This window comes from Chryseobacterium sp. GVT01B, from assembly GCF_019970045.1.
In the GTDB taxonomy this organism is placed as follows: domain Bacteria; phylum Bacteroidota; class Bacteroidia; order Flavobacteriales; family Weeksellaceae; genus Chryseobacterium.
The window spans coordinates 1-57,671 of record NZ_JAHXYI010000012.1; the positions used below are offsets into that span (position 1 = coordinate 1).

At 36.0% G+C, this 57,671-nt stretch carries 53 protein-coding genes and 1 tRNA gene (1 of these 54 running past the window's edge); 13 read left to right on the forward strand and 41 right to left on the reverse strand.

What is annotated here, in order from left to right; all coding sequences use genetic code 11:
* Positions 1–654: 654 nt before the first annotated feature.
* The 8 genes from LC457_RS22260 to LC457_RS22295 form a co-directional block, all read right to left on the reverse strand.
* Positions 655–951 carry a VanZ family protein gene (locus LC457_RS22260; protein WP_308116431.1) on the reverse strand — a complete coding sequence of 99 codons (297 nt, stop codon included), beginning with the start codon at positions 949–951 and terminating at the stop codon, positions 655–657.
* 55 nt (positions 952–1,006) lie between these two features.
* The gene (gene gcvH, locus LC457_RS22265; RefSeq protein WP_047383072.1) at positions 1,007–1,384 is read right to left on the reverse strand and encodes a glycine cleavage system protein GcvH; all 378 of its coding nucleotides are present in this window, start codon (positions 1,382–1,384) and stop codon (positions 1,007–1,009) included.
* A 107-nt stretch (positions 1,385–1,491) separates the two neighbouring features.
* Complete coding sequence (gene sprA, locus LC457_RS22270; protein ID WP_223601887.1) at positions 1,492–8,529, reverse strand: cell surface protein SprA; 7,038 nt, start codon at positions 8,527–8,529, stop codon at positions 1,492–1,494.
* A gap of 57 nt (positions 8,530–8,586) precedes the next feature.
* Positions 8,587–9,171, reverse strand: coding sequence for a Holliday junction branch migration protein RuvA (gene ruvA / locus LC457_RS22275; protein ID WP_047420113.1), 585 nt, complete (start codon positions 9,169–9,171; stop codon positions 8,587–8,589).
* Positions 9,172–9,366: 195 nt separating this feature from the next.
* Positions 9,367–10,662 (reverse strand): carbohydrate porin, encoded by a 1,296-nt coding sequence (locus LC457_RS22280; RefSeq protein WP_223601794.1) that lies wholly within the window; start codon positions 10,660–10,662, stop codon positions 9,367–9,369.
* Positions 10,663–11,173: 511 nt separating this feature from the next.
* Positions 11,174–13,462, reverse strand: coding sequence for an NADP-dependent malic enzyme (locus LC457_RS22285; protein ID WP_223601795.1), 2,289 nt, complete (start codon positions 13,460–13,462; stop codon positions 11,174–11,176).
* Positions 13,463–13,478: 16 nt separating this feature from the next.
* Entirely contained in the window at positions 13,479–14,330 is an 852-nt protein-coding gene (locus tag LC457_RS22290) for a BadF/BadG/BcrA/BcrD ATPase family protein (RefSeq protein ID WP_223601796.1), read from the reverse strand.
* Positions 14,331–14,415: 85 nt separating this feature from the next.
* Positions 14,416–14,679, reverse strand: a complete 264-nt coding sequence (locus LC457_RS22295) for a hypothetical protein (RefSeq protein ID WP_223601797.1) — start codon at positions 14,677–14,679, stop codon at positions 14,416–14,418.
* A 363-nt stretch (positions 14,680–15,042) separates the two neighbouring features.
* Between LC457_RS22295 and LC457_RS22300 the strand changes: the two genes are divergently transcribed.
* The 7 genes from LC457_RS22300 (at position 15,043) to LC457_RS22330 (ending at position 25,216) form a co-directional block, all read left to right on the forward strand.
* Positions 15,043–15,501 (forward strand): GtrA family protein, encoded by a 459-nt coding sequence (locus LC457_RS22300; RefSeq protein ID WP_223601798.1) that lies wholly within the window; start codon positions 15,043–15,045, stop codon positions 15,499–15,501.
* A gap of 3 nt (positions 15,502–15,504) precedes the next feature.
* On the forward strand, positions 15,505–16,242 hold the full coding sequence (locus LC457_RS22305) for a 1-acyl-sn-glycerol-3-phosphate acyltransferase (protein ID WP_223601799.1): 738 nt from the start codon (positions 15,505–15,507) through the stop codon (positions 16,240–16,242).
* Positions 16,243–16,272: 30 nt separating this feature from the next.
* Positions 16,273–17,718: an MFS transporter gene (locus LC457_RS22310; protein WP_223601800.1), complete on the forward strand. Its 1,446-nt coding sequence runs from the start codon at positions 16,273–16,275 to the stop codon at positions 17,716–17,718.
* 94 nt (positions 17,719–17,812) lie between these two features.
* Entirely contained in the window at positions 17,813–18,769 is a 957-nt protein-coding gene (locus LC457_RS22315; RefSeq protein WP_308116432.1) for a DUF3810 domain-containing protein, read from the forward strand.
* Between the two features lie 950 nt (positions 18,770–19,719).
* Complete coding sequence (locus tag LC457_RS22320; RefSeq protein ID WP_223601802.1) at positions 19,720–21,234, forward strand: thioredoxin domain-containing protein; 1,515 nt, start codon at positions 19,720–19,722, stop codon at positions 21,232–21,234.
* 187 nt (positions 21,235–21,421) lie between these two features.
* Positions 21,422–23,617: a peptidase domain-containing ABC transporter gene (locus tag LC457_RS22325; RefSeq protein ID WP_047420135.1), complete on the forward strand. Its 2,196-nt coding sequence runs from the start codon at positions 21,422–21,424 to the stop codon at positions 23,615–23,617.
* Positions 23,618–23,917: 300 nt separating this feature from the next.
* Positions 23,918–25,216 (forward strand): HlyD family secretion protein, encoded by a 1,299-nt coding sequence (locus LC457_RS22330; protein ID WP_223601803.1) that lies wholly within the window; start codon positions 23,918–23,920, stop codon positions 25,214–25,216.
* A 389-nt stretch (positions 25,217–25,605) separates the two neighbouring features.
* Here LC457_RS22330 and LC457_RS22335 read toward each other — a convergent pair.
* The 7 genes from LC457_RS22335 to greA form a co-directional block, all read right to left on the reverse strand.
* Positions 25,606–25,679, reverse strand: a tRNA-Met gene (locus tag LC457_RS22335).
* A gap of 44 nt (positions 25,680–25,723) precedes the next feature.
* Positions 25,724–27,016 (reverse strand): TlpA disulfide reductase family protein, encoded by a 1,293-nt coding sequence (locus tag LC457_RS22340; RefSeq protein ID WP_223601804.1) that lies wholly within the window; start codon positions 27,014–27,016, stop codon positions 25,724–25,726.
* A 61-nt stretch (positions 27,017–27,077) separates the two neighbouring features.
* The gene (locus LC457_RS22345; RefSeq protein ID WP_223601805.1) at positions 27,078–27,293 is read right to left on the reverse strand and encodes a signal peptidase; all 216 of its coding nucleotides are present in this window, start codon (positions 27,291–27,293) and stop codon (positions 27,078–27,080) included.
* Between the two features lie 5 nt (positions 27,294–27,298).
* Positions 27,299–29,275, reverse strand: coding sequence for a T9SS type A sorting domain-containing protein (locus LC457_RS22350; RefSeq protein WP_223601806.1), 1,977 nt, complete (start codon positions 29,273–29,275; stop codon positions 27,299–27,301).
* Between the two features lie 74 nt (positions 29,276–29,349).
* The gene (clpX, locus tag LC457_RS22355) at positions 29,350–30,537 is read right to left on the reverse strand and encodes an ATP-dependent Clp protease ATP-binding subunit ClpX (RefSeq protein WP_047420145.1); all 1,188 of its coding nucleotides are present in this window, start codon (positions 30,535–30,537) and stop codon (positions 29,350–29,352) included.
* 68 nt (positions 30,538–30,605) lie between these two features.
* Positions 30,606–30,995: an HIT family protein gene (locus tag LC457_RS22360; RefSeq protein ID WP_047429226.1), complete on the reverse strand. Its 390-nt coding sequence runs from the start codon at positions 30,993–30,995 to the stop codon at positions 30,606–30,608.
* A gap of 56 nt (positions 30,996–31,051) precedes the next feature.
* Positions 31,052–31,522, reverse strand: coding sequence for a transcription elongation factor GreA (greA, locus tag LC457_RS22365; protein ID WP_047420150.1), 471 nt, complete (start codon positions 31,520–31,522; stop codon positions 31,052–31,054).
* A gap of 109 nt (positions 31,523–31,631) precedes the next feature.
* On the opposite strand from greA, the gene LC457_RS22370 reads away from it, so the two are divergent.
* The 4 genes from LC457_RS22370 to LC457_RS22385 all read left to right on the forward strand — a co-directional run bounded on the left by LC457_RS22370 (position 31,632) and on the right by LC457_RS22385 (position 35,066).
* Complete coding sequence (locus LC457_RS22370; protein WP_223601807.1) at positions 31,632–32,087, forward strand: hypothetical protein; 456 nt, start codon at positions 31,632–31,634, stop codon at positions 32,085–32,087.
* Between the two features lie 8 nt (positions 32,088–32,095).
* A complete protein-coding gene (gene dtd / locus LC457_RS22375; protein ID WP_223601808.1) occupies positions 32,096–32,545 on the forward strand; it encodes a D-aminoacyl-tRNA deacylase in 450 nt (149 codons plus the stop codon).
* Between the two features lie 10 nt (positions 32,546–32,555).
* Positions 32,556–33,152 carry a hypothetical protein gene (locus LC457_RS22380; RefSeq protein WP_223601809.1) on the forward strand — a complete coding sequence of 199 codons (597 nt, stop codon included), beginning with the start codon at positions 32,556–32,558 and terminating at the stop codon, positions 33,150–33,152.
* Between the two features lie 255 nt (positions 33,153–33,407).
* On the forward strand, positions 33,408–35,066 hold the full coding sequence (locus tag LC457_RS22385; protein ID WP_223601810.1) for a S8 family peptidase: 1,659 nt from the start codon (positions 33,408–33,410) through the stop codon (positions 35,064–35,066).
* An 82-nt stretch (positions 35,067–35,148) separates the two neighbouring features.
* On the opposite strand, the gene LC457_RS22390 is transcribed toward LC457_RS22385, so the two are convergent.
* The 9 genes from LC457_RS22390 to LC457_RS22430 form a co-directional block, all read right to left on the reverse strand.
* Positions 35,149–35,661, reverse strand: coding sequence for a hypothetical protein (locus LC457_RS22390; protein WP_223601811.1), 513 nt, complete (start codon positions 35,659–35,661; stop codon positions 35,149–35,151).
* Positions 35,662–35,721: 60 nt separating this feature from the next.
* Entirely contained in the window at positions 35,722–36,261 is a 540-nt protein-coding gene (locus LC457_RS22395) for a hypothetical protein (RefSeq protein ID WP_223601812.1), read from the reverse strand.
* 84 nt (positions 36,262–36,345) lie between these two features.
* A complete protein-coding gene (locus LC457_RS22400) occupies positions 36,346–37,023 on the reverse strand; it encodes a DUF1361 domain-containing protein (RefSeq protein WP_223601813.1) in 678 nt (225 codons plus the stop codon).
* A gap of 6 nt (positions 37,024–37,029) precedes the next feature.
* The gene (locus tag LC457_RS22405; protein ID WP_223601814.1) at positions 37,030–38,400 is read right to left on the reverse strand and encodes a DUF4153 domain-containing protein; all 1,371 of its coding nucleotides are present in this window, start codon (positions 38,398–38,400) and stop codon (positions 37,030–37,032) included.
* 376 nt (positions 38,401–38,776) lie between these two features.
* Positions 38,777–39,262, reverse strand: coding sequence for a ubiquinone biosynthesis protein COQ4 (locus LC457_RS22410; RefSeq protein WP_223601815.1), 486 nt, complete (start codon positions 39,260–39,262; stop codon positions 38,777–38,779).
* Positions 39,263–39,614: 352 nt separating this feature from the next.
* Positions 39,615–39,905 (reverse strand): hypothetical protein, encoded by a 291-nt coding sequence (locus tag LC457_RS22415; protein WP_223601816.1) that lies wholly within the window; start codon positions 39,903–39,905, stop codon positions 39,615–39,617.
* A gap of 65 nt (positions 39,906–39,970) precedes the next feature.
* Positions 39,971–40,261 (reverse strand): transcriptional regulator, encoded by a 291-nt coding sequence (locus LC457_RS22420; RefSeq protein WP_047420173.1) that lies wholly within the window; start codon positions 40,259–40,261, stop codon positions 39,971–39,973.
* A gap of 98 nt (positions 40,262–40,359) precedes the next feature.
* On the reverse strand, positions 40,360–40,977 hold the full coding sequence (locus tag LC457_RS22425) for a hypothetical protein (protein WP_223601817.1): 618 nt from the start codon (positions 40,975–40,977) through the stop codon (positions 40,360–40,362).
* A gap of 158 nt (positions 40,978–41,135) precedes the next feature.
* Positions 41,136–41,900, reverse strand: coding sequence for an enoyl-CoA hydratase/isomerase family protein (locus LC457_RS22430; RefSeq protein WP_223601818.1), 765 nt, complete (start codon positions 41,898–41,900; stop codon positions 41,136–41,138).
* A gap of 253 nt (positions 41,901–42,153) precedes the next feature.
* Between LC457_RS22430 and LC457_RS22435 the strand changes: the two genes are divergently transcribed.
* Both LC457_RS22435 and LC457_RS22440 read left to right on the forward strand, forming a co-directional pair.
* Positions 42,154–42,705 (forward strand): phage tail protein, encoded by a 552-nt coding sequence (locus tag LC457_RS22435; protein WP_223601819.1) that lies wholly within the window; start codon positions 42,154–42,156, stop codon positions 42,703–42,705.
* A 36-nt stretch (positions 42,706–42,741) separates the two neighbouring features.
* Positions 42,742–43,563, forward strand: coding sequence for a T9SS type A sorting domain-containing protein (locus LC457_RS22440; protein ID WP_223601820.1), 822 nt, complete (start codon positions 42,742–42,744; stop codon positions 43,561–43,563).
* 76 nt (positions 43,564–43,639) lie between these two features.
* Here the strand turns inward: LC457_RS22440 and LC457_RS22445 are convergent, their stop codons facing one another.
* From LC457_RS22445 to paaC, 17 genes are all read right to left on the reverse strand, one after another.
* A complete protein-coding gene (locus tag LC457_RS22445) occupies positions 43,640–44,335 on the reverse strand; it encodes an SMUG2 DNA glycosylase family protein (RefSeq protein ID WP_223601821.1) in 696 nt (231 codons plus the stop codon).
* A gap of 2 nt (positions 44,336–44,337) precedes the next feature.
* Positions 44,338–45,120 (reverse strand): DUF4241 domain-containing protein, encoded by a 783-nt coding sequence (locus tag LC457_RS22450; RefSeq protein WP_223601822.1) that lies wholly within the window; start codon positions 45,118–45,120, stop codon positions 44,338–44,340.
* 149 nt (positions 45,121–45,269) lie between these two features.
* A complete protein-coding gene (locus tag LC457_RS22455; RefSeq protein ID WP_223601823.1) occupies positions 45,270–45,431 on the reverse strand; it encodes a hypothetical protein in 162 nt (53 codons plus the stop codon).
* Between the two features lie 134 nt (positions 45,432–45,565).
* On the reverse strand, positions 45,566–46,285 hold the full coding sequence (locus tag LC457_RS22460; protein WP_223601824.1) for a hypothetical protein: 720 nt from the start codon (positions 46,283–46,285) through the stop codon (positions 45,566–45,568).
* A gap of 99 nt (positions 46,286–46,384) precedes the next feature.
* Positions 46,385–48,880 carry a phenylacetic acid degradation bifunctional protein PaaZ gene (gene paaZ, locus LC457_RS22465; protein ID WP_223601825.1) on the reverse strand — a complete coding sequence of 832 codons (2,496 nt, stop codon included), beginning with the start codon at positions 48,878–48,880 and terminating at the stop codon, positions 46,385–46,387.
* Between the two features lie 8 nt (positions 48,881–48,888).
* The gene (locus tag LC457_RS22470; RefSeq protein ID WP_223601826.1) at positions 48,889–49,161 is read right to left on the reverse strand and encodes a hypothetical protein; all 273 of its coding nucleotides are present in this window, start codon (positions 49,159–49,161) and stop codon (positions 48,889–48,891) included.
* Positions 49,162–49,175: 14 nt separating this feature from the next.
* A complete protein-coding gene (locus LC457_RS22475; RefSeq protein ID WP_223601827.1) occupies positions 49,176–50,003 on the reverse strand; it encodes an alpha/beta hydrolase in 828 nt (275 codons plus the stop codon).
* Positions 50,004–50,022: 19 nt separating this feature from the next.
* The gene (locus LC457_RS22480) at positions 50,023–50,616 is read right to left on the reverse strand and encodes a transferase hexapeptide repeat family protein (protein ID WP_047429267.1); all 594 of its coding nucleotides are present in this window, start codon (positions 50,614–50,616) and stop codon (positions 50,023–50,025) included.
* A 77-nt stretch (positions 50,617–50,693) separates the two neighbouring features.
* Positions 50,694–51,899, reverse strand: coding sequence for a 3-oxoadipyl-CoA thiolase (gene pcaF / locus LC457_RS22485; protein ID WP_223601828.1), 1,206 nt, complete (start codon positions 51,897–51,899; stop codon positions 50,694–50,696).
* Between the two features lie 60 nt (positions 51,900–51,959).
* Positions 51,960–52,655 carry a DUF6624 domain-containing protein gene (locus tag LC457_RS22490; protein WP_223601829.1) on the reverse strand — a complete coding sequence of 232 codons (696 nt, stop codon included), beginning with the start codon at positions 52,653–52,655 and terminating at the stop codon, positions 51,960–51,962.
* A gap of 31 nt (positions 52,656–52,686) precedes the next feature.
* Complete coding sequence (locus tag LC457_RS22495; RefSeq protein ID WP_223601830.1) at positions 52,687–53,100, reverse strand: PaaI family thioesterase; 414 nt, start codon at positions 53,098–53,100, stop codon at positions 52,687–52,689.
* Between the two features lie 5 nt (positions 53,101–53,105).
* Complete coding sequence (locus tag LC457_RS22500) at positions 53,106–53,414, reverse strand: hypothetical protein (protein WP_223601831.1); 309 nt, start codon at positions 53,412–53,414, stop codon at positions 53,106–53,108.
* 83 nt (positions 53,415–53,497) lie between these two features.
* The gene (locus LC457_RS22505) at positions 53,498–54,628 is read right to left on the reverse strand and encodes a 3-hydroxyacyl-CoA dehydrogenase NAD-binding domain-containing protein (RefSeq protein ID WP_223601832.1); all 1,131 of its coding nucleotides are present in this window, start codon (positions 54,626–54,628) and stop codon (positions 53,498–53,500) included.
* 93 nt (positions 54,629–54,721) lie between these two features.
* Complete coding sequence (locus tag LC457_RS22510; RefSeq protein WP_223601833.1) at positions 54,722–55,522, reverse strand: enoyl-CoA hydratase-related protein; 801 nt, start codon at positions 55,520–55,522, stop codon at positions 54,722–54,724.
* 152 nt (positions 55,523–55,674) lie between these two features.
* Positions 55,675–56,139, reverse strand: coding sequence for a 1,2-phenylacetyl-CoA epoxidase subunit PaaD (gene paaD / locus LC457_RS22515; RefSeq protein ID WP_047373936.1), 465 nt, complete (start codon positions 56,137–56,139; stop codon positions 55,675–55,677).
* Positions 56,140–56,142: 3 nt separating this feature from the next.
* Positions 56,143–56,952, reverse strand: a complete 810-nt coding sequence (locus tag LC457_RS22520; RefSeq protein ID WP_223601834.1) for an alpha/beta hydrolase — start codon at positions 56,950–56,952, stop codon at positions 56,143–56,145.
* Between the two features lie 5 nt (positions 56,953–56,957).
* Positions 56,958–57,671: the 3' portion of a 1,2-phenylacetyl-CoA epoxidase subunit PaaC gene (gene paaC, locus LC457_RS22525; RefSeq protein ID WP_223601835.1), read on the reverse strand. The gene runs 36 nt beyond the window's last position; only the last 714 of its 750 coding nucleotides appear in the window; its start codon lies beyond the right edge, outside the window — the gene reads right to left on this strand; its stop codon occupies positions 56,958–56,960.

Genomic DNA, 57,671 nt, shown 5'->3' on the forward strand with positions numbered 1-57,671 from the left:
GCTTCGCTATAGTCTTTATAATCATTATTATTCTATATCCCCAGATAGCATTGTCACTCCGTAGGAATAAGAACAAAACTCTTCTGTAAAATTAAAATAGCAGAAATATAATTCACCTTAATTAAAATGCTTCGACTCAGCTCAGCATGATACTGCTAATACTAACTGATAAAAAAATCTTAAACATTATCCTGCCAGCTTACTTCCTTTAAAGGCTCTCATAAAGAAGTTTGGATTCCTGCGGAATGACACAATGGGAACAGAGGTTTATACTCGCTAGCCTCCTTACATAGAAATCAGGAAGATGAACATTCAACACCAATGTTCCTTTTCTACATAGAAAACCGAAACCCGAAAATCAATAACCCGAACAACTGTACCCTCCTACCCCGAAACTCATCATTCATAATTCATAACTTATAATTCATCATTCGTCTTCCTAGCCCTGATAGAAATGGTTACCCCGCAGCTTAGATTGGAGAGTTGGAGGGTTTGAGTGTAGGAAAGCATCGGTGCGAGGAGTATGAATGGATAGCAGGATAAGCTCCTAATTAAGTTTGAGAGTTTGAAGGTGTAAAAGTTTGAGAAAACTTTAATGTTATTGTGTAGAAGAAAAAGTTTGGGAAGGAAGACCCTCCTTTTTTAAGAGTGGAATTAAAAGAAGTGCTTGATTACTATCTTATATATATAGTATCCAAATAGACATCCGATAGTATCTGCTACAATATCTAATGTTTCCATTGATCTGCCTAATCCCATTTCTTCCTGGAGAATTTCGGTAAGGAATGCATAGATAAGGATGATCTGAAAAAAGTACGAGAATTTTATTTTAGGAAATGCAGCAATGAAAGAGAAACCCAAGGCTGCGAATATGCTTAGATGTAAAATTTTATCAATCCCGCTGAACATGAACCAATATTCATGATTCTCTTCTCCGGGCTTGAGAAGCATATAAGTAAGAAATGCCCAATAAATGGGCAATATCTTACTAAATATTTTTGAAATCTTATCCAATGATAGCTTTGTAATCATCTGCAGAAAGTAACTCAGACTGATCTGCCCCATCAGCAATTTCCAATTTGATAATCCATCCGTCTCCATAAGGATCTGTATTTAACAGTTCAGGCTGAGATTCTAATTCTGAATTGAACTCAATAACCTTTCCAGCAATAGGTAAGAATAGATCTGAAACAGTCTTTACCGCTTCTACACTTCCGAAAACATCTCCTCCATTAAGATCATCATCTACAGTATCGATGTCTACGTATACGATGTCTCCAAGTTCTCCCTGAGCGAAGTCTGTAATACCGATTGTAGCAACGTTACCCTCGATCTTGATCCATTCGTGATCTTTGGTGTACTTTAATTCTGATGGTGTGTTCATTTTTTAATTTTTATTTTGTACAAATGTATTCAAAAATATAGTAGCTTCAAATATTGGATATAAAAAAAGTCCTTCAAAACTGAAGGACTTTTAAGTTTGTATCATTTTTAGAACCCACCTCCGGATTCACCAAATGTAAATGTGGCAGAAATACCTGCTCTTACTGTAGACAGCGGGAATGCTGTAGAAATCTTATACTTTGAGGTCATCTGTTCATAGAATACTCTCAGGTTCAGATTCTCGGAAACATTATAATCTGCGGAAAGTTTGATGTTCATCAGTCTTTGTCCTCCTGTTACCTGCGCATCATTCAACAGAATATTCATAATGGAAGTCTTGCTGTCTCTTAATGAAATATCACCTCTTATGTTAAGGTCACTTCCTTTTCCTCTTGTTCCTCTACCTCTGATGTTGGCTGTTCCCAATCTGAAGTTTCTGACAATATATCCAAGTCTTACTACATATTCTGTATTAGCATCTTCGGTAAGAGTCTGGTTGACTAATCCCAGTACCATCATTCTTGTTCTATTGTACTGTATCCCGAACTGCATATTGTTTCTCATTGTAACATCTACCCCGATAAGTGGTGAAAAAGATTCTACGTATCCAACCTGTGCGAATGTATATGGGTTAATCTTGTCTCCATCATTCTTTTTCACATTACCAGCATCATCCACCGTTTGATAATATCCATTTGGATTACCATGATAATCAACATTGCTTTGGATACCTGTTGCTGTATAAGTTGCTGTATAACCATGTAAAATATCAAACTTGGTAAACTGTCCACTGATTATAGGTATATTTTTTAATCCCGAGTACGTAATTCTCCAGTTTGGTAACGGGAATCCTGTTTTCTTAGGACTACCCATAGGAGCCACTGATTTTCCTTCCATAGCTGCTTTAAAGGCAGGAATCAATACATAGGCATTTCCAATGCTGTAATGCTTCGCAAACCCATTGTTATCCAATACCGCTCCCGGGCCACCCAACTGCTGTGAAAGTGCTCTTGCATTTTCTCTGATCGCCTGGTAAACCGCCTGCCCATCTTTAAATGATGTATTAAGAAGTACTGCAGAGTTGGAATACGTTATCATTTCGCTGGCAAATGTAAAGTCAGGATCTGCAACACCATTATTTGTATAATTAAATCCTGTATGTGAAAAATTACTATTGTAATTGTGCAACACATTAAGATCAATTCTTAAATCATTCATTGGCATCATCTGTAAGTCTGCTCTCAATTCTTTGGTAGACATTCTTACATATGGATCTGTCATATAGTTGGAGTCGCTCACCCATCCGTTTTCCATTACTGTTCTTCTGATGTCAGCCTGTGATCCAAAAAGGAATCCTAATGTTGGTCCTCCCAATGTCTGTCCGTATCCATAAAAGTTTGGAGCTGATATTAGACCCGGAAGTACTGTTCCATTCGTTTCGTTATAGCTTACGTTCAACTGTTTGAAAGAAGTAAGGAAGAATGCAGCACTTTGAAGTGGAGTAAGCTTATTCTTAAATTTATATTTCTTATATCTGTATCTGTTTTTCTCCCATTGTTTTGAATACACATTATTCAGAGAGTCCATCTCCTGTCTGCGTTTCTGAAGTTTGGCATTAATATTTTTGAAATAGTTAAACTGTCCGAAGAACTTAGGTAGATCCGCTGAAGCTGTCGCCTGAATAACATTGGTATTTTGCCCAATGGATCCTAAACTTGTTATTTTATTATTATTGTTAGGATCTATAAATCCAGTCAACGAAGTAGATCTTGCCGCCCAATTATAGGTAAATCCGTATCCAACTTCTGCATCAATGAAATCCAGATAAGGAAGATATTGGAATGGCAGTTTATAATTTAACTGCGCTCTGTGGTTATACAATACCGGCCTTCCTGCTCTGAATACATTTCCGAAGATCGATTTATTATCCATTGAATTTACATCCAGATTATCATTAAGAGTTCTGGTTGCTGAATTGATTTCCAGTTTTAATGATTTTGTGAAATTGAATCCTAACCCATACTGCCATCCAAAGAAGAAGTTTCTGTTTCTGATCGCATCAAAGTCACTATTCATATTTCCGTTCAGGATCGCTTCAACATTTCTGAACTCAAGTTCGTTGTAATTTCTGTCGATTTCAGTTCTGAAAGATATTCTTGTAGGAATCGGATTAAAGTTGAATTCTTTAACCCATCTTAAATATTTCGTAGACTTCGCAGTATCACTGATCATTTTATTGAAAGGCTTGACTACCCACGGCTTAAACGTATAGTTATAATCAACATATCCTCTCAGATACTGTCTGTAATTTCTCTTGGTATAAATATCTCTGAAATAGTCATCGTTATAAACCGCCGTTACCGAAACGTTTTCGATATCATAAAACTTAGGCTTTTTATTCGGATTTACTCTTTCCTTATGCATATTTACGACTCCTATACTTCTTTGCTGAGTATAGGTTCTCGCTACTTTTTTCAATTGCTCCCTGTTTGGCGCCTTACTGAATTCTACGTCGGTATCCAGAGGATTGTATTTCGGATCTTCAATAGTTTGTGAGTAAGAATAGTTTAAAGGAATCTTTACCCCTGTTTTTTCAGGAAGGAATTTATCTACATTGATCGCCGTATTAATACTAAACGCTGATTGAGTAGACTGAGTTCTTTCCGCAGGTTTTGAATCTATATTTCCGAAACCAACAGATGTATAGGAAGCATTGGCGTTAACTGTTGCCAAATCTCCCATATTAAAGTTTAAGCTGGCATTTCCTGCATATCCTCCATCATTCTCAATTTCAGAAAGCCGGATTTCATTTACCCAAAGAACCCTTGTTATAGTGGATGCATCTCTTGGATCAGAATTTCTCACCCCAATCATAATGGTGGTAATATTTCCTAAACTAGGTCTACCTTTGATATAAATATTTTTAAAAGGTTGCTGATATCCCGGGTCAACCGTTCTATTGGTGATAACAACACCTGATTTGTCTCTTCTGATTTTAGCATCTACAAAGTTCTGAACATCAAAATCGACCTCATTTTCCATTGGCCAGATTTCCATAGGAGCTGTAGCTGTAGTAGGAGTCAAGTTTAATGACGATTCATACTCGTAATAGTTATCAGTAGCATCACTTCCGAAACGGATAAAGAATTTAGTTTTCTCATCCATTCCTATTACTCTGTTCAATGGATCATGAGCGTGTACAAATAACTTAAGCTTTTTGTACCTTCTCATATCCAAAGTCGTGTTTTTGAAAACTCCTCTTGCCTCAGTTTTAAGGTTGGTTACTTTCATGTAAAGTGAAGCTTCATTCTGTCTTTGCGCCCCTGCATTTCCACTTAATACCTGTCTGTCAATTCCCGGTGGCAATACATATGGAGGTTGGTTCAATGCATTTTCTTCAATGTTTACACTTCCTACTTCAAAATTTGGATCTGTCACAGAACCTACTCCTTCGTCAGAACCAGGAACATCATTACTGGCAATTTTACTATCATACTTTCTCCAGTCTGATCTTACAAGATCCATTGTTCCGAATCTTAGAGTAGAGGTCTGATCAAATCCAGCCAACATTAATCTTGCAAACCTTACATTGTTCAATACAGATGGATCTGCAGTACCTTCAGCTAGATCATAATTCGCCACAGGAATTCTAAACAGGTACCATTTCACATCTGCAGACTGCCCGTTCTGGAAACTTGCTTTTACTGTTTTTACATCTACAATATTATTTGATCCAAGTGATAAACTTGGCTGGTCAAGCTTAATCACATACTGATTATAGTTTTCAGTCTGATCAAGGTTATAATCTTTATTGATATCTTCGGCATCCGGGGTTTGTGAAGCTACATTCAGAGAGTTTGCTTCTGAGTTTCCTTCCGGGTTTCTGAAATATTTGTATCTCTCTACAACTGAAGCAGCCTGGCTTCCTGTAAATTTATCTGAAAGATAAAATACGAAGTCATCCACTGCAGGGTCAGCAATATTGGTAACCGGATTTACAAAAGTATTCCCGAATCTCATTGCTTCCTGATCAGAAGTAAGACCATCATATCCGGCATCCTGTACTTTTCTGTCTTCTCCTTCCGTAGAGAATGCATAGAGAATTGGGGGTTGTTTTGGCTGTATTCCCCAGTTTGAATTCGTGGTAGAAGATGGTGTACCAGGAGTTGGCAATCCGTTTTCATACTGCATTTTTCCATCCTTCAATACATCTTCAGAAACGTTTCCTAAGTGAAGTAATAGTTTTGGATCTGTACCCAGTGTTTTACCATCTGCGTATGGGTCCATCATCCAGAATTCCACATATTCAATGTTTGAAGTAACAAAGTTTGGAACGCTGATTGACCTCATGATCCCTGCCCATCTGCTTTGTGCCTGTTCTGTTACTGGGTTTACGTTGTATGGTCCCTTTTCTTTAGGGAAATAAGAGATATCGAAAGTATTGGTGAAAGTTTGTTCACCTGCTACAAAATCTCTGTTGTTATAAATCTCAGAATATTGTACTCTTCTGGAAGCGTGGTTGGATACAGACTGCGGTGTAATTCCTGCAGGTGCTTTACCTCCAACACCCCAGAATCTAGGGTCGATATTATACCATGTTAATAGTCCTCTTCCATATCCACTTGTTATATCGTCATTTCCTGGTACTGTATTAAATGGCGGCAATTTATTTTTTTCCGGTTTTGAAGCTAAGCTCCATGCTGCCGGTTCTTTTAATGATATTTTGGAAGTTGTCTGTTCAAAATCGTCAATGTATGACTGATTATTTGTTCCCTTATTTAATCCAGGCATCAGATACGCAGCTTCCATCTTGAAGTTCAAGTTGGATGGCGCTTCAGTTTTTACCATCGGAAGTTTATTGGTAAGCCTTGTCAGATAAGGAGCCTGATTGTTGTACATCAAGTTGATCCCTGCCATGGTATTGTTTACCGCTTCCTGTCCGAAGTTTACTTTTTGGGTAAGCGGCGACTCTGAATAGTTGATCACCGTTCCTCCTAAAATAAAGTTCTCACTGAATCTTCTTTCTAAATTTAATCCCAAGAACCTCTTTCTTTGGGTATTAAATGTCAATTGGTTTTCCAGTGAAATATTGATTGCCTGTCCGGATTGTTTTACATTTTCATTGATGATGGTAACGGTCCCCAGCATATAATCTACCGTATAGTCTACCCCTTCTGTAAGCTGTACTCCGTTTGCGGCAACTTTCACCGATCCTTGAGGAACGTTTACTGCTCCTAACGAAATACCTTGTCCCTGCGTTCCTTTATAACGGCCTTCCATTGTATACCTCTGTGCAAGGTTACTGGCAGACGCTTGTTGTTTTTGTTTGGTATAAAGATCCTGGAAAACGTATTGAGGATCAAATGTTCCTCCTAAAACCTTTTGCATATAGCTACCAAAAGGCTGTACTTTGGTAAAGATTATTCTTCCGGTTTCCGGTCTGATGGTAATTCCGTTGACAAAGTCAAAAATACCATCTCCTTTGCTTCCGTCTTTATTATTCTGGATGTCTCCGTTCATATTAAGACGGTCCCAGTTAAATAATTTCAGTAAGTTCTGATCTTTTACAGGAGTATCCGGAAGGTAATTTACTTTACCTCCTGTTTTCGGGTCTCTATAGTAGGCATTAAGTATAAACCCGTCCTGTGCTACCTGTCCTGCATCTATCGAATAGATATTCTTCATCATCAGGTCCCACATCGGAGATTGAGTGTTCACTTTATTGTTTACTCTCAATACTTTAGTAACCAATACAGGACTTTCTTCAGAAAATTCCCCTACTTTGTATACTTTGTTACTTCCGTTAACGGTATAGGAATATGAAACTGCTAAAAGCTGTTGGTCATTAAGCTTTTGGTTTAATGAGATATATCCTAATTGCGGCTGAAAAGTAAATTCATTAGCATTCAGCTTTCTGGCTTTTGTATTGTATATGAATTGTTCTCCATTATCATATGGAGTTGGATCTGTACCAATTACTTGTCCCTGGAAAATAGTACCATAGTTTTTCCCGGCTTCTCTGGTTCCGGCTACTGTTGATACAGCATCATATAATCCGTTCAGAGAGTTATCCGGTAAGGTAGCTCCTCCTGCCGCTTCCCCCAAATCTCTGATCCCGATAATACTTTTCTGATAAGCCAGGTTACTGTTCCCTTGATCCAATACCCATACCTCTAATCTGGTAATATTAATGGTTGAATTGATCTGTGGATAGTTAAGTAACGCATCATCATACTTGTTCAGGAAATAGTGTCCTAAAAAGTAGTGCTGGTTTTCTTCATAGTCAATAGCGTTGACTTTAAAGTTATTCATAACACCACCACCCTGTACTACAATATTACGGGCCTCCCCTTGTTGTTGTGAAAGGACAACGGTTCCAAAAGTTTTTCCAAGCTGGAATTCTGTTTTCACCCCAAACAGTGATTGTGAACCACGGATCAGACTGGTTGAAAGCGGCATATTCACGTTACCGAATTCAACTCTTTTGATGATTTTATCTTCTCCTCCTTCGTTAGGTTTATCTACATTTCCAAGGCCTTTGCTCTGAAGATCTTTCCAGCTTCCTTTTGCCTGCCAAACGAGATTCATTCGGTTTTCAAAGGCAAAACCGCTCTGAGTATCATAATTAGCTTTCAGCTGAAGGTTTTCTCCTACTTTACCCAATAGTCCCAACTGAATTCTCTGATCAATATCAAAAGTAAAACTGGTCCTGTTTTGTGGCAGGATCATCGGGTTGTCTATTTTCTGGTAAAGTCCGGCAAAATCCAGAGATGCATATCCTGAAGGAATGATTTCAATTTTATTACCTCCGAAAATCGTTTCAAAGAGCCTGTTATTAATCAACAATGAAGGGATAAGTCCCTTCTTCCTTGCATCTGATCTGTCTTTTCTGAAAAGGAGATTGTATTTATCAGATTTCTCCTTGTAGTAGGCTTTAGTCTGGGTAGCGAGCATATATTCTTTATACTCTTCCGGAGACATGGCTGTAGGAGGGCCTGTGATGGTATTTCCGATTTTGGGATACACATAGTACATCCCGGTTTTTATATCGTAATAGGCTTCATACCTCGTAGGGTCTGCCACTTCGTATTTTTTTCTTATGATCGCCGTATCTTTCTGTACCTGCGCAAAAGCACTGACAGACATACACAGGAACGACAGGAACAAAAATATGTTAAGATGCTTAATATTCGCCACCAAATGTTAAATGTTTTTTAAGATTTGTTTAACCAATTCTTCTACCGAGATGCTTGGATTTTGTTTTATAATTTTATCCGCAATCTTCTCGCTCGCTCGTTTAGGAATCCCTAAAACTTCTAATGCAGATAACGATTCTTCCTTAATTTTATTATCCACCATCACAGAAATATTCGCGTTCGGATCACTGTATTTCTGTACTTTATCCTTAAGATCTACGATAATTCTTTCAGCAGTTTTTGCACCAATTCCTTTTGCTTTTTGAATCAATGCACTGTTTCCGGAAAGGATTGCAGAAGCGATCTCATCAAGGCTCAATGTGGACAGCAGAATCAATGCTGAAACAGCCCCCACTCCGTTAACGCTTATTAACAGATTAAACATTTCTTTTTCTGAACGTGTGTTAAATCCGAAGAGAAGATGAGCATCTTCACGGATGATCTGCTGGATAAATAAAAAAGTCGGCTGATTCAAAACCAGCGTCTGTGAGGTCATCAAACTGATTCCCACGTAGTAACCAACTCCTTGTACATTGATGACAGCGTAGGTAGGCGTAAGTTCTTGAACGTTGCCTTGTAAAGAAAATATCATTATTAATTTTTAAAACTCCCAAATATAGCAATTTAAACTAATTAATGTTTTCATTTAACGTGCGAATGATTTTTAACTTAAATTTTGACTCAATATTCAATCTTTTAATTATAAAGGTAAAAGATTTTAAAAATCAGAAGTTTCGCATACTATAGTTTAGGAATTGATCTCAATTTCGACTATTTATTCTTTTTCTTACCACCATATTTCAAGCTGAAGACCAAATGATATCCCGTTATTCTTTTTTAAAAGCCTTGTATTAAAATCTGAGCCCCCAATCAGCCCGCTAAAATTTTGAGACCAATGGGCATAGGTTATAAAAGGTCTTAAAACAGGTCTTGAGTAATAGCCATAATCCCAGGAAATCTGAGGTGAAAATGTAATTTTCTGCAGACTGCCTTCTATTCCTGATCTATTATTTTTCATATAATCATTTCCTGCCTCCAGAGCCAGATTAAAATGTTTATCAAGGTAATACAGGTATCGAAAGCCTATACTAAACCAATTTCTTGAAATATTATTCAACGCTATGTTGCTTTCATCTGTATTTCTCACGCCTAAGTCTCTGTATTGATAAGTGAGAGCTACCTGTATGGCATGTTTCCTTTTATCGTCATAAACAAAATTATTGATAACATCAAACGAACTGGAACTATCAAGCTGATAAATTGATGTATCATCTATGTTTTCAGGCATTGTTTTTCCGGTATATGCACTTTCTGTAATTGAACTTCCCTTCCTAAATATTACAGTTGAAGTATGAGTAATGTTCTTCTTAGAATATGTCCACCAACCACCAAGTGAATATCCTGAAGATTTGGGTGTTCCTTTTATATTATTACGATTTTTAAAACTAAATTGACCCAGAAAATTAAGTTTAGAATATTCTGAAAGTGGTAGGTCAAGATACCTGAAATCGGTCACATATGAATGGGCATCATTATTCCCATATTTAAATCTCATCAAAGCAAGATTCAGATTACCGGAATTTTTAACCTGATAATTCTCTATTCCAATTCCCAACTGGGAGTTTTGTCCAGAGTTAAGCCAAAAATAATCCAGCATTTCTACGTTTCTGCGATCATAATATCTTTTACCCACCCATAGATTAGCATTTTTAATGACTTTATTTATTTTTCCATATAGCTGTGCCGTTTCCGGAAATTGCTTATAATTATCACTCCCGTAGGGAATAAATTTTGACATCATGTAAGAGACTTCATAGAGATTGACAGAGTCTTTATTTTTATACCTGTAATTAAACTGAAGCTCACCATAGTGATTAGCCTCATTGCCCAATCTGAACTTATGTACACTCTCCGGGGCATTAAAATTTACCATCTGTCCTCCACCGGACCATCCAATGCCCGTTCTCAGATAACCATTCACTGAAAGTTCATGAGAATGCAAATTTATTTTTTGTGACTTAAACAAGACTCCTGTTATAGCAAACAGAGAGAATCCGATCTTTGTAAATATATTGTTTTTCAATAGTTTTATTTCTAAAAGAATCAACTAAAAAACAATACAAATCCTTAACAGATATTTACCTGTTATTGATGAAAGAATAAAATATTACTGCAGTTTTTTATTTAAAGACTTTTCCTTTTGTTCTATCCTTCATTTTATCATAAGGAGACAAACAATAAGCTTATGGAGTTAATGTCTATATATTTGAATATTTTTTCATGCATTTGTATTTCTGTGTTCTAGTATATCTTGTGTTTTTATAGTGTCTAAGATATCAAATAATCCTATTGACATTGAAAAAAACAACACTATTACATTAAAAACACAACACTATTGTAAATTTTACACCTTTATTCATAAATCTTAAATAACAACTAAAAAAACAACGTATAAAAAGTAAAAAGATAAAGCGCTATTTCTTTAGAAAATAGCACAAAAACAATCTAAAAGACTTGTTTTTTACCAGCAAGTAATAAAAAAGCCAGATGAAAATATTCATCTGGCTGTGATCCAGTCCTTAGACCGTTATAATTTATGATTTCTTTTCTCTTCTTTGAGCATCAAGAACAGCAATCGTAGCAAGGTTTACGATCTCATCTACGCTTGAACGCATTTGAAGAACGTGTACCGGCTGTTTTAATCCCATTAAGATAGGTCCGATAACCTGTGCTACTTTCATTCCTCTTAGAATTTTGTAAGAAAGGTTCGCGCTTTCCAGATTCGGGAAGATGAAGGTGTTTGCAGGAGTTGTTCCTAATTTTGAGAATGGATAATCGCTCAGGTGATCTGCATTCATTGCAAAATCCGGTTGAATTTCACCATCTACAACCATTTTAGGATATTTCTCATGAAGGATGCTCACTGCTTTAGCAACTTTCTTGGAAGTTTCAGAAATGGCAGCGAAGTTTTCAAATCCAAGCATCGCAATTCTTGGTTCTATAGCAAACGATTTTACTGTAAATTCTGCCATTTTAGCAATATTCACAAGATCTTCTGAAGTAGGATTCTGATTGATGGAAGTATCTGCGAAGAAAATAGGTTTCTTTTCAGACAGAATCATCATCATTGCCGCTACTTTGTCTACTCCTTTATCTTTTTCAATAACTTCTAAAACAGGACGTAAAACTGAAGTATAGTTTTTAGAGAATCCTACGATAAGACCATCGGTATCGCCATGTTTCAGCATAAGAGGTCCGAAATAATCTCTCTGGCGAACATATCTTTTCGCTTTGTACTCGTTCATTCCTTTTCTCTGACGAAGTTTCCAAAGGGTTTCTCTGTATTTTTTTCTGTTTTCTTTCTGATCGTCATCACTTGGATCAATGATTGGAACATCCAGAGTAATTCCGTAACGTTCCATCTGCTCCTTGATATATTTTTTATCTCCTAAAAGGCTTGGGAAAGCAATTCCTTCCTCGTAAAGGATCTGAGCTGCTTTCAATACATTATATTCTTCAGCATTTCCAAGAGTGATTCTTTTCGGATTAGATTTAGCACGGCTCTGCATCATTCTTACCAGTCTCTCATCTCTTCCCATTCTGTCTAAAAGCTGGTGCTCATATTCCTCAAAATCCGTAATAGTTTTTCTGGCAACACCACTTTCAATAGCTGCTTTTGCTACAGCACTTGATACTTTTGTGATCAGTCTGTTATCAAACGGCTTCGGAATGAAGTAATCTCTTCCGAACTGCAGATTCTGAACATTGTATGCTAAAATTACAGCTTCCGGTACCGGTTCTTTTGCTAAATCAGCAATCGCGTGTACGGCAGCCAGTTTCATTTCTTCATTAATTCCTGTAGACTGTACATCCAATGCTCCACGGAAGATATAAGGGAATCCTAATACGTTGTTTACCTGGTTAGGATAATCACTTCTTCCTGTTGCTAAAATCACATCTTTACGAGTTTCAATGGCAAGATCATAAGCAATTTCAGGATCAGGGTTAGCCAGAGCAAATACGATAGGATTTTCGTTCATGCTTAACAACATTTCCGGAGTCATTACATTTCCTTTAGACAATCCAACGAAAACATCAGATCCTTTTACAGCATCTTCTAATGTTTCAATATCAGTCTGAGCGATGAAGTCTAATTTTTCAGGAGTAAGGTTTTCTCTTTTATGGTTGATAACCCCTTTACTGTCACACATCAGGACGTTTTCTTTTTTCAATCCCAATGAAATATAAAGCTTGGTACATGCAATAGCTGCTGCACCTGCTCCATTGACAACCATTTTCACTTTATCAATATCTTTATTGGCAATCTGCAGAGAGTTGATCAATGCCGCTGCTGAGATAATTGCAGTTCCGTGCTGGTCATCATGCATCAAAGGAATATTCAATTCCTCTTTCAGCCTTTGTTCTATATAAAAAGCTTCAGGAGCTTTAATATCTTCAAGGTTGATTCCTCCGAAAGTAGGAGCAATTCCTTTTACGATTTCAATAAATTTATCAGGATCTTTCTCGTCGATCTCAATATCAAATACGTTGATATCTGCAAAGATCTTGAACAAAAGTCCTTTCCCCTCCATTACCGGTTTTGAAGCTTCAGCCCCGATATCTCCCAGTCCAAGTACGGCAGTACCGTTAGAAATTACTGCTACCAGGTTTCCTTTTCCTGTATAATCATAAACAGTTTCCGGTTTATCATGAATTTCCATACAAGGAACTGCTACTCCCGGAGAATACGCCAATGATAAGTCTCTTTGAGAAGAGTGTGGCTTTGATGGGATTACTTCAATTTTTCCCTTTGGTTCTGCTTTATGATAATCCAGCGCTGCCTGGCTAAAGTTCTTTTCGTCACGATTGTTGTTACTTGACATAAAATTTGGTTTTTTGTTAAAGTATGTATTTAATGTGGTAATCTACTAAGCTTTCAATTGGTTTCTGCACAACATGTCCCACATTTAAATTAAGTTCTGTAGCTACAGAACGTAGTATATTTTCATAATAATAAGCAATAGAGCCAATGAAATTGATCTCGGCATCTTTTGCTTCCTCATAAGGGAGAACCTGATATTCAAAGAAACTTTTCATTTCTTCAAACACCATATCTCTGAAATAAGAATGATCTTTTCTCTCGATCACAAATTTGGTAAAGTTTGCCAAATATGCATTTGGTCTTGGGGTATGATACATATTTTTCAATGCATCTTCTACGGTAAGCTGATAGTTGGCTTCAAATTCTGTATGAAGGTCTGAAGGCAGTTTTTTCATGAAATATCTGCGCACCAATTGCTTTCCGATAGCACTGCCGCTTCCTTCATCTCCGATCAGGAATCCCAGTGAAGGCAATTCTATCTTCAGATTGTCACCGTCAAAAAAACAGGAATTTGATCCTGTGCCAAGAATGCACACGATTGCAGGTTTTCCGCTGTATGCTGCATAGGCTGCAGCCATCAGATCTTCCTTCACAATAATTTCCGCTTTTCCAAAAACTTTTGTCAGTTCTTCTTCTATGGTTTCACAGTTTTTTTTCACACCGCATCCGGAACCATAAAAAAAGACCTTGGTAATTGAATTTTTAACCGACACCAGATTGCTATTTTTCTGTATCTCAGGAGCGATAAGTTCTCTGTTGATAAAATTCGGATTGAAACCGATTGTTTCTGTTTTCAGAAAAACCTTCTTAAAGTCATCAAGTATTACCCAATCCGATTTAGTAGAACCACTATCTACAATAGCAACCATATTTTAGATTTTAATTTAAGGGTGCTAAATTAGGAATTTATCTTCAATTAGCGTTTAAAAACAACCTGGAAGCTGTCTAAAATCATTAATGTTTAATTTGTGTTTTTTTTTCGTTGAATTGCAAAAGCCAATCTTCTATTTCATCTTCCAGATAGGAAGTCTGTAATACCATAGCATTGATAAAATCATCAGGCACTGGTTCTCCGTTGGAGTTTTCAAGATTCCACAATTCATCTGACATATTTTCATATTCTGAATACACTCTTTTGAAGCGGGAATTTTCTTTCTCAAGAGCCTCAATATTTTTCTGTTGAAGCTGGAATTTTCTGTATTTGTTTTGACTTTTCATACAAATATTATTAATAATTGGGTCATAAAATGTAGGGGTATATGCTCTTAATCGCGCACTACAAGATAGAAAAAACCATCAACACAAGAAGTTGAAAATGAATTTATTATCAGGTCATTATTACATCATTCTGAATATTAAAATTAGAAATAATTTTTATTAAAAAAAATATTTTAACAACTTTTTTCAGTGTTTAACATATAGTTATAAATTTGCATATTCATATTGTGAAGGTTTGGTATTATTGACCAACTAAAACGTTTATTAACAGCCGGAATGCAGTAAGACCTTTATATTCTGAGATATAAATCACTTCAGTCATTATACAATATGTATTTATATATTTAGTTTTATAATCATTAAATGAAAGAAATACTCATACGCCAGAAACAGGTTCTGTTCTTCATCATTGCAGGAGGACTGAGTGCCATTGTAGAAATAGGCAGCTTTAAAATTTTCAGCACCTATCTTCCACATTTCTTTGCAAAGGAAATCAACTTCCATGGTGTACATTATCCTTTAAGTAATATTTTTTCTACAAGCTGCGGGATTATTACCAATTATTTCCTGAGTATCTGGTTTGTGTTTGAAAGAGGAAAACACTCGAAGAAAAAAGAGTTTGTTTATTTTATGGTGGTCTCCTTCTTTTCAACGTTACTGAGCTTAGGTTTTTTCCAGATATTTTACAGTTTCATATTTAAAGATAATATCAATTTATTTTTTTATACCTTGAGCCCGGAAATGATTAGCAAAATTGCAGCAATATTGCTGGTTTCCATTCTGAATTATTCGGTAAAAAAGAAAGTAATTTTTAACGGTTAAGCTGTGACAAAAATTTTAAATTATCTCTGGAGATTCTGGCTGCTGCTGTTAGCATTTTTTCTGACAGTTACTATTGGGATCCCTGTTTATATTTTATCTTTTAACAAAAAACATTATAAATACGGTTATAAACTCGTCAGGCTCTGGTGTTTCGGAATGTTTTACGGAATGGGTTTCAGATATGACCTCATTAAACTTTCAGAACAGGAGAAAGACAAAAGTATACCTTATGTTTTTATCTCCAATCATACATCCATCATGGATATTATGCTTACCTGCATTGTATTTCCCGATCATCCGATATGTTTTGTAGGGAAGAAAGAACTGGTAAAGATTCCTATTTTCGGAACCATTTATAAAAGGATATGTGTGATGGTAGACAGAACGAGCGCTAAAAGCCGTGCGGATGTATACCGCAGATGTGCTGAAAAGATGGAGGAAGGCAACAGTATTGCCATTTTTCCTGAAGGCGGTGTACCGGACGACACTTCTATCATCCTGGATGACTTTAAGGACGGAGCGTTTATGCTGTCCTCAAAACATAACTCTCCTATCGCTGTTTATACCTTTATCGGACTGAAAGAAATGTTCCCTTTTGAAAACTCAAAAGGCTATCCCGGAAGAGTAAAGGTGTATTTCAACGGAATCATTGAGCCTACCGATTCGCCAAAAGACTTAAAGGCAGAGGCTTACGAAGAAATAAAAAAAACCTTAATCAGGTATTCCGTTGAAAGGAAATAGTTATATTTGTTTGTGAAATCTATAATAAATATGTCAAATTATTCTAAACAAACCAATTGGGCCCAATTCATTCCATTGGTTACTGTATTCTTCTTTTGGGGATTTGTAGCAGCCAGTAATGATATTCTGATCCCCGTTTTTCAAAAAGCCTTCAATCTATCTCAAACTGAAAGTATGCTGGTACAGATATGCTTTTATGTAGCGTATACTGTAGGTTCTTTAATTTATATGATTGTATCAAGGAGCCTGAAACAGGATTTGATCAATAAAATCGGGTACAAAAACGGCCTTATTGTAGGGCTTCTTATTTCCGCATTGGGAACCCTGTTGTTTTATCCGGCAGCCAATATGCATTCTTTCCCTTTAATGATCTCCGGATTATTTATTGTAGGTTTAGGATTCTCTCTTCAGCAGATTGTTGCCAACCCGCTTGCTATTGAAGTAGGTCCTACAGAAACGGGATCTCAAAGATTAACAATGGCTGGGGGAATCAATAACTTAGGGACTACAATAGGACCCCTTATTGTTGCATTTGCCATTTTTGGTTCTGCAAGCGCAGGCAACACGGAAGCGAGTATAGAAAGTGTAAAAACTCCTTATCTGATATTAGGAGCAGCTTTTGCTCTTGTAGCCTTAATGCTTAAATTTTCTTCTCTTCCTGCTGTAACTCCAACGAATACCGAAAACACAGATGATTCAACTCCTGGAGAGCACAGAAAATCAGCATTTCAGTATCCTCAACTGGTGATGGGAATGATCGCGATCTTCGTGTATGTAGGGGTAGAAGTTTCCACTGCCAGTAACCTTCCGGCTTATATGGAAAAAAACTTAGGATTTGAAACCAAAGATGTAGCTCCTTATATTTCTTTATACTGGGCATCATTGATGATTGGCCGGTGGACAGGTGCTGTAGAAGCATTTGATGTAAATGCCGGGTTCAAAAAGATTTTAAGGTTCTTAGCTCCTTATCTTGCATTTGGTGTATTTCTATTCGTGAATGCTATTGCGAAGCATGATTTGTCTCCATTCTATGTATATGGATTCATTATTATTGCAATGATTATCTGTGATATCTTAAGTAAAGGAAACCCGGCAAGAATGCTTTTGATCTTCTCATTGGCTGGGATTACCGCTTTATTGGTAGGAATGTTCACTACAGGAATGGTATCTGTATATGCGTTTACCAGTGTAGGTCTTTTCTGCTCTACTTTATGGCCATGTATTTTTGCACTTGCCATCAACGGACTTGGAAAACACACCAATCAAGGTTCCGGATATCTTATTATGATGATTATGGGTGGAGGTATCGTAAGTTTTATTCAAGGGTATATTGCTGATATTACAAATATTCATTTCAGTTATATCGTAGGGGTTATTTGTTTTGCTTATCTTGCATTCTATGCGATCCGTGTGAGTGGGATTCTAAAAGCCCAGGGCATTGATCTTGATAAAGTATCTAAAGGTAATGGTCATTAATATAACGAAAACAATATATAAAAAGAAAAGGTTTTGGGCAGGTGTATTACTTGCCCAATTTCTTTTGTTTTATGTCTGCTCAAAATCCGGGGTGATGATCTCGTTTTTTGAAAGCTTTTTTGAACTTCAAAAAGGAACACATCAGGTATTGTTCAGCTGGATTCCATTTTCTATGGGAGATCTTATATATATTGTATTGGGTGCTTTCCTTTTGTATTATTTCATCATGCTATTCAGAAAGCAGCGAAGACATGATTCTATGCTCAGAATTCTGATCATCATCAATATTTTTTACTTTATCTATCAGATCTTTTGGGGAATGCTGTATTTCCAGACACCTATCATCAAGAAACTTTCAAGCCAGAAAGAGCCGGATGTGGAAAAAGCCAAGAAACTGGCTCTTGCTTATCTTGAAAAATGCAAAGCAACCAGACAATCTGTCCATGAAGATAACAAAGGTGTATTCATCATTACGAACCTTAGTTCTATACAACAGGAAATTCTGCATCAACAGGCAAAATTACCTTCTTATATTTCCAATAAAAAAGCACCTCAGATTTTGGATATTAAACCCAGTTTATTCAAAAATGTAATGAGTTTTACGGGTATTTTGGGATACTACAACCCTTTTACTGCAGAAGCTCAATATAATGCTGAATTACCTTCTACCTTCATCCCTTTCACAACGGCGCATGAAAGTTCCCATCAGCTTGGTTTTGCCAGAGAACAGGAGGCTAATTTCGTGGGGTATTTAATAGGAGTTCATTCCAGTAATAAGGAATTGAGATACAGCACTGAGTTTTTTACTTTAAAAAGCCTTTTAAGGTTTATTGTGGAAGAAGATCCGGAGTTCGTCAAGAATGTTCTTCATCGATATTCTCCTGCCATGAAAAGAGACCGCATGTATGAAAAGAATTTTGTACTCAGTCATCAGGGCTGGCTGGATGATTTTTTTGGATACACCAATAACCTCTTCCTGAAAAGCAATCAGCAGGAAGGTTCTGTCACCTATTCTTACTTTATAGATCTTCTCTTAAACTATGAAAAATAAATAAAAAAAGAATCGTATCAGGCGATACGATTCTAAAAACACAAATGATGAAAAAAAATTTATTACCTTGACTTGTTCCCTCATTCAAGGCGATGTAAAAGTACGACATATTTTATAAATACAAAAACATTTACCTCCTTTTTTAAAACTTTATGAAAACTTTATGACTTTTTAAGTTTTTTTGAGTTTACACCACATCATTACAAATCGCAATCAACACGGGCATTCAATACAAAAAACATCATTTAAACTCTTATAGCCTATTAAATCACCATAGAATCAAACATTTGTTTAGATAAAAAACATTCGGTTTTCACCCTGTTTTCATCGTTTTAAAAATTGGAGTTATCCGCTGTATTTCATGGTATATTTCTACTATTTATATTCAAAAATTTCAGGATATTTTAATCAGAAAATAATAGACTTATTATTTCAGTTTGTCTATTTTTTCAAAAACAGGAATTTCCAGATAACTGTCATTATATCGTTTTATTTCAATGGGCTTTCCGCATCGAATATCTTTCCAATAACATCCTAATGCAGCTTTATTACATGTAAAAACTAAATATACTTTGTTACAAAGCAAGGCTCCATTGTTTCCTGCAGGTGAAATTTTATGTAAACTATAACCATGAAAACTTTAAAATACCTGCCAGCCGGAATCGGGCCTTCTTCTTTTAAAAGCAACTCTTCTGAAAATTCAGTCTTCCCAGCTAAAACTCTTGTTTTATCAAATAATTCTATGAATAAATTCTACGCCGAAGCAGCAATAAAATTATAGGATTGTATTAGAATATCATATCTTAGAATCGAATTTGGAACCCAGATTTTGTGAAATAAAATATTGAAAGTCAAATCAAATCTACCAACAGCCGTTTATATCTCACTAATAAAAGAAAAAAATTTTTGTATATTTAAAACATCTGTGTATTTTAGATAAAAATATTAACATGATTTTTGACAAACTAATTAACCACCTAAAACTCGATAAACAGGAATTCATTTTCCAGTTCAACTCACATCCCAACTATCCATCTGCGTTGGCTTTCAGTGATACGCTTAACTTTATGGGGGTGAAAAATGATGCTTATGAGCTTGACAAAGAATATTGGGACGAACTTCCGGAAGAATTTATTGCCATTGTTGAAAATTCATTCTCTCTCGTAAAAAAGTCAGGCAGCAATTATTCAGTATACTCAGAAAAAGCAAAAACCTTCGGTAAAGAAGAACTTTATACCAAATCAACTGATTTTGTACTGTTGTTTGAAAAAACAGAAAATGCAGAAAATAAACTGGCTTTCAATTTCAAACCGGTTCTTTATTTAATTTTTGCAGCTGTTCTTGCTTATTCATTTATAAGCCAAACCATTTACGAAGCCTTATTCAATCTTCTTTCTTTGGCTGGAGTATATATTTCACTTGAAATCTTCAATCAGAAATTCGGAAATACATCTACTGTAATCGGAAGTATCTGTGGTGGCGGAAGTGCTGCTGCCAACCAGACAGCCAACTCATGTGATAAAATCATAAAGCAGGATAAAACCAGTATTCTGGGTTTAAAATTTGCAGACTTTTCTCTGATTTATTTTGCTGGGCTTGCAGTGCTGGGGTTATTTTTACCGGCTACAGCTTATATTGTAAAAGGATTTACTTTTGTTTCTGTTCTTGCCATAGGGTATTCTCTATACATTCAGGCATTTGTAGAAAAAACGTTTTGCAGAATTTGCCTTTTGATTATTTCAATCCTTGTTGCACAGATAGTAGTAAGCAGTTTATTTTTTGAGAACCTCTCTTTCAGTGTGGGAACACTCTTATTAACTGTCATTCTATGGGCTCTGGTATTCTCTGCTGTTATTTATTTCAATACTCTTCTTGAGCAAAAAGAAGCACTTCAAAAGTCTAATGCAAAAAACCTTAGATTCAAAAGAAATTATGAGCTTTTCAAAAATCAGATGGAACAGAATCCAAAAATTGAATTCCAGAACACAGAAACTTTTGCTGTTGGAAAAAAAGATGCAAAGCTTCGTATCTCTATCGTTTCCAATCCCTATTGCGGTTTCTGTAAAGATGCTCATAAACTGGCAGAAAGTCTCTTGGAAAAATATCCTGATAATATCTCTTTACAGATGAGATTCAATTACAGCCCTGAAAGAGCTCCTGAAAAGTATACACAACTTATTTCAGACTTAACTCATATTTACCACAACAAGCCTGAAAAAGAATTTCTACACGCTGTAGAAGAATGGTTTGAAACTAAGGACGAAAGCAAAATCAATGCGCTTTCCGGAGGAAATGTCACCTCGGAAAACCTGAATCCATTGGTAGAGATGTCTAACGAAAACAGCAATGCAGGATTAAACTTCACCCCTATTTTTATCATCAATGGATACCAATTCCCTGACAAGTATGATCGTGAAGATATTTTGTTTTTTATTGATGAATTAATAGAAGATGATGAGATTTAGTAAATAATATCATTCATTTGAAAATTTCACTATCTTAGGAAAAACAAAAACAACATCTGAGAAGGTGTAAAAGAGCAGAAAAACAGTGACCAATGGGACTATTTGCGGTTTACCATTTCATTGAATTATAATTGAATTAAAGTAAATGTCGTCACGCGCTGACGGCATTTTATAATGAGTAGTAGTTTTGAAAAAAAAGTTTCCTTTTTATAAGCAACCAGATACCAAAGACTGCGGCCCTACATGTCTCAGGATCGTAAGTAAGTATTATGGTAAAAGTATATCCCTGCAGCAAATCCGTAACCTTTCCGAAACAACACGTGAAGGAAGCAGCCTTCTTGGACTAAGCGATGCAGCAGAAAATCTCGGATTCCGGTCGATGGGAGTCCAGATTGATTTCAATACCCTCACAGAAGAGGTTCCTTTCCCTTGTGTAGCACACTGGAATAAAAACCATTTTGTTGTTGTATACAAAATTGACAAAAATAACAAAGTATATATTTCGGACCCCAGTTATGGACTGATCACTTATACAAGAGAAGAATTCATCAAATCCTGGATCGGAGAAAATGCAAACGAAAATACAGAAGAGGGAATCGTCCTGATTCTTGAAACAACACCGGCTTTTTTCCAGACTGAATTTGATGCTGAAGAAAGTAAAGCCAGCTTTACATTTCTTTCCAAATATCTCCTTAAGTATAAAACACTTGTGATCCAGTTGGCCATAGGTCTTTTGGGAGGAAGTTTATTATCTCTGATATTCCCGTTTCTTACCCAAAGTATTGTAGACGTCGGGATCCAGAACCAGGATATTAATTTTATCTATGTAGTTTTACTTGCACAGATTATGCTATTCCTTGGAAGAATGGGAATTGAAACCATACGAAGCTGGATTCTTCTCCATCTTTCGGCAAGGATTAACATTTCCATCATCTCCGATTTCTTTATCAAGCTCATGAGGCTTCCGATAAGTTTCTTTGATACGAGAATGACCGGAGATATCATGCAGAGAATAAATGACCACCACAGAATCGAGCAGCTGCTTACAAGTTCATCTTTAAATACCCTGTTCTCACTGGTGAATCTTATTATCTTCAGTATTGTTTTGCTGTTTTATGATTACAGATTATTCATTGTTTACCTTGTTGGGGCTGTATTGTATATTGGCTGGATCAGTTTCTTCCTGAAAAAAAGAAAAGAACTTGATTACAAAAGGTTCTCTCAGGTCTCTCAGGAACAAAGTAAAGTGATTGAACTTATCAACGGTATGCAGGAAATTAAAATGCATAATGCTGAAAAACAAAAACGATGGGACTGGGAATTTCTCCAGGTAAAACTGTTTAAGATCAGAATAAAATCTCTTTCATTAGAACAATGGCAGTCTGTTGGAGGTAACTTTATCAACCAAATGAAAGATATTCTGGTAAGTTTCCTTTCTGCAAAACTGGTTTTAAGTGGTAACCTGACTTTAGGAATGATGCTTTCTGTACAATATATCATTGGACAGTTGAACAGCCCTCTTCTTCAGCTTATTGACTTTATCAAGCAGACTCAGGATGCTAAGATCTCCCTTGAAAGATTAGGAGAAATTCATGATAAAGATGATGAGGAAGATAAAAATGAACAGTACGTCACAGATGTTCCAAAAAAAGATATCGAGATCAGGGATATGTCATTCCGTTATATTGGTTCCGATGTTCCGGTTTTTGAAAACTTAAGCCTTACGATTCCTTATCAGCAGACTACAGCTATTGTAGGAGCCAGTGGAAGTGGAAAAACGACCTTGTTGAAACTCTTAATGAAGTTTTATGATCCTGATCAGGGTGAAATCAGAATCGGGAGCACCAATATGAAGAATATTTCGCCAAGATACTGGAGAGATCATTGCGGAGTGGTAATGCAGGAAGGCTATGTATTCAACGATACTATTGCCAATAACATTGCTGTAGGTGAAGACCATATTGACAAACAAAAACTGAGACGTGCTGTAGAAATAGCCAACATTAAAGAATTTATTGAAAGCCTTCCGTTAAGTTATAATACGAAAATCGGAAATGAAGGTGTTGGAGTCAGCGGCGGTCAGAAACAAAGACTCTTCATTGCAAGAGCCGTTTACAAATCTCCTGAATATATTTTGTTTGATGAAGCTACATCAGCACTGGATGCCAATAATGAGAAAGTGATCATGGAAAACCTTGAGCAGTTCTTCAAAGGGAAAACAGCGGTAGTTATTGCCCACAGACTTTCTACAGTAAGACATGCGGATAAAATTATCGTGCTGGATCAGGGGAAAGTTGTAGAAGAAGGCAGCCATGCAGACCTTGTAGATTTAAGAGGAGAATATTACAGACTTGTAAGAAACCAGCTTGAACTAGGAAGCTAGTAAACATATAGCGGAACCGAAAAGCTTATAGAGTAGGAAAAACAAAAACTAATTTTAATCATGAAAAATCTAAAAAAACTTTCGAGAAAAGATCTGGCATTTGTCAGCGGAGGTGTAGTTATTCCGGACAACAATTGTTGTGGTTCTTGGTGTCTTGGCAGCTGGATGCCATGCCGTATCCATCATATTGCATGTCCACCGGATGCTGATACTTCACCACCATCGTGGTACGACGGGAATTGCCCATTTGGTTAAATTATATTCCCCCTGAAATATTGGGGGAAATTTTATCTTAGAAAAATGAAAGAAGACGTTTTAGACAATATTGAACTTCGCTCAGAAAGCGTTCAGGATATTCTTACCCAGCCTCCTCATTGGATGATACGCTGGGGAAATACCGTTATATTTATTATTCTCCTGTTGATTCTCCTAATGAGTTACATTATAAAATATCCGGAATTTGTACCGGCACCTATTATTGTAACTTCTCAGAATCCTCCGGAGAAAATCGAAGCAAGGACAAGTTCCAAAATTGAAAAAATATTCATAAAAGACCATCAGGAAGTTAAAAAGAATGATGTTCTGATGGTAATGCAGTCTGCAGCCAATTATAAGGACATTCTAGAGCTTAAAAAGCTGATAGACTCCATTACTCCTGATAATTTATATAACTTCCCTCTGGCCCAGGCTTCAAGGTTCAAATTGGGGGAATTACAGGGTGAATACAACAGTTTTGCAAAAGCATTTCAGGATGAAGCCCTTTTTACAAGATTACAGCCTTATGCTCCGGAAAACCTGGCAGCCAATCAGAGTATTTCTGAATACCGCGTAAGAATAGCTACCTTAAAACAACAGAAAAACCTGGAATCTATAAAATATGATCTGACCAAGAAAAACTTCAACAGGTCTCAGGAACTTTTCAATCAGGGAGTTATTTCAGCTATGGAACTTGAAAATGAAAAGATCAAATATCTTCAGGCCCAGCAAAATCTTGAAAATCTTAACATCACCATTTCACAAATGGATGAGGGTATTTCCAATCTTAACAAGACTAAAAGCGGAACTGCCATTAATACAGAAAAAGACAGAATTACATATTCTTCACAAACTTTACAGCTTCTTGAGCAACTGAGAAAATCTTTAAAACAGTGGGAGCTGAATTACCTTGTCATATCATCTACGGATGGTATTGCCAGTTTCCAGCAGTTTTTTGGTGAAAATCAGTTTGTAAAGGTGAGTGAACCTATCGTTTCTATTCTTCCTAAAAATAAAGAGCAGTTGGTAGGCAGAATGTCTGTTCCTACAACCAACTCAGGAAAAATAATTCCAGGCGAAAAAGTATTGATTAAGCTTGATAACTACCGATTCCAGGAATACGGAATCATCGAAGGAAAAGTACAGAATATCTCTCTTATTCCTGATGATAAAGGAAATTATTACGTAGATGTTATTTTGCCAAAAGGATTAAAAACCAGCTATAACAAAACGCTTACATTCGATAAAGAACTCAGAGGCAGCGCAGAGATCGTAACACAAGATCTCCGATTGATTGAAAGATTCTTCTATCAAATCAGAAAGCTTCTTGGATATCAGGTCTGATAAAGAATTTAGATAAAAAAAATAAAAGCCGTTGTACAGATTGTAGAACGGCTTTTTTATAATGATATCTGAGATTAGTCACACTTTCAACATATCCAATTAGTAAAATTCATTGATTACAGCCTTTACTCTGCAAAAAGAGAACCTAAGATCATAAATAAACAGATCCATCAAAAAAAACCTGTAAGAAAGCGAATACATGGGAAATAATAACCTTCTATCTTAAAAAAATTTCGATAAAGAGTAGGATAAGCTCAAAAGCCGGATCATCCCTTAATTTTCTATTGAAAGACAATAATGAAAAAATTGGGAAGAAATAAAAAGATAGATTTTCAGTTATTCTAAAAAATGAAAACCGCAATCATTAAATCAATGATTGCGGTTTTTTGTAGCGAAGACGGGAATTGAACCCGTGACCTCAGGGTTATGAATCCTGCGCTCTAACCAACTGAGCTACCTCGCCGTTTTGGTGGTGCAAATATAGAAAATATTTCTTTACCTCCAAAATTATTTTAACTTAAAATATTCCAAAACATCTCCAACGTGATCTGGTTTGTTGATAATCTTATTGTTAGCATCTAAAATAAAATACGTCGGAGTTGCATGAATATTGTACATGTCCGTGTAACTGCTGTTCCATCCTCTCAATTCTGAGTCATTCACCCAAGGAAATGCAGCAATCTTTTTAGTATAAGAGTTTTTGTCAACATCTAAAGAAAACCCTACAACCTGAATATTCTTTGATTTCAGCTCATTGTATTTTTCCAGAAGTTTCGGAAGTTCGCTTTCACAGTGTGAGCATGTGGATGACCAAAACACAATAACCTTTTTATCAGCCTTTATATCGTATAACGACTTCGCTGTAGTATTTACAGGCGACTGGAATTTATAATTAGGGAAAGCAGCTCCCATTTCAATATTAGCGTTCGATTTCAATGTAGAAGCAAGTCTGTCATTGATGGTACACTTAAGATTTTTGGCAAGCGACAAATATTTGCTCTTATATTCATCCATCTCATATACATCAAAAATATCGATCAGTTCTGATAAAACAGTCTGACCTCTTGGAGTTTCCACTTTTAATCGGTCTAATAGTTTGTCAACAGAAGCAGTAACATTAGTATTCCCCCCGGAATTCAGGTAAGATACCAATACTGGTCTTAGTAATGATGAAGTTTCCAGCATATCATTTGACTTGTCCAGAAAGTTGATTATTTCCTCCTGATCTACTTTTTTGGCAACATCTTGTGAAGGGGAAATAAATTTACTGTAATTCGTGTTATAATAGGTAATAAATGGATGTTGAGCAGCATCAATAGAGCTGGAAGTACCGGAAAGTCTGTCGATCTCTATTTTCAGTGCTTTTCCAAAGTCTGTATTATCTTTATAATATTCTTTGATCTGTGCTAAAGCCGGCAAAATAAGCTCTTTCTTTTGTGAACCTTCCTGCTGCTTGCTCATCAGGTTATTCGCTTCATCCAGATATGTAACATCTTTAACTTTATTATTCTGGATATCCAGTTTAATATTGACATTTTTATTTTCAGAAATAAAGCTTACGGTATTATTAGAGCCCGGGAAATAGATTTTCATCATTCCCATATAGCTGCTTGGGTATTTAAAAGTCCACGTACTATTCTTACTCTGTTCCTTCGTAACAATAATATCTTTTGAACCGTTTAATGTATATAGAATAGCGTCCTGATCTTTAAAGTCTGCCGGAGTCTGAATGGTAACTGTAAATTGAGCCTGCAGAGCAAATGCGGCCAAAACCGCAGATAGCGTATAAATCTTTTTCATAGAGTAAAAATAAAAAAACTCTCTGATTAATCAGAGAGTTTAATATTATTTTAATAAAATTTTATGCTTTTACGCTCTTGTACTTTTTTGTAAAGTAAACAATAAATGCAATTGCTACAATACCAAGTACATATACGTACATATCAATGGGTGCAGGTGCTCCGGTACCATTCCCTCCATTTCCGGTTCCTGTTGGAGCTGGTTGTGGTGGGGCTGCATTTGCGAAAGTTATAGCAAAAAGAAAAAGAGCTAATACTAGTTTATTAATAGTTTTCATGTGGTTTATTTTAAGATTTTAGTGTTAACAGTTTCTCCCTTATCAGAAACGATTTTTACAACGTATGAATTTTTAACTGAGCCATCAAGCTCGATTACAAAATCTCTGGATGCATCAACCGCCTTTTTAGAGATTACTAGTTTACCGCTCATATCATAAACTTGAATATCTGCTTTTTTCCATTTTGGATCAAATCTTACAATGTAATTTGTAATAGATGGATCATACACTACAAGTGTTCTTGATGCAGTAGGTTTATTTTCTACTGCTAAAGTAATATTGCTTGGTTCTCCATAATACAAATTAGCCTCCTCATTTGTTACCGCTACAACATCTCCTTGTTTAGCTTCTATTAAGTTTCCGTTTTCGGCTTTATAATAGAATCCAACTCCTGAAGATAACTGGTGTGCACCAGCTGGGATTAGCGCTGCATTTTCTCTGATCTCGAATTTATAAGATTTCACCTGATCAAGGTAATAGTTAACTAACTTAACATTTTTACCCTGGAAGTTATTTTCATTAGCTTCGTTAATATATAACCAATAGTTAGTATTATTATTATCATACCCACCATTCAATGACTCTTCAAAAGTACCGATGATGTTTTTACCAGCTGAAGACTGAACTGAAGTTGCTGCAGAAATCTGGTGTCCTGTTGTTAATCCTGGAGAAACAACATAGTATGTTCTGGAAAGTTCTTTTCCATTAGCATCAAGACCGATTACACCAAGCTGTTTTACAGTATTGGTTGTATTCTTACCAGTAGACATTTTAGCTGCTGTTACATCATAGTTGATACCTGCTGTTCTTGCAGTTGACTTGAATCTTCTCAGTGTATTAAAATTTAAAGTCTGAGCTGTATTGTCTCTCAACTTTATTTTAAATGACTGCATAGGTTTGATTACAAGTAAGTCTACGTCACCAATAGCTGGAGCTACTCCATCACCAGTAGGTAAGAAAGTAACTACCTTAGCAGCTGTAGCATAAGTAGAACCACTTGGAAGAGTAACGATGGTACCTGGATCATATTCAATACCCCAGATATTTCTCACTGCATTTCCGTCAGATCCTGTAACACTTTCAGTATATCCAATATTAGCTAAATCTAAATTGGTAAGGAAAGGGTTTCCGAATTGGTAGAAGTTTTGACCAAATGTAGCAGCCCATGGATTTGTAGTAAACTCAAAACTATCATCAAGATAAGTATTGTACTTCTCATTGTATTGGTTCAGAGCATTACCATTCGTTCCGAATACAACATTAGAGGTTCCCAAATTAGACTTCCCTGCGTTCTGTAATGTTACAGCACCCGCATATGGAGCATATGGTTTCCCGTTAATATTGAATACGTTTCCTGTTGCAGGAGCACTTGGATTCCAGTCGTTATTTTTAACCTTAAGCATATAATAACCTGAAGCATCCCAAGTAGTCGAGGTAGGAGCTAGATTCAAAGTAGTAATAGAAACAGCATTAGCATTATCCCACTTAAGAATTGGATTGTCATATCTTCCAGTATTGAAAGTTTTACCAACCTCAGTAGATAATGAATTATAAGCTTTACCAGAGAAAGGCAAAGCAACTTGCTGGAAATAATTACCGCTACCGTTACTTGTAGTTCTGTATTCTTTGGTTACGATACCTGAAATGTTGGATTGGGATAGTCCGTCAATGTACAGCTGACCGTACGTGGAAGTAGCAAAAGAAGCAGGAGTATTAAGCCTTAAGATGATATTTCCACCGTCTGTTTTATCAGCTCCGGCACCATCAATTGTCTTAAAACTATCTGTAGCAGATCCTACCACCATAATATTTCCATGTACATCCAAAAGACCATTACCTTTTGTCTGTACACCTCCACCACTATAAACTAGGGTGCCTTCGCTCACATACATATTAGCATTAGTGTCAACATGACATAGTATCTGCGCCTGAACAGAGTAACTAATTGCTAAAAGACCTATAGCAAATAAACTTTTTCTCATTGTATAAATTATTTGTGTGTTAATACAATCTTCACCCGCAAAGGTATTATTATTTTTCTTAAAAAAAAAATATTTTATCTATTAATCAAAACATTATCTTCCGTCAAAACGATCTCTTTGTCCTCTCCTATTGAAAACATATAGTCTTCTAGAACTTTTTCGGTGGTACCTCTCAACCCTCTTGCGCCTAATCCTTTTTCAATAGTTTCCTCTACGATTTTTTCAATTGCACCATCTGTTATTACCAAATCCGTACCATCCATCTTGAAAAGTTCCACAAATTGATTCACAATTGAATTTTTTGGCTCTTTCATAATTCTTACCAGCGTCTCTTTCGTGAGTTTATCGAGGTAAGTGATGATTGGAAATCTTCCTAAAAGTTCCGGAATTAATCCGAAAGTACGAAGATCAATTGCATTAATATTTGTTAATATATATTCGTCTTCGTCTGTTTTATTGATTTTCTCAGAACTGAAACCTATCGCCTGCTTGTTCATTCTTCTTTCGATAATCTCTTTAATTCCGTCAAAAGCACCACCAGCAATAAACAGGATGTTCTGAGTATTCACCTGGATATATTTCTGATCCGGATGTTTTCTACCTCCCTGCGGCGGAACATTCACGATGCTTCCTTCCAGCAGTTTCAGTAATCCCTGCTGTACTCCTTCTCCTGAAACGTCTCTTGTAATACTTGGATTGTCTGATTTTCTTGCAATCTTATCAATCTCATCGATGAAAACAATTCCTTTCTCCGCTTTTTCCACATCATAATCTGCTACCATCAGAAGTCTGGACAGAATACTTTCAACATCTTCTCCTACATATCCTGCTTCCGTTAAAATAGTAGCATCTACGATACAGAAAGGAACATTTAATTCTCTGGCAATAGTTTTTGCCAGAAGAGTTTTACCTGTTCCCGTCTCCCCAATCATGATGATATTTGACTTTTCAAGTTCCACTTCTCTGTTTTCATCCTGAGCGTGGAGTAATCTCTTATAATGATTGTATACAGCAATAGAAAGCTGTTTTTTTGCCTGATCCTGTCCGATCACATACTGATCAAGAAATTCTTTGATCTCTTTCGGCTTTTTAAGTTCAGCCATACTGTCGGCAGGTGAATATCCTGTTTTGGATGCACCATCTTTTACAATTGCGTGCGCCTGCTCTATACAATTTTCACAAATAAAACCATTCTGGCCAGAAATCAGCATCTGTACTTCATTTCTTTTTCTGCCACAGAAAGAACATTGGTTTGAGTTCATATGATATAATATATATGTATATGTTAAAGAAAATCGTAAAAAATTACTTTTTTACGATTTTCTGATTGTTAAGAATTAATAATTGAGTGTTGAATCTCTGTATATTCTTCGTTCGTTAATTTTAATCTTTCATTTCTAAAATTCATGTCTTCCATCTTGTTTAAAGGAATCAGATGGATGTGTGCATGAGGAACTTCGAGTCCTACTACCGCTACTCCTACTCTTACACATGGAACTGCAGTTTTGATCTTCTTGGCTACCTCTTGGGCAAATCCCCAAAGGTTTTTGTATTCTTCACTTTCAAGATCAAAAATCAAATCCACTTCTTTTTTCGGAACTACTAAAGTATGTCCTTTCACCAAAGGCATTGCATCTAAGAATGCAATAAAGTTTTCATTTTCTGCAATCTTATAAGAGGGAATCTCGCCGTTGATGATCTTTGTGAATATAGTGCTCATTTTATCAGAAGTTAGGGTTAGATATTTAGAAGTTTAGAAATAGAAACCGTATCAGACTATAAAGAAATGTCTAATACTTCAAAAGACAGTTTGTTTCCGTTCGGTAAAGTAATTTCGGCAGTTTCACCAACCGCTTTCCCCAACAGACCTTTTGCGATAGGCGTGTTTACAGAAATTCTTCCTGTCTTCAGGTCACTTTCGTTATCTGGTACCAATGTAAATACCTGCTCTTGCTTGGTAGCATTATTTTTAAGTTTCACTGTTGTTAAGATGGAAACTTTTGAAGTATCTAATTGGCTTTCGTCTATAATTTTAGAAGTAGAGATAACGTCTTTCAGCTTAGAAATTCTCATTTCAAGCATCCCCTGAGCCTCTTTAGCCGCATCGTATTCCGCATTTTCAGACAAATCTCCTTTGTCTCTTGCTTCCGCGATCTGCTGAGTGATTTTTGGTCTCTCTACAGTTTCCAACTGTTCCAGCTCAGCTTTCATTTTCTCTAGGCCCTCCTTAGTTACATAGCTTGCCATAATTTTCAAAATTTAGTTTTAGTATAAAAAAATAATCCGACATTTGCCGGACAATGTTTTCGTGTTGTAATCGTTTAATTTTTACAAATATATAAAAATTTAAATTGAAATGAAAAAAACTTTTTCAATCATATCTATTTTCAGCTTATTGATTTTCAGTAACTTAACTATAAACTCTTGTGGAAGCAGAGAAGATACTGTGAGCTGCTTCCCCAATACTCCCATTAATGTATCTCTTAATCTAAACCTGCCTGCCTACTACGCTTTGAACAATATTAACGGCTGGATTTATGTGAATGAACAGCAATCCGGAACCAGAGGACTGATTATTGTGCGAACTGCAAGCGGGTTTAAGGTATACGACAGAAACGCTCCCCACATATGTCCTGATAACAATACAACCCTTGAAGTAAAGGACAATATTGCTATTATTTGCCCGCAGGACAACACAAAATGGATATTAAGTACAGGACAGCCAGAGGCCGGAGCCAAAACATCTCTGCCACCTAAAACCTACCCTTATAACTATGATGCACCAAGTAAAACTTTAAATGTTTATTTTTAGAATATAAAATGAAGATCGTTATACAAAGAGTCTCTGAAGCCAGTGTAAAAGTAGACGGAAAAATTGTTGGTGAAATCGGGAAAGGATTAATGCTGCTGGCAGGTGTGGACGAAAATGATGAAAAAACAGATGCAGACTGGCTTGTACAGAAGGTTTTAAACCTAAGAATCTTTGGAGATGAAGAGGGTAAACTTAATCTTTCTGTGAAGGATATTTCAGGGGAAATCCTTTGCATCAGCCAGTTTACATTGATTGCTGATTACAAAAAAGGCAATCGCCCATCTTTCATAAAAGCAGCAAAACCTGATAAGGCTATTCCTCTTTTTGATTATTTTAAAGAAGAAATAGCTAAATCCGGATTAAAGACAGAAAGCGGAATTTTCGGAGCGGATATGAAGGTCTCCCTGATCAACGACGGACCTGTCACAATCGTAATGGATTCAGTTACCAAAAGCTAAATTATAGAAGATGAATAACAAAAATATAGTCATTGCTTATCTGGCAGTGACTTTAGTTTTTCTGTTTGGAATAATTTTAAGCCTTAATAATTATAGTTTCGCCGGATATTACATTGATAAAATAATTAACTGGCTCTGGCTGTTGATGACCATTTTCATCATTATCCGGTTTTGGAAGAAAAAAGTGATAAAAGTATACTTTGGTCTTTTGATATCAGGAATTATCCTTAGTATTTTACCCATGATGATTCCATTTTTTGGAATTATTCATTATTTTTCAACCATTGGCTGTGAGCAAAGAATTCAGCTGGATGAAACTTACAGAATAGAAAGAGGTCGTCCGGGAGCACTTTACAGACCGCTTATTACGATTTACAAGAAAGAAGGTATTTTTGAAAAACAAATCTCAAGATTTCCTTATTCAGACATCATAGAAAAAACAGTACAGCCATCTAAGGATACTTATTTAGATGATAAAAAACTTCCAATCCAGGAAGCAAAACTCATTAATGTCAATCAGGACAGTATTGGTATTGAATATGGGATCATGAATAAGCAGAAAGTAATCTACCATAAGAATAAATTAAACTGGTTTGATGATCTTTAAAAATTAAAACCTATATACCTCAACAAAACCATTCAGTGATCTGGATGGTTTTTTGTAATCATACAAAGTATATTTTCCAAACCCCACAGCTTTTTAAAACCAGTGCAGTTTATTATAAAGAATTGATGAAGGTCTTTCTACATAAGGAAGGAATAAAAAAACAAAAAATAAATTCACAAAAATGTGATTTGTTTTCATTTTATTATTATTTTTGGTAGAAATCAAAACTGATTTACAACCATTTAACAAAATCGTATGAAAACAAAAATCAACCTTTTCGCATTGTTTGCGTTCTGCTCTTCCCTGTCTTTTGGTCAGGACAGTCAGCCCAAACAGAATCAGGATCAAAATTCCATCATCTATGTATGCTTTTCAAAGGGCATTAATTCAGAAAAAACCGCATTCAGTAGAAATGCTGATCTGGAGAGATTTTCAAGAGAAAACAACATTTCATTCAAATACGATCTGGATTTTACAGATAATAAACTTGATGAAATGGCCAGAAGCAGCAAAGCAATCGGAAACTCTTCAGAATCTGTAGAAAAACTGAAAAGAATTTATAAGGCAGATCTGCCCCTTCAAAATGAGGAAGCCACTCAGAAAATCATTCATAGCCTTGAAAGGTTCCCTGAAATAGAATATGTATCTGTGATGAGTGCAACTCCTATTGAACCTCCTTTGGTTAATGCTTTTGTAGCAACACCTGATCTGGAAAGCATTCAGACTTATCTGAATGACAACCCGGGAATCAATGCAAAATATGCCTGGTCAAGAGGAATCACCGGACAGAATATTCGTGTAAGGGATGTAGAATATGGTTTTTACAAAACTCATGAGATGCTTAGCAACCAAAACTCTATACAGCTGGAGCCAGGATATTCTCCGAATGCGGGATTAGCCAATAATAACTACCGTGACCACGGAACTGCAGTAGTAAGTATTTTAGGTTCAATAAAAGATAATATCGGCCTTACAGGAGCTGCTTACAATACTTCCGAAATAAAAGGATATATGGAATGGACCACTGTGGGATATAACAGAGCTTCTGCCGTGAGCAGGTCTATTAATGCTTCTCAGGCAGGTGATATTATTCTATATGAAATGCAGACCGGAGGAAAAGATGGCCAATATTGTCCTGCAGAGTATGACAAAGTAATCTGGGATCTTACGAAAGCAGCTACTGATTCAGGAATTATTATCATTGCAGCTGCGGGTAACGGAAATCAGAATCTGGATGATCCGTTTTATGCAACTTATCTTGCCAGAGGAAATAGCGGAGCTATCATTGTAGGGGCAGGATCTCCCAATACAACCCATTCAAAATTAAGTTTCAGTACTTATGGAAACAGAGTGGACGTTCAGGGTTGGGGAAGCAGTGTTCTTGCTGCGGGCTATGGTTCTTATGCCAAATATGACAATGATAACAACAGGACTTATAATTATTTCAGCGGCACAAGTTCTGCAACGCCTGTAGTATCATCTGCAGCTATTTTAATTCAGTCTTTCTATCGTCAGACTACAGGTCAGAACCTGACACCTTCTGCGATGAAAAACCTTTTAATTTCTACGGGAATTCCTCAGGGAGGTACTGTAACCGGTCAGAAAATCGGGCCTCTTCCTAATGTAAAAAATGCGATACTGCAACTGGAAAGTAAATTTGCAACCCCTGTAAAAACATTATCTCCGCTGGAGGTTAAAATCTACCCTAATCCATCCAGCAGTACTATTGCGATTCAAAGTACAGAAAACAAAAAACTGGATTTTGAAATCATCAACCTTCAGGGACGCACTGTGATCAAAAGTTCTGTTTTGTCTGATGAAAAAATTGATATTTCACAACTGCCAATGGGTCAATATATCATCAATATCAATGAAGGCCAAAGAAGAGTTGTTGAAAAATTCACAAAACTTTAAAACGATTTTTATACATTTTACTTCACATCAAACCCTCTTTCAGACTACTGGAAGAGGGTTTTTAATATTATTTTTTTCTCTGTTATTTCGCAGGAACGCTGCTGAAATTCAGGGCTACTTTAATGTTCATGTCTGAAGAAGTCTGATTCTTCAGTTCATACACTGTTCTTATCGTCAATCCTGAGCTTTTTACAATTTCATCAAGGAATCCGGTATCATTCAGGTCCAGATTTAAGCTGGAAGAGTTGGTAGATATATTGGATCGTGATGCGATCAGTCTTTCTCCTGTTCCGTTGGATGAAACGTATATTTTAACGGTTTTGAATGCACTCAGATTTCCTCCTGAAGGGGATGCAACAGAAATTTTAGCATCTGAAATCCTTACGTCTTTAATCTTTGCATTGTTATTTCCTCCGAACCATGTCTGTACATTGGTAGCGGTTGCAGTGGAAGAAACTTCTTTATCTGCAGGAACACCTGTGGAAACTAAAACATTCGTGGTGTATGGAAATGTATTCTGAACCAGCGACTGTACGGTTCCGCAACTTACGAGTACAGCTGAAGCGGCCATTGCTGTTAGAACTATATTTTTCATAATTGTAAATTTTTAAACTTAGAGTTTAGTTTGCAGAAATTGTACCAAATTGATTTGAACTTATTCTACCGTTATGGTAAAGCTTCCCTTAGTATTTCCTGAAGCCATATTACTTTTACCGATAATCAGCCATACTTCACCTTTCCCGGGGGTATCGTAAGTAATCTCTCTTCCGAAAGGCCCGTCATAGTCTCCGTTGGCAAGTTTGATCTGATTGAAACGGATATTAAAATCTTTCTCTTTGGTTGAAATTTTTGCTTTGATATTCGGGCGATCGTAATGGGTCAGCTTTAAAATCAGTTCCTGATCATCTTTTTTAAATTCTTCTCCCAAAGTGAAAGGAAGCTGCGTAGCATCAGCTATTCTAATGATCTGCCCTTCTTTTTCAGTTCTCATTACGCCTTTTCGCAGAACTTCTTTCGTGGCAGGAGCATTGTTAATGATTGAATCTCTTTCTTTCAATGCTACAGAATCTGCTTTTACAACAGAATCCGGCATTTCTGTAACAACTGTAGAATCCTTATCCTGAACGGTTGTCACGGCAGGTTCTTTTTTACATGAAATAATAATCAATGGAATCAACAATAAGCTTTTTTTCATAATAATTAAGTTTAAGAATGTACCAATATATCATTCTGGTGAGCTCTATTAAATGCTAAAACTGTTCCAATTCTATAGAATGATTTATTTTTCCAGCTTCAATTCTCTATCATTATTTGTTTCAACCCATTTAAATGTAAAATACATAAAATTGAGCATAATTCCCATCAAAACAGTGACACCCCATGTCTTGGTATATTCAAGCGGATAGATAAACCGTACTACAATATCAGAGAACAGACCGAAAGGATTATTGAGTACATCCCAACTGTTCCATCTTAAAAATCTTCCAAGATACACTCCAAAACTGCTCATGAAAAGAAAAAAAATAATTACCGCATTGATACTGTTTCTTTTACCATATTCGGAAAGGCTTTTTTCAATATCATTAAGGCTTATAAAACCACAGATCAGTCCTGTCCAGACATAGGAAAGAATAACAATCAGGTCATACCATATCGGTACTGAATTTCTCGCTCTCAGATGAAAAAGGTCTGTGAGAATATAAGGTGAATTGGGAAAGAACAAAATCCAGACGATAATAATAAAGATCAGTGAGATTTTGCTTTTGATATTAAAGGCAAGAATAAAAGAACTTAGTAATAAAGGAATCCATGCCAGAAAAAGATTCCAGTTGAGAAACAGAAACACTTTTGTATCACTGATATAGTATCTGAAAGCTGAGAGACTGAAACAGAATACAGTCATCAATATCAGGAGCATGTTGATTTTAAATCTTGAAGAGGCAACGGGCTTTTTCATGATGGATTATTGAATGGTTTGATAGTAGATAATCTTTGAAAGGAATGTTTTTGAGGTTTCACTTTTCACTTTCGTCTGCAAAGTCTTTTTAAGTTTCTGATCATTTTTTTCGTCCGCATATTTCAACAGGGCTTTTTCGCTGAAATTAACAGAAGTTAAATGATAGTTGACTACAAAATCTTTTCTTTTCATATTCTGTGAAGTGATGAAACCTCCCCAATTGAAGTAACTGCACACTAAAATAGTTCCATAGAAATACCAAACCATTGTGTTGACAAGGAATATGTTTCTTTTCTTCTTTTGAATTTTAAGATAAGTCAAAGCAAGACCCACTATTGATAAAATAAGGAAAGCAAAAACTCCCAATCTTTTATAAGTACATCCATAATTCACGATATACTCATAATTTTTAACAGCAGCTGATATGACAAGAATAACATTGAGGAAGATCCAGATTTTGGCTAAAATTTTCAGCAATCCCGCTTTCGGATCAAAATTGAATCCTGATTTAAAGTAAAACATGATGACCAGAATAGCCATTATGATAGACATAATTACGGCATTCACTCTTTCATGGGTTTCTTCGGAAAGCTGAACGGGAGTTTTCACGGCTTCATAAAACTGTTCATAATTGTAAGTAATAATAAAGAAAATCAGTAAAATATTCAGCAAGACAAAAGAGATCACTCCGCTCATTCTTTCGGCATTGAGATCAAGAAAGGAATAGGTAGCTTTTGGCATCCGGGAATCTTTTTGAAACTCATTATCCAAAAAATGATTGCTTTTATAGATGAGTTTTTCCACAGCATAATTCCAGTAGTTAAAGGCAATAAAAAACCCTAATACAAAGAGACAGAATACCTGCCATAGATTAATATCCAGTTCATAATCTGTGAAAAGAGCGGCAAAATGATTACTTCCTGCAGAATAAATTCCAAAGAAAACGGAAACCAGCACCAGCGGAATTAAAATGAAAGCTAATGTCTTTTGCCATAATCCAGGAACATTCTTTTTGGGCAGCCATTCATCAAAACTGAAAAAGCGGCAGAATGAAGTGCAACAGTTTACAATAAAAACCGGAATCAAAAAGAGGATTTTTAACCTTCTGTTCTTTGATTTATACCCCAGCAAAAGTAATGAGCTTACTACTGCAGTAAATGAAGGAAAATCTCCATACCATGCAAATGCAATACTTGATAAAATGCTTGTTCCCAAAAGAACATATAGGGTTTTGGTTTTATTCTTCTCCGTAGTTTTAAACAGGGTCAATACTGCATAAATGATTCCCAGAATTCCAAGGTTCAGTCCAATATCCTGATCGTAGAAGACAATGACAAACAGGATGGCGGTAAGAAATATATAGTGATGTGTTTTCATGAGATTTGAATATTTAAAATATTGAAAATTAAAAGATTAAAGGAATTAAATTTTGAGAACCTCATCGATCCAGGTGAACTGTGTCATTATATAGAGGTATAAGGCCGTTATCGGAATATTGACAAGCAAAAGGAGAACTGAATTACCGGATGCCTTCTGGTCTGAAACGTCAGTAAGATAGATAATAAGTTCATGCAGAAGGATAAACATATTAATCACGGCGGTTACAAGTACATAATAAAAGCCAAGTTCAATAAAAAATTCTGCTCTTATGAACCAAAATGCGACCAACAGAAGCGTTCCTAACAGAAACGAAAGGAAGAAAGACCTTTTTCCAAGCGGACTGAATTTTATTTTTCCCATCAGATAAATGTTTTTAATGAAGAACAATAGTTTCTTTCTGTTGAATAAAGTCCATTACATGTTCATACTTCTGGCTCAGCAGTTCTTCAAAATCCCAATGATGGAAAGCACGCATATTCTGACCTTTTTTATAGGCTTTGATATAAATTTTCGCATATTCAGGCAGAATAATTGTTCCTAAAATGATTGCTGCCAAAAGATGTGCATTGAGCTTACCGTTTCCTAAAAGAAGATACTGCATGGCAATTTCATCCTCGAAGTTGGTTCCACAGCCGGTGATCAAATGGTGTACATCATGATTTTCCATTTTGGGAATCATTGAAAACCCATGCTTTCTGTAGAATTCTCCCAGTTTTCTTCCAAGAGAATCTTCCTGAAATTCCAGCAGCTGTTTTTCATTGAACTGCCATTGTCTTTTTTTCTTTTTAAAGTATTTTCTGTATAATTTCTGAGTTTTATCGTACACAAAAAGCAGAAACTGAACGCGGATTTTTTTCATAATAGTATTGGTATATTTATGGATATTAATGGAAAAGACTAAGACCTACAATAGTGTAAATGAATGCAATAGGAATGTTGGCTGTCAAAATGAGTATGGCTATCATACATTCTTTGAATTTTGATGTATTTATAACACCATATGTCAAAAAACCAAGTATGCATAATATGTTGACTGGTACTCCAAAAATGATTAACAAATAGCCAGCTCCAGCAAACCAATCATCCTTTGTAACGAGTGCTCCTAAAAGGCAAAGAGTTCCCATTGAAAAAAAAACCAAATACAGCCTTGCCTAGATCTATTATTTCTGAATCTTTTATCATTATTATTTAGAATTAATTAAAAACCAATTTTAGCTTCCCGCAAACGGACTTCCAAAAACCCCTACTGCCAGCTCCATCCAGATCAGTGCAAGAGCAAGCAAAATGAAAATGCAGATCAAAACTTTCTGACTTTGTTTTTTGATTTTGTTTCTGACCAGGTTGACCAAAAAAGCTGTTGTAAAGAGTAAAGCTGCTGCTATCAGAAAATCTGAAACGGACCAGTTCACTTCTTTAGAAAATAGATTTCCCAGCAATGGAATACACAGTAAAACCAATGGAAGGGCATACATTGTAACTGTTTTTTGTTTTTGTGTTATCATTTTATTTAAGTTTTAAATTATAAAGTACTTTGTAATTCAAAGTTAATTTTCAAAAAAATATAGGACTATCGTCCCAGTAGTTTTTCAAGAGCATCCAAATGTTCTGTAAACGCCTGTCGTCCATTTTGCGTAACACGGTAAGATGTCTTGGGCTTTTTCCCGACAAATTCTTTTTTTACTTCAATATATCCTGCTTTCTCCAATGCATTGCTGTGACTGGCAAGATTTCCATCTGTAATTCCAAGCAAGCCTTTCATTTCAGAAAAATCAACCCAGTCGTTAACCATAAGAACGGACATGATGCCCAGTCTTACACGGCTTTCGAATTCTTTGTTGAGTTGATTTATTTTGATCATTTTATTTTAGCTTAATTATTCAGGAAATTATATTCTTAGAGAGCTTTTAATGTATTAATTTTTAAACTCATCTTTTTCAACATTACAAATCTTCATTATTACTTATATTTCTTGTGCATAATCAATCCATATACAATATGCAAAACTCCAAAACCAATTGCCCAGAACAATAATCCCCATCCTAAAAAGAATAAAGAAATAAGTCCTAAAATGATCTCAAAATATCCTAAATACTTTACATCCGTTAATGTATAACGTTCTGCCGATACTAGTGCCAATCCGTAAAAAATCAATGTTGCCGGAGCTATGAAAACAAAAAGATGATGATAAAGAAGTGCAAGGCAAAAAACTCCTCCTGCTACCAAAGGAACTGCAAAAGTAATCAAAAGCCGTTTTGTAGTGGCATCCCAGATCTTCAAACCCTTCTTTTTACTTTTGTGGGCGGTAAAAATGTAGCCACTAAGAATAGCAACCACTAAAATAACTATCCCAATTAGAACAAGTTCTTTAACCAAGGCTGGTCCCAGAATATTTCTGTCTCCATCAAAATAACTGATTCCTTCCCTCTGAAAAACAAAAAAAACATATATAGCTCCAATAATTGCTGTTAATCCGGCAACAACTCCTGACAGACCGCTTAAAGAAATGAATCTGGAAGAGCGCTCCATCATGGAACGGATATGGGATAAGTCTTCGTGATAGTTTTTTGTCTCCATAAAAAGAACTTTGAATTACAAAGTTATAATTTATTTTTAATCTGCCAATTATTTATTTTAAATTTTGAAATAATTTTCATGATTACTTATATGTCAAAAAGAAAACCCCGCTAGAAGCGAGGCTCTCAAAATATATTAAATTAAGAGTAAAGAAAAAATTATTTCGCTCTCAACTTTTCTTTAATGGACTCAATATTTTTCTTGGCAGAATCTTCCAGGATAAGACTTGCACTCATATGAATTCTCGCTGGCATCAATTCATTGAAATGATCTGTTCCTTCCCAAGAAACTTTTTTAATTAAAGCTAAAGCATCACTACTTCTTGACGCCAAGGTCTGTAAAAATTTCTCCAGTTTCGCATCCATCTCCTGAATAGAATCTGATACAGAATGATAAACATTATGCTGCTCAGCCCACTCAGCAGATCTGAAGTCTGCATCAATTGCCATAGCAGAGAATTGTGACTTCCCGATTTTTCTTTCTACATAAGGTCCAATTACAAAAGGGCCGATTCCAAGATTGATCTCAGTAAGTGCTAAAGCTGAATCTTTTGTTGCAAAACAGTAGTCTGCTCCACAAGCAATTCCAACTCCTCCACCGGTAGTTTTTCCCTGTACTCTTACCACTACGATTTTCCCGCAATTTCTCATAGCATTCAAAACTTTTGCAAAACCACCAAAGAATTGTGTGGAAGCTTCCAGTTCTTCAATAGCTAAAAGCTCATCAAAGCTAGCTCCTGCACAGAAAGCCTTTTCACCTGCACTTTTTACTAAAATAGCTTTCACCTCATCTTTCGCACCTTCTTCAAGGATAGTTTCTGCCAGCTTTTCTAAAATTGCTCCCGGAAGAGAATTACTTTTGAGTGTTCCGAAACTGATCTCGGCAATATTATTTTTAATTTCTGATGCTACAAATTCGCTCATTTTTATTTTTATTGGATTCTTACAAAAATACGAAATACAGCTCTTTCAGAGAAACTTAAAGATAATAATTTCCATGATAGAGTTACCTTTTATAAGATTCCCTTTACGTAGAAATACGGAATCTTTAATTTGGTATTTTCTACTCTAGTACTCCCTCATTATTAGTCGTTCCTTTGGCCTAGAAATAATAACTAAAGGCGGAATCTGAAAAGCCCACAACAGAGTAAGAAATTTAAAACTAAATATCATTATCATGGAAGAGTACATTGGAATTGTAAAATTATTTGCAGGAAATTTCGCGCCTAGAGGCTGGATGTTTTGTGACGGAAGTTTAATAGCTATTTCAAGAAATTCAGCTTTATTTTCTATTTTAGGAACAACTTATGGTGGAGACGGTATTACAACTTTCGCTTTACCTAACTTAAAAGGACGTATGGCTTTGGGAGCTGGAAATGTAAATGCTAACCAGTTTTATCCTTTGGGAGTGGTAGCCGGTACTACACAAAATACCCTTTTAACTTCAAATCTTCCAAGCATTGGTGGTGGATTTCAATTGAAAGTTGCTAATAAGAATGCCAACTCATCAACCCCTAATGCGGCGGCATCTATTGCTATCTCAGGAACACAGGTAGGAAGAGATTTCAATGTGGTGTCCAGCTTTATAAATGATACTAACCCTGACACCGTGATTAACGGACAAAGTATTTCTTTTGTAGGACAAAATTTACCAGTGAATAATATGCCTCCTTATCTGGGCTTAAATTATATCATCTGTGTTGAAGGTATTTATCCTCCAAGAGATTAATATTCACAATAACCTAATATTTAAAACAAAAAAATCATGAAAAGCACTACTTTTTTAACAATTTGTAGTCTGCTCATTTCAATTTTCTCATTCGGGCAGACCAGTACAGAACAATTTGAAACGGAATCGCACGGAAGTACAAGCTTCACCGACAATGGAGTCATTTTCAATATCATTTCGCATGTAAGTGTCTTTGATATTCAAGGGAATTACCCGGGAACAGGCTGGAGTGGAACAGCGAATGACAACAGATATATTGATAATTCCAACGATACTCAATTTCCGCCATCATTCAGTATTAAAACCACTTCAAATTTATTTAAGGTAAACAGATTCTGGATGTATCTTTCAGCACTCAATCTGGATCTCAATGTAGCAGGGACACTTACTGTAACAGGAAAATTAAGCGGAGTAACAAAATTTACCCAAACAAAATCCACTGGATTTGCAACAAGTTTAGGCTCTACAAATGGATATACTCTGATTGATCTTACCAACTTAAACGGCCAAAATTACTCTAATATCATTATTGATGAACTGCAACTAACGGTCAGCGGAGCATTCAGATATGTAGGCCTGGATGCTTTCACCTGGGTAAAAGACAGCAACCTGGTATTGGGTACTTCTGAAGCTAAGAGCATTAAAAAAGACCTGGCTGTTTATCCTAACCCAACCAACGGGCCTCTTTCCATTGCAGCAGAGAAAGCGAGTGAAGCTAAAATTTACAGTGTAGACGGTAAAATGCTGAAAACAATACAAACCCAGAGAGGAAATAATGAAATCAATATTTCAGACCTTCCAAAAGGAGTTTATATTATCAAAACAGCAACAGAATCAACGAAGGTAATTAAAAATTAATTTCAGGAAATTATATATAAGTTCCATATCCCATAAAGATTCTAATTCATAAATGACAAAACCCTTAATACAAACATTAAGGGTTTTGTTTTTTCAATGCCATAATATATTTATCTATATACAGCTGTTTTTCTTTTGATTTGTACTGCTGAATGTATCTGGGATGTTCCAGAACAGTCATGGTATCAAACAGCTTTGCTTCTATGTTTAATTTTGAAATAAAGTCAGCATTTTTTTTACCTAGAATAAAGACCTCTGAGGTATCCAGATTGAGACTGATATGTTTCTTCAGAGATTCAATCATAAAACTCTTCACAGCCTCGAACAGTTCTTTATCATCATAATAATTAGCATTAAGCCATCCGTTTTTTGTTTTTCTTACAATAGCCAGCGGAAACGGAGAGTTAATATAAACATCTTCATAAAAAAGATCTGCACCGCCATATTCTTCAATCATATCGTAGATAAAAACAGAAGACACTTCATGAGTACGGGCGGTTTCCATTTTTATACCACAAATACTTTCGAGTCTTTTGGTATCAGTAAACGGAACGCCTGTTACTCCTGCTCCATGACGGCTTGGATTGATTCCAATGATGAATTTTCTCTGTATGGAATCATTATAATATTTGTGATAAAACTTCTGCATAACCGTCAATGTTTCCGGATTATCCAGATAAGGGTTCAGAACTTCAAAGCCGTCGGGAAGATTTCCTCTATAGCTAAGGTTTTTATTGAACTCGATGACATGATCTGCAAAAGTTGTATTCATAGCTAATTTTTAAGGAAAACAAAATTTTCAGGTTGATCGTCATCACCATCCTCGTCTTCGTCTTCGTCCTCATCTTCATCACTTAAAGCCAATTCAATATCGATGAATTGAATGTATAGACCACAAATTTCTTCGTTAGCATCATAAGCAAAGTAAACAGGATAAGTACCATCACCAAAACCACTTGCAAACATTGGAATCTGATAATTTGTATCAGGAATCGTCCAATTGATCCAGTCTCCTGCCTCTCTCTGATTGTTGGGATGAGCTTTATAGCTTTGTGAGAAAAGCTCAGCGAAATAATCATCATAAATATTACTGACATCCATTTCATCTATAAATTTATCCACAAAAGGGAGTATTTCTTTATCAGCAATACACCCTAAACCAGCATCCACGGCGAAACCAAAATAATCATCTTCAGCAACGCCCTCCAATTCTTCAATTCCAACTAAAGCTTCTCTGTAAACAACAGGCTTTTCTTTGGTAAATTCTACTTTTACAACAGCATATCTGTCTCCCCAATCTTCAGATTTTACTACGGCAATAGTCACAGGAAAATTTCCTTTCGGAGCCTGAATAAAATAAGGTGATTGATTCGCATTCAGAAAAACCAGCGGATCTCTTACCACCACTTTTCCAGAAGGAAGGGAAACGTTTCCAATTTCTATCGTCTCCATTTTCTTTCCCAAAATTTCATCCGAAGTAAAATAGGTTTCCAGATCTGTAGGACAAACCATAATATTCTTCACTTCTTCCCATTTTTGCATCCAGCTTTGGTCCATAGTTTATTTTTTTTGAATTAAAAGATTGAAAATAATGAATAAATCCAAGGACATCAAACAGGATAGGATTTTTAACAAAAGATTATAAAAATAAAGCTACAAATCACAGGTAATTGCAGCTTTATGTATTGTTTTAAGTTTAAAAAAATTTAAGAATCGGCACATATATAACATGCTCTTGCAATATCAGGCCATCTTCCAGGGAGGCAACAGCTTCCGGGAGGACAAGGATTAAGGGCACAAGACCAGTTTGGCCCGGCTCCTTTAAGAGATCTCAACTCGTGTCTTGAAAGTTTTTTTAAGTTTTCCATAGTAATCAGTTTTGATATTCTCTCCTACTCTGTATGCTTTTCGGATTTCGCCTATTAAAGTTAATCATTTTTAAGCAAAAAAAATATAACTAACTGAAATAATGTACATTCTCATCTATGTAAAATAAACCTAATTAATATTCTAAAGGTTTGTAGTTTCTAAAAACTTTATAAAGATCATCATCATTTCCTTTGAACAGTTTTTCTTCAATAATTTTAAACTTACCTGTAGAATCTTTTTCTTCCACCACTATTTTATCAGAAACATCTACTCGTGCAAATTCATCTAAGGAATCTTTTTTAATTTTTAAAAATGCCGTTGTGGTAGAACCTGTTAAAATTACAGAATTGATACAATTTAGTTTTGAATTAAAACTTAGGTTCGGATAATTATCTGAATTTTTGATGTGGATAAAATATTTATTTTTCGGATTATATACAAACAAAGTCATCACTGTATTTCCTCCTCTTCCAGCAATTCCGCTTTGATAAGTCATATCATTGAAGCCATCATTATTAAAGTCACTTATCTGAACATCTAAACCGGTTACTCCATCTTTGATAAATTTAAAACTGTTCTTTAATTCCCAGGTATGAAACATTGAACCTTTAGCTTCCACCCAGATATCTTTTAGATCATAAAAATTCAAGGTAACAAACACATCACCATTATTGACATGCCGAAATTTTTCAATCTCGACTTTAGTTTTACCCTTCCTTCCAACATTCAGGCTATCAACAAATTTCTCTTCAGAAAAATAACCTTTTTTATCAGGTTTCGGATTTCCAGAACAAGAAAAAAAGAGTAAAAGTAAAAAAGAACCAAAGACAAGGGAAATTTTTAAAGATTTCATTATTAAAAAATATTCCTGAATTTATATATTTCCGATCACATTTAAAATAAAAATCCCTTTCAATTACTGGAAGGGACTATAATTTATTTTTATGTTGAATTAAATCAATCCGAACTGCTGGAAATGATGAGTAAAATGCTTTCTGTGCATCAGTTCCCACATTTCTTTATTCAGTTTTCCGAATACATAATTCATGTGTTCTGCCTGTGGATTTTCTTTGTAATAGATTACAAATTTCTTCAGGTTATCCATAAACGATTGTTTTGCGGCTTCCAGATTTCTGTGTGTTGATTCCGGAAGTGAGCCATCCTGCGGAAGGAATGGAGCCGTAAATTCTTTTGGCATTGCTCTGTGGTTATAAAGGGAATCCTGCCATTTTTCAAGATTTTCCTCCTGAGTGAAACATTTCTCTGCTTCAGGTTCTCCGAAACTTACCAGAACTGCTTGTTCCAAATGCTCAATCATCTGCTGTGGGGACATTTTTCCCCAAAGTGCAGGAGTACTTTCTGTTAATCCATTCAACATTTTCTGAACATTTTTCACATTCAGATCAATGAATGGAGACTGCTTTGCAACTAATGTTAAAATTGTTGCTACACAAACTACCTCATCTCTTTGGTTTACAACTTCAACCAGCCATTTCACAACACCTGAAGGAATGTTTCTGCCTTTTACTCCTCTGTTGATTTTTTCTTTTGCGGTTAAATAAACAGTGATGGTATCTCCGGCATATACAGGTTTGAAGAAGCTGCAGTCTTCCAATCCATAATTCGCAATAACAGGTCCTTTTTTTCCTGAAACAAACAATCCTGCTGCTGCTGAAAGGATGAAATATCCGTGAGCTACAGTTTTATCGAAGATGGTTCCTGATAAACTTGTTGAATCAGTATGAGCATAGAAATGATCCCATGAAACATTGGAGAAGTTGACGATATCTGCATCGGTAACTGTTCTTCCAGCTGTTTCTAAAGAGTCTCCTACTTCCACTTCCTCAAAATATTTCTGGAAAGGATGCTTGTCTGAGAATTTTTTCTCTGCGCCCTGCTGATAGATCTTAGTAATTGCTTTCAGTACATCCGGTGACCCCTGAATTGCTGTTTTCTGTAAGAAGAAATGAAGACCGCTCAGTCCGCCCATTTCCTCTCCGCCACCTGCTCTACCAGGACCTCCATGCATTAATGTAGGAAGTGGTGAACCGTGACCTGTACTTTCTTTGGCATTATCTCTGTTCAGAACAAAGATTCTTCCGTGCTGGGAAGCCATTTTCCATGAAGTTTCTGCGATAAAGTTCTCATCGTGAGAAATGATAGATCCTACCAAACTTCCCTTTCCTCTTTTTGCCAGTGCGGCTGCTTCTTCAGCATCTTTATACGGCATCAATGTAGATACCGGCCCGAAAGCTTCTACATCATGAGAAATATTTTTTTCAAAAGGCTTGTCGTTCAGGAATAGTTTCGGGCTCATAAATGCACCATTTTCGTAGTCTGCATCTACCAGCTCGTGCTTACCATCATAGACAAGTTCTGTTTCTGATTTTAATAGATTTACTTTTCTTACTACTTCTTCATACTGCTGCCTTCCCACTAAAGATCCCATTTTGGTTTCTCTGCTTAATGGATTTCCGATTTTAGTCTGATCTAAAGCTTTAGACAAAGCATTCTGAACGTCACCAATTAAATGTTCCGGAACGATAATTCTTCTGATCGCTGTACATTTCTGTCCTGCTTTCGTGGTCATTTCATTACGAACTTCTTTGATGAATAAGTCAAATTCAGGAGTTCCCGGTTTTGCTTCCAATCCAAGGATAGAACAGTTCAGAGAATCTGCTTCCATATTGAAACGAACAGCATTACCAGCGATGGAAGGAAGTGATTTTAATTTTCTTCCTGTATTGGCTGAACCTGTAAACAATACAGAGTCTCCATCCTGTACATAATCCAAAATATTACCAGGTTCTCCGCAGACTAACTGTACTGCACCTTCAGGCAAAACTCCGCTTTCAATCATATCCTGGAATACAGCATTCGTAAGATAAGACCCGAAAGGAGATGGCTTCACAATAGAAGGAACACCCGCTAATAATGAAGTAGAAAGCTTTTCCAACATTCCCCAAACCGGAAAGTTATAGGCATTGATCTGTATAGAAACCCCTTCACTAGGTGTTAAAATATGGGTTCCTAAAAAAGTTCCGTTAGCTGAAATTTTCTGAGTATCTCCATCTACCCAAAATGAAGTATTGGGAAGCATTCTTTTTGCCAATCCGGAATAGGTAAAGAAAGTCCCGAAACCTCCTTCAATATCCACCCATGAATCAACATGTGTAGCTCCTGTTTTATATGATAAGTCGTAGTATTTTTTCTTTCTTTCTAACAGATAAAGTGCTACTTTTTTCAACATTTCTCCACGGTCGTAGAAAGTCATTGAAGAAAGGTTTTTGTATCCTACTGTTCTTCCGTAATCAAGAGCCTGCTCAAAATTAAGTCCTTCTGTATCGGAAACAGCTACCTGTTCTCCTGTAACGGCGTTGTACAAAGGGACTCCGCTTCCGGTACCTTCTACCCATTGTCCGTAGATATAGTTTTTTAACTTTTCCATATAGTTTTTTACTTTTTGCTTAGATTAATCTTTTTAATAAAGTTGCTAATAATCAAATAAGGGATAAATAGTATCAGCCAGCCGTCTAAAATGATGACAATTTCAACAAACAACATGTAAAAATTGTCTTTCTGCTTTAATTTAGCAATTGCCTCATCTGATTCAACATGTTCCAAAGCATCTGAAATTCCTATTGACTCTTTTACCAGATAAAGCCCTAGAGCATTCATAATGATTATAAAAATCAATATTACGATCCAATATTTTTTCAGAATGCTCATCAACTGGAACTGATTTATTTCGGTTCCTGATAGGGAAACATTTTCACCAATCCTTCATATAAGCTTCTGTGAAGAATGGTTGCATGATTGTCTGTTTCCATCATTTTATATTCCAATGTCCAGTTTTTCTTTCCTGCTTTTGTCAAAACATCGTAGAAAGCCTCGGCATCTTTTACCATCACCGGATGTTCTCCTTTCCCTACAGAAACATAGACAAACTTTTTAGTATCTGAAGATTTTGAAAGTAATTGAGGAGCCTGCTTTAAAAGACTTTCATCATCCCACCATAAGCTTGGACTGATAATAAAATAGTTGTTGAACATTTCCGGCTTTTTCAGAAGTATTTCTGTTGCCAGAAGCCCTCCCAAAGATTGACCAAACAAATATTTGTCTGTGGTTTTAAACTGACTTTCAACATAAGGCTTTAGTTCTTTTTCAAGGAAAGCAATAAACTTATCAGAATGTCCTGTCGTAGGATAATCTTTCTGTAAATCTTTTAAATCCGTATGAAAGGTAAAATCCCTTTTCCTGTCTATATTAGCAATTCCCACAACAATAGATTCCGGCATGGAATACATTTGATTAAAGAATTGGACTAATCCTGTCACGTGAATAAAATCTTCATTCATACTTCCATCCAACAGATAAATCACAGGGTATGATTTTGTTTTATCATAACCTTGTGGAAGATAAATATTCAACGTTCTGTCTTCATTTAAGGTTTTGGACTTAATAGTCCTCACTTCTCCTATTGTAAGCGGTTTTGTCGTAACAGTTTGTGCTGATACTACACTATTCATCGCCAACACCATGCTGCATATAAGTGCAATTTTTTTAATCATATTTAATTTTAAATGGTCATTATTTTATATCATCCCAAATGCTGTAATCAACAATTTTGGTTGGGATCTGCTGAACATATTCTGTAAAAGGCTCACAAGGCAGAATAGCTTCTTTTCCTTCTCTTGCCAGTTCCTGATAGAGTTTTGTTCCTTCTGTTTTCCAGTGAATCATTTCGTCAGATACATCACGGATAATTTTTGCTGGGCTTCCCACCACTAATTTTCTTGGTTCGCATCTGAAATTAGCCGGTACAAAAGCCAATGCTCCAACGATACTTTCGTCACCGATATACGCTTTGTCCATCACAACGGAATTCATTCCGATCAGACAGTTTTTTCCGATGTGTCCTGAATGAATGATTGCGCCATGCCCGATGTGTGCAGATTCTTCCAGTATGGTTTCTATATTCGGGAAAACATGAAGGGTACAGTTTTCCTGTACATTGGCTCCGTCTTTAATAATAATTTTCCCCCAGTCTCCACGAATTACCGCATTGGGACCAATATATACTTCTTCCCCTATTTCTACATTCCCGATAATGACTGCCTGCGGATGAATGTAGGCAGAAGGTTTTATAATGGGACGAATCCCGTGGTATGAGTAGATGTTCATATTTATTAGAGATCAGATAATAGATTTCAGAGGTCAGACATTTTTCTTACTCTACTATCTTTATCTTTTTTAATTGATTACACTTTTTCGATTACCATTGCATATCCTTGTCCTACGCCGATACAAAGGGTACACAATGCATATTTTTTATCCTGTTTCTGAAGTTCCATTGCCGCAGAACCTACAATTCTTGCTCCTGAAACTCCCAGTGGGTGGCCAATTGCAATAGCTCCTCCATTAGGATTTATTCTTGCGTCATCATCTTTTAATCCTAAACTTCTTGTCACAGCAAGTGCCTGTGCTGCGAATGCTTCGTTGAGTTCAATGATGTCCATATCTTCAAGAGAAAGATTTAATCTCTTCAATAACTTTTGAGTGGCTTCTACCGGTCCGATTCCCATAATTCTTGGCTCTACTCCGGCTACGGAAGATCCCAGAATTTTTGCTTTTGGTTTTAATCCATATTTTTTCACCGCTTCTTCACTTGCTAAAATCAAAGCTGCGGCACCGTCATTCATTCCTGAAGCATTTCCTGCAGTTACCGTTCCTTCTTTTCTGAAAGCAGGACGAAGTTTTGCAAGACCTTCCATAGAAGAAGTTGGTTTAATGAATTCATCTTTTTCAAAAACAACAGGATCTCCTTTTCTCTGAGGAATCTCAACTTTTACAATTTCTTCTGCCAGTCTTCCGGTTTCCTGAGCTTTTGTAGCTTTCTGCTGAGACCAAAGGGCAAATTTATCCTGATCCTCTCTATTGATCTGGTGGATATCTGCTAAATTCTCTGCAGTCTCTCCCATTCCGTCAACACCATATAATTCTTTCATCTTAGGGTTGATAAAACGCCATCCGAAAGTGGTATCAAACATCTGACTGTCTCTTCCGAAAGCTGCACTTGGTTTTGACATCACATAAGGAGAGCGTGTCATATGCTCTACTCCTCCGGCAATATAAATTTCTCCTTCTCCGGCAGCAATAGAACGGAATGCATTCGCTACTGCAGACATTCCCGAAGCACAAAGTCTGTTTACCGTCTCACCTCCAATTTTATATGGAAGACCAGCCAATAAAAGTCCCATTCTTGCTACGTTTCTGTTATCTTCACCTGCCTGATTGGCACATCCGAAAATAACATCTTCAATTTCCTCTACAGGAACTTCAGGATTTCTCGCAACTACTTCTTTGATCACAATAGCAGCTAAATCATCTGCTCTTACTTCTGATAATCCCCCCTGCAGTTTTGAGATGGGAGTTCTGACATAGTCTATGATGTATACGTTGTTCATAATTTTACTTTGAAAATAGGATAATGCATAATTTGAAATTATCAAACTTCCTTTTTCTATTTATTTGTTTTTATTTCTTAGTTCTAAAGCCTGTTTTAAAGTATAGGGTTCGTATTTGAAATCCGATCCGTACATTCTTTTGGCATTTTCTTCAATAGTGGAATCAAAACCTGCTTCTTTTCTTCTTTTATTAACATTTTTGAGATCTTTAACAGGCCAGACAAAATTGACAAAGACTTGTTTTCCGTTCTTATCTTTTGTCATTTCTCCTTTTCCCTGGGTACCGTAGATCTGTTCCTTGTCTTCCTGCATCAGATATCGGTCTTCCATCATCGCAACCCATGTAAAAGGAATTTCTTTCTGTTTTCCAGCTTTTTTTATGAGAGGAAGATATTTTCTAATTTTGGTTGAATGCTGGATTACGTACCATGCGGCCTGGTTTGTAGGTTCTCCTACAAGTGTTTTTCCGGGATAGCCATATTGAGCAATAATATTTTCGATTTTCTGCACGTTCAGACTATCATGTTCTGCAACCATCTGCCAGCCTTTCTTTTTGAACTCTTCTTTGTCAATATTCAGGGTTGTTAGGAGCTGCTCTCTTTTTTCCAGAGTTATTTCGGAATCGAAAAGCATTCTGTATCCCTGATCCACCTTCATAATCTCATCGAGTTCTTTTTTCAATGCTTCATTTACTTTCTGCTGGGCATTCATCAGAAAAGCTGAAATCCCGAAAAGCAGTAGAAATATTTTTCTCATTTTGTTTACTATGGTGTCTGGTTAATGTTTATTATAAGTCGGTGACTTTTTTCCCTATTTTATAGACTGTTCCAACAAATTTTGCAATCAGCTCACTGTTTTGATTGGTAATCTGAATGTCATAAACCGCAGTTTTTCTGGTATCATTCACCAAAATACTTTCGGCTCTGAAAACATCTCCTTCCTTTCCGGCTTTGGTAAAATTGATAATACAGTTCAGCGCTACAGCAGCATCACCTGTATTGTTGGATGAAAATGCCAATGCAGAATCTGCAAAAGCAAAGGTAACTCCACCATGAACTGTTTTAAGCCCGTTAATCATATCTTTCTTAATGGGCATTTCTATTAAACAGTAATTTTCTTTTACTTCAATCATTTTGATATTCATCCACTGGGAAAAATAATCCTGATTGAACATATAATCTGCTACTTGTCTTGGATTCATTTCTATTATATGTTTGTTATTTCTTCATACAGCTCATCGGATAACCTGTCGTAAACACTCATTGTTTTGCCCAGAATGACTTGCTCATATGAAAGACTTTCTGAATCTGATGAGTTTTCAGAGGGGTAGGATTCGTTTAAATCAATTCCATTTTCGTTGGCTAATCTTTTGATCAGTTCTTTATATTTCTCATTAAACTTTCCTAACAACTCAAGCCTTTCCTCAGCATTGACAGAAGAAGCCTCCTGAGTTAAATACTGTTTCTCAATTAAAAGCCTGGTCTCCAGCTCCGCTCTAAATTCTTCTATATCCATGAAGTTTTTTTGATATAATAATCTACTTGAGAAATGCTTCGACTTCGCTCAACATGACAATTCACTAGCAGATTTAAATATTTTTATAGTTTTCTCAGCAAAGGACTTTGTCTATACCTTTCTTCCTGATATTCTTCGTATAGGTTTTGTAGGGTTTCGGAGATTTTTGCATACCCGATTTCTTGTCCCCAGCTTAGTAATCCTTTCGGATAGTTTACGCCTTTCTGCATTGCCAATTCAATATCTTCGTCAGTGGCAACCCCTAATCTTTTAGCCTCAACCGCTTCGTTGATCAGCATGGAGATGATTCTTAAAAAGATCTGCTGATATAAAGCATCGTCTTTCTGAGCAACAGGTTTTTCTGCTCCTTCGTTGTAATCATAGAAACCTTTCCCAGTTTTTCTTCCGTGAAGTTTTGCTTCAGACATTCTTTGCTGAAGTAATGATGGTTTGTATTTTGGATCGTAGAAATAGTCTTTGTAAACTGTTGTTGTTACTGCAAAATTGACATCGACTCCGATAAGATCCATCAATTCGAAAGGTCCCATTTTGAAGTTACCCAGTGTTTTCATGGCATCATCCACCTGTTCCGGTGTTGCGATGTTTTCCTCAACAATTCTAAGTGCTTCCCCATAATAAGGTCTGGCAATTCTGTTGACGATAAATCCGGGAATATCTTTGGCAATAACAGGAGTTTTCCCCCATTCTTTCATGAGGTTGTAGATTTTTTCTGCTAAAGTTTTTTCTGTCAATAAGGATGGAATAACTTCCACTAAAGGCATCAACGGAGCCGGATTGAAAAAGTGAATTCCGATGAAACGCTCCGGTTTCTTTAGTTCTGCACCCAGAGAGGTGATAGAAATAGATGAGGTATTGGAACTAAGGATACAGTTTTCTGAAACATAATTTTCAAGCTCTGTAAACACCTTGGTTTTGATGTCTTTGTTTTCGATAATGGCTTCTATAATCAGCTCACAATCTTTGAAATCCTTCAATTCTGTAGCAATGGAAATATTAGCTAAAATTTCAGTCATTTTCTCTCCTGAAATTTTTTGTTTGTCAACTAATTTGGTCAGGTTTTTTTCCAAACCTACTGTTGCCGTTTCTACTTGTTTTGCATTGGCGTCATAAACCCAAACTTTGCATCCGTTCGTAGCGGCTACTTGTGCAATGCCGATTCCCATTGTTCCGGCACCGATAATTCCAATATTCATTTTTATTTGTACAATGTATTAATGTAAAATGTATTCATGTAAATCGTTTTAAAAATCATTAATACATTTTACATGAATACATTAATACGAAATTTATCTTCCTTTATAATTAGGTTTTCTTTTCTGTAAGAAGGCGTTTACACCCTCGATGAAGTCTTCTGTTTCTGCTGCTTCCTGTTGCAGATCTCCTTCCAGCTCAAGCTGCTCTTTCAATGTATTGGTATAAGAATGTGCGAAAGCTTTTTTGGTAAGCTTAATTGCCGCGGTTGGCATGTTCGACATTCTTTCAAGAATTTCCATTGATTTTGATGCGAATTCTTCCTCTGAGAAAACTTCAGCAACAAGACCATAAGATTTAGATTCTTCAGCAGATAATTTTTTACCTGTAAACGCTAAATAATTTGCCAATTGTCTGCCTAAAAGCTTCGGTAAGAAGTATGTTCCTCCTGTATCAGGAATTAAACCGATATTTGAAAATGCCTGAGCAAAATATGCTTTCTCGTTTGCTAAAACGAAGTCAGAGATTAAAGCCAACATCGCTCCGGCTCCTACTGCAGGACCGTTTACTAAAGCAATAACAGGTTTTTTGCAACGGGTAACCTCTAACACTAAAGGGTTATAATAATCTACCACAATTTTTCTGATGATGTCATGATCATGGTGTTCTTTGCCTACCACAAAAGCTTCGTCCAGATTCTGACCTGAGCAAAATGCTCTTCCTCTTCCTGAAATAGCAACACATCTTACCGTTTCGTCTTCGCTACATTCTTTAACAAAATCCCTAAGATCTGATAAAGCCGGCTTGGTAAGGGCGTTCATTGTTTCCGGTTGATTCAGATATGCAATTTTAAGCTTCCCGTCAAAATGCGTTTCAATATCGAGTTGTGTATACATAGTTTTTATTAATTTATTATTTAACAATGCACTAATTTAACAATATAAATTCATGTAACAACCTAAGATTTTAACAATCTAACAACAGCATCGTTATGCTCTGCATATCCGTTAATTTTATTGATAAATTGTACATTAATCTATAGTTACCCTTAATGACATTTAAAATAATCAAAAGGTTCCAGACAGTCTAAGCATTGATAAGAGGCTTTACATAAGGTAGACCCAAATCTGCTGATCTGCTTGGTATGTTCAGAACCACAGCGAGGACATTTTTTCGGTTTCCCGATATGATGTTCGTCTGCTCCTTTTTCGGGAGGAGTAATTCCGTAGACACGAAGTTTTTCTCTCGCTTCATCAGTCAACCAGTCCGTTGTCCAGATCGGAAACATCTTGGTGACTACTTTGGCATCCCATCCGTTTTCTTTCATCATTTTGATAATATCCTCTTCAATGGTAAACATTGCAGGACAGGCAGAATAAGTAGGCGTAATAATCACTTCACAAGTATTTTCACCTGTGACCTGTGCATCTCTTACGATTCCTAATTCCACGATATCAATCACCGGAATTTCCGGATCGGGAATTGTTTTTAATAAATCTAAAAGCTGATTCATATTTTACTTTTTACCAGAATCAAGAATTATTTTCATTGAATTCTGATAATCCAAATTATCTGTTATTCCGTTGTGATACTGATCTTTTAATACAATCAGGCTATCACCTTTTTTAAAGCTATTTTTTAGTTTTAAGGATGACTTATAATTAATAACCTCATCTTTATCACCATGAAAAATAACGACTGGCGACTTAACTGTTTTTAAATATTTACCAGTCTCAAAATTATATTTCAGTAAAAACTTGGGAAGAAATGAAAATTTTTGAGTCATTTCATCTTCCATACTATAATACTGAGCCTGTAAAATCAATAATCTTGCGTTCTGCGTTGATGCTAATTTTGCAGCTAAGCCCGTTCCTATAGAATATCCTAAAATAATAATTTTGTTCTCCGGATATCTTTTCAAGAGCTCCTTGTAAGCACTCTCAACATCCGAGAAAAGCTGATCTTTATTCTTAATCTTATCTTCACTTTTTCCGTATCCTCTGTAATCCAATATAAATGTATCATAGTTCATATTGGTATACAATTCAGCTACTTCACCCCATTCTTTTAATGAACCTCCGTTCCCATGAAGGTAAAAAATTACTCCTTTAGGGTTTTGAGCTTTAAATAAAACGGAGTTTAAATGTTTTTTATCTTGTGTTGTAACCGTTATTTCTTCAAAATCACCATCAAATTTAAATTTGTAATTCTCCGGTAACTTTTCAGGATAAAAAATAATTTTCTCCTGATAGAAGTAGATTCCCACGCATAACATCACATATGCGATAAGAAAAAAAGCAAATATTCCCAGAAGTAACTTTTTCATACTTGTTACCAAGTACAGCCCGGATACGCTCTCTGCATATACTGAAGCTCACAAAGAATAAATCCGAAATATTCGGTATGATATCCTGTTCTTGATTTTGGCTGCATAAAAGGATTTGATGGATATTCCAACCCGAAATCTGCAAAATCTTTCTTCGTAATAGCAATGAATTCTTCGTAAAGAGCATCTGCATTCGGAACGATGTTCAAGGCAATAAGATCATCTTCACCTTCTGTTTTAGCAAAAAGACCTTTTGTATATTCCCAGATATCTTCAATGGCTTTTACCACACGGGATTTGCTTTCTTCTGTACCCTGAGCGAAAATTTTCATCCATGATGCAGCATGGGTATAATGATATCTTACTTCTTTTAATGATTTCTGAGCAATAGCCGAAAGCTCTTCATCTGTAGAGTTGGACAATGCCTCATATATCAGTTTCTGATATACAGCAAAAACGTACACTTTCAGAATTGTTTGGGCATAGTCTTCATTTGGAAGTTCTGTCCAGTGTGCATTTACATATTCGTGTTCATATCTTAGAAAGGCTAAGTCATCTTCACTTTTACCGTTGTCAATTACTCTTGAAGCATAAACATAAAAGTTATTAGCCTGCCCCAGCTCATCCAACGCAATGTTTGTCAATGCAATATCTTCCTCTAAATAAGGACCTTCACCGCACCATGCAGACAAACGCTGTCCCATAATGAAACTGTCGTC

Excerpts from the sequence above, each read along its gene's own strand:
- LC457_RS22510 (WP_223601833.1), bottom strand. The coding sequence starts at position 55,522 with ATGTATACACAACTCGATATTGAAACGCATTTTGACGGGAAGCTTAAA.
- paaD (WP_047373936.1), bottom strand. The coding sequence starts at position 56,139 with ATGAATCAGCTTTTAGATTTATTAAAAACAATTCCCGATCCGGAAATT.
- LC457_RS22420 (WP_047420173.1), bottom strand. The coding sequence starts at position 40,261 with ATGATCAAAATAAATCAACTCAACAAAGAATTCGAAAGCCGTGTAAGA.
- LC457_RS22290 (WP_223601796.1), bottom strand. The coding sequence starts at position 14,330 with ATGGTTGCTATTGTAGATAGTGGTTCTACTAAATCGGATTGGGTAATA.
- LC457_RS22520 (WP_223601834.1), bottom strand. The coding sequence starts at position 56,952 with ATGAAAAAGTTACTTCTGGGAATATTTGCTTTTTTTCTTATCGCATAT.
- LC457_RS22410 (WP_223601815.1), bottom strand. The coding sequence starts at position 39,262 with ATGAAAAAAATCCGCGTTCAGTTTCTGCTTTTTGTGTACGATAAAACT.
- LC457_RS22320 (WP_223601802.1), top strand. The coding sequence starts at position 19,720 with ATGATTTTTGACAAACTAATTAACCACCTAAAACTCGATAAACAGGAA.
- LC457_RS22310 (WP_223601800.1), top strand. The coding sequence starts at position 16,273 with ATGTCAAATTATTCTAAACAAACCAATTGGGCCCAATTCATTCCATTG.
- LC457_RS22505 (WP_223601832.1), bottom strand. The coding sequence starts at position 54,628 with ATGAATATTGGAATTATCGGTGCCGGAACAATGGGAATCGGCATTGCA.
- LC457_RS22445 (WP_223601821.1), bottom strand. The coding sequence starts at position 44,335 with ATGAATACAACTTTTGCAGATCATGTCATCGAGTTCAATAAAAACCTT.
- LC457_RS22415 (WP_223601816.1), bottom strand. The coding sequence starts at position 39,905 with ATGATAACACAAAAACAAAAAACAGTTACAATGTATGCCCTTCCATTG.
- greA (WP_047420150.1), bottom strand. The coding sequence starts at position 31,522 with ATGGCAAGCTATGTAACTAAGGAGGGCCTAGAGAAAATGAAAGCTGAG.
- LC457_RS22470 (WP_223601826.1), bottom strand. The coding sequence starts at position 49,161 with ATGAGCATTCTGAAAAAATATTGGATCGTAATATTGATTTTTATAATC.
- LC457_RS22490 (WP_223601829.1), bottom strand. The coding sequence starts at position 52,655 with ATGAGAAAAATATTTCTACTGCTTTTCGGGATTTCAGCTTTTCTGATG.
- LC457_RS22380 (WP_223601809.1), top strand. The coding sequence starts at position 32,556 with ATGAATAACAAAAATATAGTCATTGCTTATCTGGCAGTGACTTTAGTT.
- LC457_RS22260 (WP_308116431.1), bottom strand. The coding sequence starts at position 951 with ATGCTTCTCAAGCCCGGAGAAGAGAATCATGAATATTGGTTCATGTTC.
- LC457_RS22340 (WP_223601804.1), bottom strand. The coding sequence starts at position 27,016 with ATGAAAAAGATTTATACGCTATCTGCGGTTTTGGCCGCATTTGCTCTG.
- LC457_RS22330 (WP_223601803.1), top strand. The coding sequence starts at position 23,918 with ATGAAAGAAGACGTTTTAGACAATATTGAACTTCGCTCAGAAAGCGTT.
- LC457_RS22350 (WP_223601806.1), bottom strand. The coding sequence starts at position 29,275 with ATGAGAAAAAGTTTATTTGCTATAGGTCTTTTAGCAATTAGTTACTCT.
- LC457_RS22425 (WP_223601817.1), bottom strand. The coding sequence starts at position 40,977 with ATGGAGACAAAAAACTATCACGAAGACTTATCCCATATCCGTTCCATG.
- LC457_RS22450 (WP_223601822.1), bottom strand. The coding sequence starts at position 45,120 with ATGGACCAAAGCTGGATGCAAAAATGGGAAGAAGTGAAGAATATTATG.
- LC457_RS22440 (WP_223601820.1), top strand. The coding sequence starts at position 42,742 with ATGAAAAGCACTACTTTTTTAACAATTTGTAGTCTGCTCATTTCAATT.
- sprA (WP_223601887.1), bottom strand. The coding sequence starts at position 8,529 with ATGTCTGTCAGTGCTTTTGCGCAGGTACAGAAAGATACGGCGATCATA.
- LC457_RS22430 (WP_223601818.1), bottom strand. The coding sequence starts at position 41,900 with ATGAGCGAATTTGTAGCATCAGAAATTAAAAATAATATTGCCGAGATC.
- LC457_RS22495 (WP_223601830.1), bottom strand. The coding sequence starts at position 53,100 with ATGAATCCAAGACAAGTAGCAGATTATATGTTCAATCAGGATTATTTT.
- LC457_RS22395 (WP_223601812.1), bottom strand. The coding sequence starts at position 36,261 with ATGAAAAAAAGCTTATTGTTGATTCCATTGATTATTATTTCATGTAAA.
- gcvH (WP_047383072.1), bottom strand. The coding sequence starts at position 1,384 with ATGAACACACCATCAGAATTAAAGTACACCAAAGATCACGAATGGATC.
- LC457_RS22315 (WP_308116432.1), top strand. The coding sequence starts at position 17,813 with ATGATCTCGTTTTTTGAAAGCTTTTTTGAACTTCAAAAAGGAACACAT.
- ruvA (WP_047420113.1), bottom strand. The coding sequence starts at position 9,171 with ATGATATTTTCTTTACAAGGCAACGTTCAAGAACTTACGCCTACCTAC.
- LC457_RS22360 (WP_047429226.1), bottom strand. The coding sequence starts at position 30,995 with ATGAGCACTATATTCACAAAGATCATCAACGGCGAGATTCCCTCTTAT.
- LC457_RS22385 (WP_223601810.1), top strand. The coding sequence starts at position 33,408 with ATGAAAACAAAAATCAACCTTTTCGCATTGTTTGCGTTCTGCTCTTCC.
- clpX (WP_047420145.1), bottom strand. The coding sequence starts at position 30,537 with ATGAACTCAAACCAATGTTCTTTCTGTGGCAGAAAAAGAAATGAAGTA.
- LC457_RS22460 (WP_223601824.1), bottom strand. The coding sequence starts at position 46,285 with ATGAAATCTTTAAAAATTTCCCTTGTCTTTGGTTCTTTTTTACTTTTA.
- LC457_RS22455 (WP_223601823.1), bottom strand. The coding sequence starts at position 45,431 with ATGGAAAACTTAAAAAAACTTTCAAGACACGAGTTGAGATCTCTTAAA.
- LC457_RS22300 (WP_223601798.1), top strand. The coding sequence starts at position 15,043 with ATGAAAGAAATACTCATACGCCAGAAACAGGTTCTGTTCTTCATCATT.
- LC457_RS22295 (WP_223601797.1), bottom strand. The coding sequence starts at position 14,679 with ATGAAAAGTCAAAACAAATACAGAAAATTCCAGCTTCAACAGAAAAAT.
- LC457_RS22480 (WP_047429267.1), bottom strand. The coding sequence starts at position 50,616 with ATGAACATCTACTCATACCACGGGATTCGTCCCATTATAAAACCTTCT.
- LC457_RS22370 (WP_223601807.1), top strand. The coding sequence starts at position 31,632 with ATGAAAAAAACTTTTTCAATCATATCTATTTTCAGCTTATTGATTTTC.
- LC457_RS22435 (WP_223601819.1), top strand. The coding sequence starts at position 42,154 with ATGGAAGAGTACATTGGAATTGTAAAATTATTTGCAGGAAATTTCGCG.
- LC457_RS22405 (WP_223601814.1), bottom strand. The coding sequence starts at position 38,400 with ATGAAAACACATCACTATATATTTCTTACCGCCATCCTGTTTGTCATT.
- LC457_RS22400 (WP_223601813.1), bottom strand. The coding sequence starts at position 37,023 with ATGAAAAAGCCCGTTGCCTCTTCAAGATTTAAAATCAACATGCTCCTG.
- LC457_RS22500 (WP_223601831.1), bottom strand. The coding sequence starts at position 53,414 with ATGGATATAGAAGAATTTAGAGCGGAGCTGGAGACCAGGCTTTTAATT.
- pcaF (WP_223601828.1), bottom strand. The coding sequence starts at position 51,899 with ATGAACAACGTATACATCATAGACTATGTCAGAACTCCCATCTCAAAA.
- paaZ (WP_223601825.1), bottom strand. The coding sequence starts at position 48,880 with ATGGAAAAGTTAAAAAACTATATCTACGGACAATGGGTAGAAGGTACC.
- LC457_RS22475 (WP_223601827.1), bottom strand. The coding sequence starts at position 50,003 with ATGATTAAAAAAATTGCACTTATATGCAGCATGGTGTTGGCGATGAAT.
- dtd (WP_223601808.1), top strand. The coding sequence starts at position 32,096 with ATGAAGATCGTTATACAAAGAGTCTCTGAAGCCAGTGTAAAAGTAGAC.
- LC457_RS22345 (WP_223601805.1), bottom strand. The coding sequence starts at position 27,293 with ATGAAAACTATTAATAAACTAGTATTAGCTCTTTTTCTTTTTGCTATA.
- LC457_RS22390 (WP_223601811.1), bottom strand. The coding sequence starts at position 35,661 with ATGAAAAATATAGTTCTAACAGCAATGGCCGCTTCAGCTGTACTCGTA.
- LC457_RS22285 (WP_223601795.1), bottom strand. The coding sequence starts at position 13,462 with ATGTCAAGTAACAACAATCGTGACGAAAAGAACTTTAGCCAGGCAGCG.